The following is a 53,418-nucleotide window of genomic DNA, read 5'->3' as shown; positions in this document are numbered from 1 at the left end:
TTTTTCGCGCCCTCGGCGGCGTCGGGTCGGCGATGTTCACGGTGTCGTCGCTGGGGTTGATGATTCGCATTTCGCCTCCGGACGCGCGCGGACGCGTCGCCGGCTTGTTCTCGTCCGGATTCATGATCGGCTCGGTGGGTGGACCGATCCTCGGCAGTCTGACCGCGGGACTGGGGCTTTCGGCGCCGTTCCTGATCTACGGTGCCGCGTTGCTGGTCGCGGCGACAGTGGTGTTCGTCAGCCTGCGCAACTCCACGGTGATCACCCGTTCCGACGACGACGTCGAGGCGCCCGTCCCGTTCCGCGCGGTGGTCCGACATCGCGCGTATCGGGCGGCGCTGCTGTCGAACTTCGCCACCGGCTGGGCGTCGTTCGGGCTGCGGATCGCGCTGGTGCCGCTGTTCGTGGTGGAGGTGCTCGGTCGCGGGCCGGGGGCGGCCGGGGTGGCGCTGACGGCGTTCGCGGTCGGCAACATCTCGGTGGTCATCCCGAGCGGATATCTGTCCGATCGGTTGGGGCGGCGCAAGCTGCTGATCTTCGGGCTGAGCCTGGCGGCGGTGTCGACGGCGTTGGTGGGTTTCACCACGTCGTTGCCGGTGTTCCTGGTGGCGGCCTACGTCGCCGGTGCGGCCACCGGGATCTTCGTCTCGCCGCAGCAGGCGGCGGTCGCCGACGTCGTCGGGAGCAAGTCGCGCGGCGGGACGGCGATCGCGACGTTCCAGATGATGGCGGACTTCGGATCGATCGGCGGCTCCCTGCTGGTCGGACTGATCGCGCAGTACACGTCGTACGGGCTGGCGTTCCTGGTCAGTGGCGTCATCCTGGGCGTCGCCTGCATCGGTTGGGTGTTCGCGCCGGAAACGCGGCCGCGAGCCTCACGGGAACGGACCGAGGTGCGCCCACTGGGACCCGAAGCCGGCGGGGAATGCCCGTGACCTGCGATTTTGAGCGACACCGGGTCGTGGTGTAGCTTCGATGAGCACAACAATCAGGGGCTATGGCGCAGTTGGTAGCGCACCACACTGGCAGTGTGGGGGTCAGGGGTTCGAATCCCCTTAGCTCCACTCAAATCCAGCGGGAAACCGCTGGTAGATCAACCGGACACGATCAGCGTACCGCGTGACAGCACGAACGGACAGCACGAAACCGTTTATGCTGATCAAGTGGACTCAAACCACGGGGTAGCGGACAGCACCGCCCGGCGGATGGTCTGATGGCCTACGTCCGTACTCGGTATCGGCGCGACGGGTCGCCCTACTACTCGGTGTATTGCCGGGAGGGCGGCCGCACCGGCAAGCAGGAGTGCATCGCGAGCTGGAACGACCGCGCCGACGCCGAGCACTGCAAGCAACTCGCCAACCAGGTCGGCGCCGACAAAGCCCGCCAGATCCTGAACATCGTCGCCTCACCGCGCCAGTCCCAGACCCTCGCCCAGTACCTCACCAAGTACATCGACCACCTCACTGGCATCCAGGCCGGCACCATCAACCGGTACCGCGCCTACGTCCGCAACGACCTCGCGCCGATCGGCGACATCCCCCTTACCGCGCTAACGAAAGAGGACGTCGCGAAGTGGGTCAACGCCATGGCCGAGAAGGCGTCGGCCAAGACGGTGAAGAACAAACGCGACTTCGTCTCCGGTGCCCTCAAGGCTGCGGTGAAGGCCGGGACCATCCACACCAACCCGGCTGAAGACGTCCGCAACCCCACGTGGCTGCGCCGCGAAATGGTGTTCCTCACCCCCGCCGAGTTCCAGACCCTGCTCGCCGCCGTGCCCGCCTACTGGCAGCCACTTGTCGAATTCCTCGTCTCCACCGGCGCGCGCTGGTCCGAAGCAACCGCGCTCCAACCCGGCGACATCGACCTGACAGCCGGCACCGTCCGGATCAGTAAGGCGTGGAAGACCGGCGCCGGCGGCTACACCCTCGGCACCACCAAGACCCGCAAGAGCGTACGCACCATCAACGTGCCCGCCCGCGTGCTCGAGCAGCTCGACCTGACCGGCGAGTGGGTGTTCACCAACTCCGGCCGCGGCAAGGGCAACTTCTCCGACGGCGTCACCCGCGCCGACACCGGCCCGGTCCGCATCCACTCGTTCCAGCCGAACGTCTGGCAGCCCGCGATCGCGCGCGCCCAAGAACGAGGGCTGACCAAGACACCGCGGCTCCACGACCTCCGGCACACCTGCGCGTCATGGCTTCTGCAGGCCGGCCGGCCCATCCCCGCGGTACAGCAGCAGTTAGGCCACGAATCCATCCAGACGACTGTCGACGTCTACGGTCACCTGGACCGCTCAAGCGGGGTCGGCAACGCCGCCGCGATGGACGCGGTGCTGAAGGGTTAGTCTTCTTCGGGTTCAGCCCACTCTTACCCATGGCTGGCAGCTCTGGGTTTCAAAGGCAAGGTCGGTGGGCGCGATGGTTACGAACGTCTGTCCTGGCTGATTGTCGATGGCGATAACAGATTCGTCACTGCCGCTGAAATCGCTAAGCCGCTTCCACGTGCAAAACGGGTAACCGTTTTCCATGGTCGGCGCGGATTTGTACGTGCCTGGCGCAACGTCCGATCCGACCACATACATGCCGTCAGTGCTCATTACCGAGCCTGCCGGCGCGATCGGGGCGGGAACGTCTGAGCTTGCCGCCGTTGGCGCAGCGCCCTCTGCATCGGGAGTCGGGACGAAACGCGTGACCGTCGTCGTGCTGACCTTTGTCTCGGTAGACCCGTTCGCGCACGCCGCGACACCAAGCGCGGCTAGCACCGACACCAAAAGTGTGAGTTGCCCCCTCATCCGCGAAATCCTACGGCGAGGTCGGCCTGATTGGAGTCGGTTCGCCACCAGCCTGTGGGCCAAGCTTCGGAGGCTAGTGGTGGTCCCGGCTTGCTTCGGAGCTTCGAACCGTTATCGCGCCGACCAGGATGACGAGTCCGCCGACTAGCAGGGGTATTGACCACATACGGCGCGTAGCGAGCGCGCCATCGCAGTCGGGTGCGGCACGCTGGACGTAACCGCCGATCGGCGTCCCATAACCGGGTCCAGTGACCGATCCCGTTGTGCGGTCAAGGGTTGCAGCCAAACTGTCGAGCTGCTGCTTCTGCGCATACGCCGCGGCGGCGCTCTCATCTCGTCCAGCCCCAGTCCCGCACCGCAAGGAATCGCCCTGACTGTCGACGAGACTAATAGGCACAGCGATCAAGAACACCGCGCCAGCGACTGCCGTCAAGATTCCTACCAGCGCAATAAACGCTCGCAAGCTCATGGCGGGGACTCCCTCTCAGCTGACCTTGGTCCAGGGCGTGCAGTTGTCGCTGCCACGGAAGGTGGCTATGGCGGGCGAATACAGCTCGGCGACTAGTGGCCCCCCGTCAAACCCGCCGACGTACGCATCGATGAGTATGCCGTCGTGCGTGTAGGTCGAGTACATGCACGACGGATAAGCGCCTTCACGGGTGCGCGCCGTCCAAGTACCCCATGTCATCTCACCCGGCACCGAGTACCTCCCTGGTAAGAATCCTGTCGGCGCTTCGACGATGAGAGGCACTTTGGCGGGCGGCACGTCCCCGATCGCCTCCCATACCCCGCCTAGGCAGCCATAGGTAATTTCCGAAACGTCGTCGACATACTGCGTGCCTGAAACACACGCCGCCTGCGCCGCAACGGGAGACAGCACAGTTCCTGACAGCAAAGTCGCGAACACGGTCGCTACTACCGAGATCCCCCTCATGTAGTCAAGTATCGACGCGCACCCGCGGCCTGTTACCGCAAATCGCATTTTGCGATCCGACGTAACCTGCTGACGGTCACCGCCGCATATGCGACCGCCCGCTCGGTCGCGAGCAACCGGTTCAGCAATTGGTAGTAGCGGGTGGGTGTCAGACCCATTTCGCAAATCGCGTCTTCCTTGCCCGCCGCCGTGGCCCACCACTGCCGCTCAAGGTCGAGGATCTCGCGCTCGCGGTCGGTCAAGGTATCCACAGCCACTGGTCCTCCAAGTGATGTTCAAGTTCGGCGACCTCAATCGGGTCGAGATCGGCCATGCGGGCCGCGAGCATGGGTGGGTCTACCCATAGGTGGTCGGCGAGTTCTTCCGCGTAGCGAGACGAGCACGCGCGCAGAGCGTCGACGAGGTCGGGAAGTTCGATCAGCCGGCGGGCCGCAGTGCGCTCGACGAGAGCTTCTTCCTTGGCTCGCATCACCGCGTCTGCCGGAAACACCTGGCGCTCGTCATGCACCAGCTCATGCGCAATCGTGCACCGCCGCTCAACCTGCAACTGATGCCGGTCGATCCGGATCACATCGCCACAGATGATGCCCCGACGTTGATTCGGCAGGTCGACGAACTCCACGCTGAGATATGTCCGTTGGCTGAGATCCCCCCACGGGTCGTATTTCCCCATGGGAGCGAACGTAGGGGAGAGGTCCGACAACGAGGTTGTGAGAAGCAGCTACCTATGCCAACTCACCGGATGTCCTGACCCGCCTCAGCCGCGCGGTCTTGGTCGTCGCGTCGGCGACGGCCCTGTGAGGCTTCGTGGCCTGTCCGGGCGGCAGCCGCAAGGTGCTGAAGGGCATAGTCCTCGCGGCGTGGGGCGCCAACGGTGCGAAGCTCTCGGTAAAGTGCAAGCTCGGCGAATTCGCGCCTATACCGTCGTTGCGCCAATTCGAGGTCGCCTTCTGATAAGTCGACGTTCGCGTGCAGCTCGAAGTCGCCGCCCTGGTTGGGCGTAGAAAGACGCGCGGCGAGGTATTGCGTGTACTTGGCGTCCGAGATCTCGGGCGCGACTTGCACGCTGGGCCCTGCTTCTGCATCGAGTACTTCGACAGCTTGGCGCTGCAAGACTGCATTGTGCGCATATGGCAGAGCCCGGCGGTACATCTCGGCATAATGCTCGAGAAGGCTGGTCTGGCGAATCGAATCGATTGACTGGACCGCCGATTGGACCGCGCGAATGAAGCCACCGGTCCCAACGGCTGGATCTACGACCTCAGTGCTGGCTGGTGGCCGCATGGCCCGAATCACTGCAATGACTGCGTCGCGTTGCTCTTCAGTCAATTCGTCTGCATTCGGCGGGAGCATGGTGGCAAATGTCGACCGTTGGTTTGGTATATCTACGCCGAGCGTGACAGCAGTCGCCAGAATCACCCGGTCGACGCCTACGCCGATGGTCTCTGCAATGAGTTCTAGCGTTCGAGGTTCCGGAAACTCATTCACTCTTGTATCGGTTCCGAGTTGCTGCCATCGCTGCTTACTCAACGCGTTGCCCGATCGCTCCGACAAGGCGTCGTAAGTCAGGCTCAAGGCTTTTCGGCGAGCTGTTATCAGTGCACCAAGCGATGGCATAGCTGCACCCTGCGTTTGGCCTCGGTTATCTCGCAACGCGTGCACCTCGCTAGTCGCCTATCGCTTTTAAGCAACGGGACGACCTATAGCCGCCTACCAAGCTCTTGCCTTGATTCTCTACCAAAACTGCAGCCAGGGAAACTACACAGCTGTCATTTTCTTGACGACCGCCTACCGGTAGTAGTTAAATATCGCTTGCTAGTTGACAGATAGACGCCTACCGAGCAGACTTGGAGCAACAGACATGGCGCGAAGCCGATACAGACGCTGGCCGAAGGGCACCTACATGAGACTCAAAAGCGCGGAGCTTCTCCGAGCCCTCGTCGGTCCCGAAGAAACCAAGAAGCGATCGGGTCGACAGTTAGCCCGATACGCCGACGTCCATCCAAGCTTCATCAATCACCTCCTGGCCGGTCGCCGCCGGAGCTGCACGCCGCAGACCGCCGATCGAATCGCGGAGGCCCTCGAAGTCCCCACCGAGATCCTTTTTGAGGTCCTCCAGTCGCCTAGTGAGCAGCTTTCCGGCAAACAACAAGCGGAGGTGACGAATGGCAGCGCCCAACACGCTGAACCTCAAGGAGTACGCGGCGGCGGTACTCGGTCCGGGCCCCGACAGGGCCGACCCAATCGGGTCAGTCGAGCCCTTCAAGATTCAGTGGCTGACGAAACGCCTACGCGGAGAGGCAAAGCCGCGGCTACCCGGGTACAAGGCCGGCCGTCAGTGGCGAGCAACCGAGGCTGACGTGGAAAAAGCTATCGAATTGCTCCGTCCGTCGAGTGTCGAAGTACCCGCGGTTCCGCAGGTGTCTTCGATGACCCGCACGAGCCGTAGGCGGTTGGCCGGATGAGCAGCCGACCTGTCACTGCCGTCTACGACACCCGCCCTCTGGTGACTCCGTGCGCGCTCGAGCACCACCGGCAGGGTGAGCCGGTCGTGTTCTCGACGTGGTGCCCCGAGCGCCAGTCGACCGTGAAGTACACCGGCCGCGTCGTCACCCATGTCCCGAACGGACGTCGCATCACCGTCGCGCTCAGCCCGTCCGGGCGGCGCGTGAACGTCGAGTGCGGAGCAGTAGCCGCCGCCAGCCCATAGAGAACGGCCCGCGCAGGGGCGGAATCCCTGGCGGGCCATCAACACCGGAAAACACAACTCAGGGAGGAATTCCGATGTCAGCACCAAGCATAGGTGAAGAACTCTTCACCACCGGGACTCAAGGCGAGTGCACTTCGTACGTCGTCAACGGCGACACCGTCGCCGTTGCGATGCCGGCGCCGCAACCCCACAACGAAGACGCCTGGTACGTCTGCCTGTTCGATCCATTCGGCGGACCCACCACCGGCGGCCACACCCGCGACAGTGACGGCGCCCACGAGCTCGCCGCCATGTTCGCCCGCACCGCAGCCCGGGCGGTCGCACGATGACCCCCGACTGGCAGCACTGGTGGACCGCGCCCCTGCTGATCTTCTCCGGCATCACCGGCCCTGGCGGCTGGAACATCCTCGGGGACAACCCCGAACTCGTCACCACCATGCCGATACCGCTGTACCTCGCTCTGCTCGGCATCGTGTTCACCGCGCTCGGTGTCCTCGCTGTCGCCTCAGTCCTGACCTTCCTCTACGCGATCGACCACGTCCTCGAAACCTGGCGCGACGCCAACGCCCGCATAGACGCCGAGCTCGCCGCCGTCTCGCTCGCGTTCCCCCTCAAGGACGAGGTCGAAGGATGATGACCGTCCCCTGCGCGGCAGACCCCACCAAGTTCTTCGCGGAAAGGGGCGGGTCCGCGATGGCCGCCAAGCGGATCTGCGGCACTTGCCCCGTCCAACAGCAGTGCCTCGACCACGCGCTGCTGCACAACGAGAAGTTCGGCATCTGGGGCGGGACCAGCCCAAAGGAACGCCGCCGCATGCAGCTCGGCCAGACCGCACCCCCGGCCGAGTACAACCCCGCTGACTACACCCGCGCTGACGGACACGGGTTCCGCGGCTACAAACGCGGATGCACCTGTCAGGTCTGCCGCACCGGCTACGCCCGCTACCAGCGGGATTACAAGCGCCGCAGTGGAATTAGTGTTCAACGGTTCTGCGTGCAGTGCGGAATGCTGCTCAAGGGCTCAGGTCGCACGAAGTACTGCGGCGGCGACTGCCGGACCATCGCCAAGATGTCCCGGCTCGGTGATGCTGCCGTGACGCAGCTTCCGCGTGGCAAGCATCAACACGAATGCGCATGGTGCGCTGCGCCATTCGAGTCGCCGACCCGCCGCGCCCAGTACTGCACACCGCGATGCCGGATCAAGGCTCACAACGCCCGCAAGAAAGTCGAGAAGGCAGCATGACCGCTCTGCTGACCGACGCGATCAAGGCCCTCGCCTACGGCAGCGGCTACCTACTTGCCGCCGCGCTGCGCCGCCTATTCCCCCTGCAGGCTGCCGCGCCGGCCCGCGTCACCCTCACCGGTAACCCCGACGTCGACGAGCTTCTCGACGACCCGCGCGGCTGGCTCGCCAAGCACCCCGAGTTCCTCCGCGACGCAGGGATCACCGAATGAGCGCCACGTCCGGATACCCGACCCTCGGCGAGTGGTTCCGTCGCCTGTTCACCGGCGAACCCCACCAGATCATCGGCGGCGCTGACGACCCGTACCTATTGCGCTGGTATGTCATTCCGCGGAACCCGCTGCTCAACGTGTACGTGCACAAGTTCTGCCGCAGCGACGATGACCGCGCCCTCCACGACCACCCCTGGTGGTTCGTGTCGCTGATGCTTCGCGGCCAGTACGACGAAGTGACCAACGCCGGCACTAATCGCCGCCGCGCCGGGTCGATCGCTTACCGGCCCGCAGAGTGGCGGCACCGGGTGCAACTGTTGGGCCACTACGTCACGCCTTACCGCCCATCCGACGACCCCACTGGCTGGTCAGATCACTGGGTCGAACAGCCGTGCTGGACGCTCATTGTGACCGGCCGCCGCGTCCGGACATGGGGTTTCTGGTGCCGCAAGGCAGCCAAGGACGTCTGGGATATCGAGACCTACGCCCAGCTCGACGCGTACGCGCGCGGCGAAGCCGTCATGGTCGACCGATTCATCCCCTGGACCGAGTTCGGCGACGCCGGATGCGGAGAAACCTCATGACACAGCCCTGTCTCCCGTTCGACAAGACGATCGCGGACGCGTTCGAACAGTTCCACCGCGACAACCCCAAGGTCTACATCGTCCTCATCCGCCTCGCCCGCGAATGGATCACCCGCACCGGCCGCCACAAGGTCGGTATCAGCGCCCTCTTCGAGCGCACCCGCTGGGAGATCGCGATCACCACGAACGACCCAGAGTTCAAGCTGAACAACAACTATCGGGCGTACTACGCGCGCCTGATGATGGCCGAGCACCCCGACCTCGCCGACCTGTTCCAACTCCGCTCATCCGAAGCCGACGCGTGGATCGCAGAACGGATCGCATCATGACCGCGCTCGACGTCGAGTTCGTCGACGAGCTGCCCGGCCGGTCGCCGACTCCGTCCGCTGATATTGCGGCGTTCGCCGACGCGCTCCGCGCGCAGCCGGGCCGCTGGGCCCGCTACCCGTGGTCCGACGACATCGCTGAGCGGACGCGGAAGTCCCGCGCCTACGACATCAACCGCGGCCAGGCCACCGCGCCAGCGGCGCTGCGCCGCGGCTTCCAAGCCGCATACCGCAACGGCACCCTCTGGGTCCGCTGCATCGCCACAACGTCGCCCGCCCACGGGACTGCGGGCGCCGGTCCGGCCGGGGAGAGCGTCGGTGCTGACCTGGATCCAGCATCGCCGCCCCCGGCCGGACACCCCGACGACGTTCTACTCGGAGACGACCAGTGACCGCGACGCTGCCGCAGTGCGATATCTGCACGCCCGCCTGCGACCGCCAGCAGGTCGGCGAGGCCGCGCTGTGGATGCCGACCGCTGCCGCCACGCTGTGCGCGGCTTGTCGTGCCGACGTCGGGCTCGGTGACACCCCGTACATCCCCGGTGTGTGGCGGCGCGGCCAGAAAGGCTGGATTGCACCCGGCACACCCGAACACCGTGCGGTCATCTCCCCGTCGAAAGTCGCTGCCATCCTGCGGCTGTCGCGGTGGGAGTCGCAGTACCGGCTGTTCCACCGCATGACCGGTCAGGTCGCCGAGGAACCGCCGCAGGACGCGTTCGACGTCGGCCACGACCTCGAGTCCTACGCGGCGGCCAGGTGGCGGCGGAAAAACGCGGGCTGGCGCCTGTCGGCCGGCGAGATCCAGTTCATCATCGACCCCAACCGGTACGGATTCCCCGTCGTCGTCACCTTGGACCGGCGCGCGAACCGCGGACGGGCGCAACGCGTCGTTGAGCTGAAACGCGCACTCACCCTGTCCGACATCGAGCAGTGGGGCGATGACCTCACCGGTGACCTTCCCGAGGACTACACCGCGCAGGTCACCGCGCAGATGGTGTTCACCGGCCTCACGAAGTACGACGGCCACCTGTGCGCGATCGGCCCGTACTACCAGGACCGCGTCTATACGGTGCCGTTCGATCCGATCGTCGGCGAATGGATCACCACCGAATGCGCTGCGTTCTGGGACGGCGTCCGGCACGGTGCAACACCCGAGCTTGATGACAGCGTGGCCACCTACGAGTGTGTCCGCGAACTGCATCCCGACATCGACGGCAGCACCGCCGAAGTCGACCCCGATCTGGCGATCGCGGTGCACAACGCCAGCGCCGACCACAAGGACGCAGAGAAGCGCCTCCGCGGCCTGAAAGCACAGCTACTCGACGCCATGGGCGACGCCCAATACGCCGAGTTCAACGGCATCAAGGTCGCGACCCGATCACCGCACGCCCGCGGCGGTGTCGCACTCAACCTGGCCCGCACCCATCCCGCCGTCGCAGTCCAGAAGGCAACAGCATGAACCCGAAAGGCAACACCATGACCGAGACCACGACCGCCGAGCAGCAGTCCACCCTCCTGGACGCAGTGAACGACGGCGGACAAAGCCTCGCGACGATCCGGCCCGGGCAGCAACGCTGGGACGACAACCAGCTCGCCATCCTCCGCGCGATCGGAGTCGAAGACGCCACCCAGGCCGACGTCGACCTGTTCTTCCACTACTGCCGCACAACAGGTCTCGACCCATTCCGGAAACAGATCTACATGATCGGCCGGAACACCAAGCTCACCGAATGGGTGGAGCAGCCGTCCGGCGGCCGAACCAAGGTCGAGAAGTGGGTCACGAAGTACACCATCCAAATCGGCATCGACGGCTACCGGAAGCATGCCCGCAACATCGCTGACGCGCTCGGCGACCAGCTCTCTTTCGACGGCCCGTACTGGTGCGGGGAAGACGGCCAGTGGCGCGAGGTGTGGACCTCCGACGAGCCGCCGGCCGCCGCGAAGTACATCGTGTTCCGCAACGGCGAACCTCACACGGGCATCGCGAAATTCAGCGAGTACGTGCAGACCAACGCCATCTATGAGGGCTCCGGCCAGCAGCGCCGAAAGGTCGGCGAGGAACCGAACTCGATGTGGTCGAAGATGCCGTCCGGCCAGATCGGCAAGTGCGCCGAAGCGTTGGCCTACCGGCGCGCGTTCCCCGACGACTTCTCGGGACTCATCCTCGAGGGAACAGATCAGCCGACCGTGATCGATCCCGACGGCGCCACCCAAGAGCCGCAGACACGGCGTGGCGGATCCGGAATCGACGGTCTCCGCGGCCGGGCGCAGGCAGCGCAGCAGAAGCATGAAGTGATCAACGCCGAGGTCGACCCGGAACCGGTCGGCGATGGCCTGGCCGCAGATCAGGGCGGACAAGGTACTGCGGCAAACGGCACCCCGCCGCCATCGCCGACCCCCGATCCGGAGAAGACGGAACGGAAGCTGTCACCCAAGCGAAAAGCATTGGAAGAACGCCTATCCAAGCTGATCGCCGAGGTGCAGCCCCCACTCAGCGAAGAGGACCAAGCACTGGTCTTCCGCAGTATCTGCAAAGACACCGGCATCAACGCGGTCGCCGATCTCGCTGACGGGGAAGTCGGGAAGGTCTCAGACCAACTGTTCAAGTGGTCCGAACTCACCGTCCTCAACGACCGCGTCCGCGACATCGTCAACGCCGCAGTCATCGCCGCCGAGAACGCCAAGGCGGGCGACCAGTGAGCGCGCCGCAACGCTTCCGGAAGAAGCCCGTCGAGGTCGAGGCCATGCAGTGGCCCCGCGACGACGAAACCGACTACCAGTCCGTCGTCCGCCGCGCCGCGCTCCACCAATGGGTGTGGGACAACGGCGGCAAGACCTACGTCCGCGGCGGCACCGGTGGACTCCACGACGTCCACGTCGTCATCGAAACCCTCGAAGGCGACATGCGAGTTGCCCCCGGCGACTGGGTGATCCGCGGCATAGCCGGCGAGTTTTACCCCTGCAAGGCCGACATCTTCGCCGCCACCTACACCGCCGTCGACCCGAAACCCGAGACGCCGCGCTCGGCCCAGCTCCGCGTCGAAGCAGCACGGCTCGCGCTGAAAGCAGCCGAGGACCGCTTGAACGCCGAACTCACCCGCGCCGCCAGGGGAGACGATCAGTGACCGTCCGCAACCCGCTCACCGACGACGACGCGGAGCCGATGGGGGAGTACCCCTGCCTGCCCGCCAAGTCGGGCGTCGCCGCGATCCTCGCCGCCGCCGACAAGGCCACCCAGCGCATCACCGACCACGAAGCGTTCGTGCGCGACCTGTGGCAGTTCTGCGAAGGCAAACACGTCATCGGCGTCGTCGAAATTCGCAACCTGATGGCGAGCCACCACGTATGAACCACAACCTGAAAGCCCTCATCAAGGCCCAGATCCTCGCGCACCCCGACGCCGGCCCCGAGGAACTCGCCCTCTACGTCGCGCAAGCCACGCCGGCCGCCGACGTCCGCACCTTCTACGCGCACCTGCTGATCGGCGCGTGCCGCACGAGCATCAATCAGCACCGCCACCAGCTCGGCGAGCGCGCGAAGCCGAAGCCCACCCCGAAACCGGATCCGGCCACGCGACCGCGGCCCCGACCGGTGCCGTCACCCAAGCTCGAGCAGCGCCGCACCTGGTGGGCCGAGATGCTCGCCGCCAGCATGCACGTCGGCGGCGGCCACCAGAAGCCCCTCGGTGACTGCACCGCCGACGACCTCCGCTACTGCGTCAAGGAACGCGACACCCAGATCGGCCGCATCGAAGAACAGATGTCCAACCTGCGCCAACTCCTGAAACTCATGACGCAACACCAAGTCACGACCGTCCGTGAACTCCCCAAGCAGAAGCAGTGGAGAACCGCGTCATGACGATCACCACAGACCTGCCCGGCCAGGAGGTTCACGACACCCAGGAGGATTCCGCCGGGCACCCGCCGACCAGAGAAGAAGCGACACCCACAGCTGTCCCGTCGGCGGGGTACCAGTCGGCCAAAGCTGAATCGCCACCCACAGCTGTCCCGTCGGCGGGGTACCAGTCGGCCAAAGCTGAATCGCCACCCAACCCGTCTACGCCGACTGGCCCAAGCTCCCCGCCGCCCATCGTTGACCCGATACCCAAAGAGTGCCCGGCGGCGGGCCCACTTCTCGCGGACCCCGTGCTCGGGTTGTTCGCCGACGTCCTGGACGACCTCGAGACCGTGCGAATCGCGAACCAGAACCGGCTCCGGCAGCTCACCGACGCCGGGCCACACGGACACGGATTATCGCTTCATTCAGGCGAAGTGAAGCGACTCGCTTCACTCGTCGAACACCTCGAGGCGTCGGAGCACCAGGCCGTTCTCTGCCTGCAGCGCGCCATCCGGGTGCACCCGCTCGGCGCCTGGGTGAAGAACACCCACGGCGTAGGGGAGAAGCAGGCAGCGCGTCTACTCGCCTCGATCCGTGACCCGTACTGGAACGACCTCCACGAACGACCCCGCACCGTGTCCGAGCTCTGGGCCTACTGCGGGTTCCACACGATCGAGACCGCACCTGGTGCCCGGATGGCGCCGAAACATCGCCGCGGCCAACGCTCCAACTGGAACACGCTCGCCCGCACCCGAGTCTGGCTGATCGCCGAATCCTGCGTCCGATCAGCCGCATCCCCGTACCGGAGCGTCTACGACACCGCCCGCGCGAAATACGCCGACGCCACCCACGCCGCGCCGTGTCAACGGTGCGGACCGTCCGGCACACCAGCCGCGGCCGGCACACCACTCTCCCTCGGCCACCAACACGCCCGCGCCATGCGCCTCATGTGCAAAGAGATCCTCCGCGACCTCTGGCACGAAGCCCAGCGACTCCACGAGTTGCCCGCATAACCCACCGATGGAAGGAATCCCTTTGTCCGACAGCATGAAGAAAGAAGAGGCGCGTGAGTTCGCGTCGGTGCTGATCCAGCACAAGAACGGTCTCGCGCACGACGAAGCTACCGAGGCATTGAAGCAGGCGGTGATCGCCGCCGAGCAGACCGGCAAGGCCGCCTCCGTCACCGTGACCCTCACCGTCGAGCCGATCGCGAAGATCCCCGGCGCCTACAAGATCAAGGACAAGGTCGACGCCAAGATCCCGACCGAGCCGCGCTCGTCGATGTGGTTCTCCGACACCCACGGCGGCCTCTACAAGAACGACCCGAACCAGCGGTCGCTGTACGACGACACCCCCGCCGAAGCCTCCGACGGCAAGTCGGCCGCCGCCGGCCGCGACTGATGGCACCGACGACAGCGGTCACCCAGTACGCGGTCAAGGTCGGTGACCGCGGCTGGGCCACCGGGTGGGGTAACAACGTCAGCGCCGAGGAACCCGTCGAGAACCAGGTCGGCGCCTCACGGAAGTCCGCTGTTGAACTGGCCGACCAGCTCCGCGGGCGATACGAGGCACTGGGCGCCCCCGAGATCGCCGCCGAAGTCGAGGTGATGCAACGAACCCTGACCCGCAGCTACAGCGAATGGGCCAGCGTCACCGCATCCGAAGCCCAACCCGCCGCCACCGAACTCCCACCCTTCTGACCCACATCACCCGAAAGGCATCCCACGTCATGGCCAGCACCGACACCAGCATCACCCTCCCCGCCGAACAAGGCTTCGTCTCCGTAGACAACACCCCACACCCCGCCGACGTCGTCGACACCGGGCTCGCGCACCGCCGCTACGCGATCGCCGTCACCGACGAACACGGCCTGCAGGTCAAGGAACTCAATGACCCCGACCAGCGCACCAATCCACACCGCGTCGAAGGCACACGCACAGTCACCGAACTCGCATCGTTCCTCCACGAACTGAACCGGCGACCACTCTCGGAAGAGACAGGAACGCTGTGGGGCAACGCATCCCGCGGCAGCATCGTCGCCATCTACAACGACCACGAAGGCGGACCCAACTCCGCGGAACTCGCCAAGGACGACCGCCTCGCGGGCTGGCGCGACGACCGCCTCGAACTGAAACTGCCCGCCCACCCCGACTGGGTGCGCTGGCACGAAATCTCCGGCAAGTACTTCGGCCAGGAACAGTTCGGCGACATCGTCGAAGACCTCCGACACACCATCGTCGCCCCCGACCAGGCCGACCTACTCGAGATCATCGACTCCGTCCGCGGCTCCACCGGCGGCGACTTCGAATCCAGCATCGACCGCGCCCGCGGCGGACTCAAGGTCGCCTACAAGAAAGAGGTCAACGCCCGCGCAGGCGCCGTCGGCCGCGAACTCGAAGTGCCACAACACATCAAGCTCTCAATCACCCCATGGGACGGCCACACCAAGCTCTACGACGTCAACGCCTACTTCCGGCTGAACATCACCGAAGGCCACCTCAAGCTCGCCGTGAAACTGTTCCCCACCCGAGAGACAGTCCGCGTCGCCTGGGCAGAACTCACCGCCGACATCACCGCGGCCATCGGGAAACCCGTCTACGCCCAGCCCTGACCGTCGAGACCTGGCTGCGGCGCGTGCCCCTCGTGCGCGCCGCAGCCGCCCCACCAGGAGAACCACGATGCGTAGGTACACCGGCCGCGAGCCTGTCGTCACGATCTGGCGCAACCAAATCCCACACCGCGCCATCCTCATGTACTGGGGCATCCGCCTCCGTCGAGGCACCCACGGCTCGCCGTGGCACCGCCTGCTGAAAACGCGCCCCCGCCACATCTGGACCATCCACTCACCCGTCCTCGGCGGCGAAACCCTCACCATCGACACCCGCGGCGTCGAAGCCCGCTGGCACAACTTCCAGATCTTCGACGAAGACGGCTCCCGCATGGTCATCTGCGGTCCAGCGATATGACCGGCAGCACCGCAGAACGCCACGCCGCCTACCGCGCCGGCCTCTGCATCGACTGCAGAACCGCGCCCCACTCCGCAGGCCGACCCCGGTGCAACGAATGCCACACCACACACCAGAAAGCAGCGCAGCCATGAGCGCCACCACTGATTGCGGAATCTCAGCCAGCCCCACCGAACTGGCCTACCTCGCCGGTGTCATCGACGCTGACGGCTACGTCACCGCGACCCAATCGACTCATGCTGGGCGACTGTACTTCGGCGCTCAGCTCGGCATCACCGGCAGCGACAGAGCACCCCACGATCTCGCTGCCCGCGTGTTCGGCGGGAACGTCAGCTGCCACCGTCCGAGCCGGTCACTCGCGCACCATCGAATGCAATTCCATTGGCAGCGTGCAGGTACCCGGGCTACCCCCATCATCTCCGCAGTGCTGCCGTACCTCCGCATCAAGGCGGAGCGAGCGCGCCTTGTGCTAGATCTGCAGGAACAGGTCGACTGGATACGGCTGACCCGCGGTGACGACGACCCTTTCCCTTGGATGTCACCGGGTTACGACCCGACACCCTTGCTGATCTCTCTCGTCGAAAACATCCGCTCGCATAACAGCCGCGCGGGGAGCCGCAAGGCGGTGACCGCGTGAGCCTGTACGTGAAGCTGGCGTTGAACGGCGACGGTATCGGCGACATTGCCATCACCCGTGTCACAGACGTTGGTAGCGAACCGGACTCAGTCAACACCTACCGGTGGTTGTACGACCGAGGCGACGATTCCGCCCGCGGCCTAGTCACGCACCGCTTCGGCGACGGCGCCGTGGTGCTCGCGTCGAAGGTGCTCGCCGAGATCGCGCTGAGGCATCAGATCGCGAACCAAGCACATCACGCGCCGAAGGTCACCACCGACGACCAGAAGATCGCCACCCGCGCGAAACGAGGGCACTTCGCATGAGCCTCGTCGACGAGCTAGTCAGCTTCGACTACGCCGCCCCCGGTGTCGCGCCCGGCTGGGTGTACGCGCAATGCGAGGTGTGCGACGCCTACACCGCCGGCACCGAAGAGTCGGCGCAACAGTGGGCCGAGCGGCACGTCCTGTCTCGCCACACCGGCGGCCGCCACACACACTGGGTGCGGCCGTACGAGCCCCTCGTGCTCGACCAGACCGGCCCTGGCCGCCACAGCGAGGCCGCCGCCGAATTCCCCAAGGCGGTGACTGCCCATGCGTGAATTCCGGTGCGCAGAGATCATCGCCGCGGTCGCCGACTACTACGGCCGCCCCGTCGACCAACTACTCGCCCACGACCGCCATCAACCCCTCGCCGAGCAGCGCCAGGTCGCCATGTTCCTGTGCCGCAGGCTCACCCGGCTCACCCGGCCCGCAGTCGCGCGCGCGTTCCACCGCACCCACGTCACGATCCTGCACGCCGAACAGCGGATGACCGCGCCGCCCGAGCGTCTACGCCACGACATCCAGTGCATCCACGCCCGACTCATCGCTGACGCGGCGGTGACAGCATGAGCGACACCATTCGGCCGCCGATCCCGGCCACCTGTGAAAGCCGCCCCACCGCCGGTGGACTCGTCATCCCATGGGCCAACGTTCAACTCGCCGACGGCGGCGTCGACTTCCGAGCCCAGCACGAGTCCCGCGTCCAACGCTGCATGACCGAATCCCGCTGCCAGGTCTGCTCCAAGACCATCCCCGCGCCGATCGTTTTCCTCGGAGGCCCCCGCCAAGTCGGCTCCCTGACCTTCGACGAACCACCGCTGCACCCGGAATGCGCCGTCTACGTCTCCCACGCCTGCCCCATGGTCGCCGGACGCCTCGACCACTACGCAGACCGCGACACCGTCACCGAAGGCCGCCGCGGCGAGCTCTGCAGCGTCCCGGGATGCGAGTGCGGCGGATGGGTGCCGACACCTGGCCTGCAATTCGCCCCCGGCGGCGACCCCGCTCACGACTGGTACGCCGTCTACGTCTCCGGCTACAGCTGCGGAATCACCCCGGACCGCCCCGACCGCGTTCATGCCGCCGTCGTCCACCAGGACGAAGTGCTGGCCATCCGCCACGTCTCCGCACCCGGAACCGGCCGCACCTGGCGCCGCACCACGATTGAACAGGCGGTGCGCTGATGGGTCGCCGACCGACCGCGGTGACAACCGCGCTGCGCGACCAGATCGTCGCCACGCTGCGCGACCGCCCTACACCGATCACCACCGACCAAGTCGTCGCGCTGGCGCACCCAAGCTTCTGCGTGCACGACGGCGGGCAGTGCACCTACCTCAATTCGCCAATGAACCGAGGCCGAGCAACATGCCCCGGTCACTGCTGGAAACAGCGGATATACAACTCACTGCGCGCGCTCCAACGCGCCGGTGTCGTGACCTGCCATCGGCCACGCGACACCTACTCCGTTTACTGGTCAGCCGCCTCCGAGCCCACCGACGCCGAGATGAACGCCATCCTCGCCGCACTGGAAGGCGACACCGAATGATCACCCTCGACCGCTGCGACTTCTACGCCACCACCAACAAGACAGGCCAATTCATCGGCCGGTGCAAGCAATTCCCCGACATCAAGACCGCACCCCGCGCCCGCAAGATCGACGCCATCGACCTCGCGATCACCGCCGTCCGTGACCGACTCGCCGAGGTCGACGACAAACGCACCGGCACGAAGGCGGCACCCCATGCCTGAACGAGTGCAACGCACACGTCGAGCAGTCCCCGGAATCCCATTCGGTGCCATCTACGTCGGACGACCAAGCAAGTGGGGCAACCCATTCCGGGTCGTGCCCGAACCTAACCACCCACGCTGGGCCGGTCCACGCCACTACCAAGTCCGCACCGCAGACGGACGAATCTGGGAGCCCATCAACACCATCCCCGTGCGGCCCATCCTGGGCCGGGCCGAAGCACAAGCCGACAACTACCGCCGCGCCGCCCAGCACGCCGTTGATCTCTTCGAACTGCATATCGGACCCATGGGCGCTTACGAGTACGACGACCAGCGATGGGCCGAGCTCGACGCCCTGTCCGGCCGCGACTTCGCCTGCTGGTGCCCGCTCGACCAGCCCTGCCACGCCGACGTCCTACTCGAACTCGCCAACGGAAAGGCCCCCGCATGACCGTGTACTGCTACGACACCGAATTCCTCGAAGACGGCCACACCATCGAACTGATCTCGATCGGCATCGTCTGCGAAGACGGCCGCGAGTACTACGCCGTCAACAGCGACATGCCCGTCGACCGCATCCACAAGAACGACTGGCTCATCAACAACGTCTGGCGGCACCTGCCCGTCCGCGGACTCAAGACCGGACTCGCCGGCTCTGCCGGAAACATCCGCGACGTCGTCACGCACGACGGCTCACTCGACATGCGGTCAACTCTGGTGAAGCCGAAGTGGGTAATTCGCAACGAAGTTCTCGAGTTCATTCTGGGTGGAATCACCCCGGCCGGCGAGAAAGACGGCCAACCTTGGTACTGGTCGGAAGATCTGCCCGAACTGTGGGCCTACTACGGCGCATACGACCACGTCGTGCTCGCCCAGTTGTTCGGCCGCATGATCGACCTCCCCGACCTGATGCCGAAGTTCACCCACGACCTCATGCAGCTGATCGAACCTCTCAACCCGAAGACGTTCATCATGCCGAAGCAGTCCGGAGACGAACACCACGCGCTCGCCGACGCCCGCTGGGACATGGAAGTACTCCGCGCGGCCCGTGAGGCACTTAAGCCGGAAGTGGGTGCACGTGATGAGTGACATCGTCTTCCTCGATACCGAGGCCCTCGGCCTGGACCCGAACGCACCCGTCTGGGAGTTCGCCGCAGTGCGCCGCTTCGCGAACGGGAACACCGATCGCACCGAATTCTTCATCCGCCACGAACCGGAACCGTGGGCCAGCGAGTTCCACGCGATCGCGCCCGCGTTCTACGAGGACTACGCGGCCCGCTACCGGTCGTCCGACGCCCTTGACGACCAGGCCGCAGCCGTCATGATCCACATGGTCACCCGCGGCGCGCACATGGTGGCCTGCAACCCCGTCTTCGACGACCCCCGCCTCGCGCAGATCCTGCGCCGCAACAACATCGAACCGGCCTGGCACTACCACCCCGACGACATCGCCAGCCTCGCCAAGGGATACCTCGCCGCCCGCGGCGAACTTCCCGCACCGCCGTACAACTCGAACGCGCTCTCACTCGCGCTCGGCGTCGACCCCGACGACTACGCCCGCCACACCGCGATGGGCGACGTCGCCTGGTGCATGGCCCAGTGGGACACCGTCATGGCCCACACCAACCACATCCACGTCTCGCAGCACATCCACGTCGCAGCGCAAGGAACGGAGGCGACCACCGGTGCGGATTCGGTCAACGAAGCCTGAGTTCTGGCGTTCCAAGCGGATCGCATCGGTGTCGTGGGACGCCCGGCTGGTGCTGAAAGGCCTCGAGTCGTACGTCGATGACAACGGCGTCGGCAAGGACGACGTCGAGCTGATCATCGGAGATCTGTTCCAGCGCGACGCCATTCGAGAGCCCTCGCGAACCCTCGCGAGGGTGTCCGAAGCCCTCTGCGAGCTCGCCGACGCCGGATTGATCTGGCGGTACGAAGCCGCGGGCACGTCGCTGCTCTACGTCTCGTTCTGGGAAGACATCCAACGGGTCGATAAACCGCAGTCCGGACGTTTGCCCAGGCCAGACGGCACGATGGACTACAAATCGTCGTCGATTCGCGAGTCTGTCGCGAATCCTCGCGAGCCCTCGCGAAATGTCGCGCCTGGAACAGGGGAACAGGGGAACAGGGGAACAGGGGCAACACGTACCCCAGTACGTACGGAACCACACAGCGCCGAACCCGAACCGACCGCCGCCGCATCAGCGACACCCGGAGCAGACCTCGTCCGCGCCAACATCACCCAGACCCACCCCGCCGCGACACTCACCAGCCTCCGGCACCAAGCCAGCGAGCTTGTCAACACCGAAACCGACCCCGAGATCGTCGCCGCAGCCCTCCGACTCTGGGAACACAAACCCAACATCGGCATCGGCCGAACGATCCTCGCCTCCCTGTGCTCCGAGGTCATCAAGACCCGCGCAGCGCCCGCCGCCAACGGGCACCCGGCACCCAGCGCGTTCGACCGCAAGAAAGCCGCCAACGGCGCCGTGTTCGCAGCACTCGCAGACCAACCCCACGTCGTGGAGATCGAACGATGACCACAGCCGGCCTGAACTACCCCCAGATCGCCGCCGCCGTCTACCAGGCGTGCACCACCTACGACCAATACCTGCCGCAGCTCTCCGAGGACGTCGCCCGCGCGTGGGCCAAGACCTTCGCCCGCTTCGGACTCACCGCCGAACAGCTCATCCGAGGCGTCGACGCCGTGTACGCCGAACGCGGCAACGGATACCGGCCGCTCCCCGCCGACATCGCCCAAGCCGCCCGCGCCATCCGCCAAGACGAACGCATGAGGGAACCCGCCGCCGTCCGCGATCGCCGCATGGAAGGCCTCGCCGCCAAGGCCGCCGAAGACGTCGTCGCCCTCGCTGAACGCAAAGGCGTCCCCGCGACGACAACGACGTTCGAACGGCGCGGCATCAACCCCGCATCCCGCGTCAAATGCCCCTGGTGCCACGCCGGCCCCGGCCAGCCCTGCGTCATCCCCATCACCCACAAACCGCTCCGGCGACGCCAGTTCCACGACGCCCGGATCGAAGCCGCGCAATGACGACCACCGAGCCCGCCATTCCAGTCCCGGCTGAAATCCTCGCGACCGCCGAAGCCTGGGATCACATGTGGACGCAGCTGCTCGGCGGCATCCCCTTCGACTGCATGACAGACACCGTCCGGGCCTTCTGGCTCGCCACCGTCGGACCGCGGTGGTGCGACTGCCCCTGCGACCCACACCACCGCTGGAACTGCCCCATGACACCGCTCTGGGCGCAAACCATGTGCGACCTCGACCTGAACCCGTGGACCGTCATGCGCCCCGCCTACGCGCGCGGTGGATTGATTGGCGCTCCGCTCTGCCATCTCTGCCTCGCCCACCACACGCTCGGCTCGCCGTGCGCCGAACAACACCGAGAGGACCACCGATGACCGATCACCTCGCGGAAGCGCAACGCCTCGCTCGACGAGGCGGTGGCGGTGACTTCGGCCGCGTGAAGGATCTGAGCCAGGCTGTTCTTCACCTCGTCGACGCGATCAGCGAGCAGCCCGCCACCACCCCGGCGGGCTCCGATGATCCGGGGCCGTGGCACATCGTGTCCCGCTCCACTGGACGCCACCACGGCCCATTCAGCACCGAGCACGACGCCGCCATGGCGCGGGCGCTCGCCGCCCACATCGCGGTGGAATGGCACCGCGCGGCCGTGCTGAACCGCGAGGACTTCGACTGCCACCTCGAGCGGTCCAACGTTGGCGGTGTGCTCTCATGACCGCCGCACTGCCCGCCGGCCGCCGCGAGCAACGCATCCGGCTCTACGTCCGAGGCGAATGGGAAACCCCCGTCTACGACTCAGCCACCAGCGACATGCACCCCGACGACTACCTGCTGTACGGCCCCCACACCGAACTCAGCGTCGTCATCGACCTCCCGGGTATCCCCGGCCAGCCCGGCACCCAGTTCCGGTGGTCCGGCGTCTGGTCGCAGGTCTCCCGCCGCAAGATCGAACGCCGGCAGATGTCCGAGTACCTGCAACACCTGCTCGTCATGCCGAATCCGTTCCTTCCGCCGATCGTTGGCGGCTCGACGTCGGCCTGGTATCGCAAGGCCCGCCAGCTCTGCGGCGACCAGCACGAAGACGGCCCGGCCGGATGCCCGACCTGCCGCATGTACGAAGCCCGACTCACCCCGATCACCGAGATCGCCCGCGACGTCCTCGTCGACGCTGACCTCACCCTGCAGTACCGCCGGAGCATCGGCCGGTGACCGCCGTCGACACCCGCATCGAAGTGCGGCGAAACGGAGACAACGAACCCGAATGTGACTGGGGCGTCATCGAACACCGCCAGTTTCACCACGGCGGCGCCGGCCATGCGCACCTGATCCTCGTCCGCAGGGACGCGGTCGCGAAAATCGTCGCCGCCGATAAGCCGCTGTTCGACGGCCGCGCGTGGGCCACCGTCACGATCCGACACCCCGATCCCTGCCTCTGCGTCTGCATCGAATGCATCACCGGCGCCCACTGCGACCGCCCGACGTGCGCGCAGCCAGACAACGACACCCCGCCGCGGATCTTCTTCCACCTCGACTACCGCGAAGACGACCAGCAGCTGACCTGGGAGCTGTTCGAAGCCCGCTGGTGGGACAACACAGGACCGGAAATCTACGTGGGGAGGTGGCCCGACTGATGCTGTCCGACTACGAGCGCGACTACGACATCGCCTACCACTGGTCGCCGACGACGCGACGCGACGCGATTCAACGAGAAGGCCTCCGCATCGGAGCCGAACCGTGCGTCAACGGGATTGACGAAGACCACCGCAACCCATGGATCTCCGTCAGTCCTACACCCGCGCAGGCATGGTGGCTGTCCGGCGAAGCCCTCTACGGCGGCGGATTCACCTGCGAGGCACCCGTCTGGGATCTCTACGAGGTCGACATCCAGGGTCTCGAGACTGACCGCCGCAACGACGACTACCCCGAGCTACGGGTCATGCAAGACGTGCCAGCCAACCGAATCCGGTGGGTAGCACGGCGCACATTCGGCGACGACGACGAGGAAGGCACCACCCGTGTTTGAGCGATCCACCAGCGACGCCCGCCCCGACGAGCAGCCGGCGCACCGCTGCATCGCGGGCGCGTCCTGCCGCGCCAGCATCGTCCAGGACGGCGAACGGCACCCCGCCTACACCGAACACGCCGACACCCTCTGCGACGGCTGCACAGCGCACCACAGCGCGGCCACGAGCCGCCTCGTACGCGATTACGCCATGCTCCGCGTCACCATCGGCGAGCAGCGCGCCAAACAGGCCGGAGGCGTCCACTCGACCCCGGCACCCCGCATCCCCATCGACGCCGCCTCCGACCGGCTCATGACCGAGATCGTCGAATGGACCGGCTACGCCGCCGACCTCATCTCGTCTCGGCTCAACATCGCCACACGCGACGGCTCCCGCCACCTCGCCGCCCAGATCCACCTCGACGACGAGAACCTCATCGAACGGCTCGGCGTCAACCAGCTCGCGCTCGAGGACGGCGCGCTCGCCGCCCGCTCCTGGGAAGCCACCCACCCCACCGAAGCGGAACGGCTCAACGCGTACGCCGCGGTGGTGAACCAGCACCTCGATGTCCTCGCCGCCATCCCCGCGCATGACGTGCAGATCTGGGCGCAGCCGAAACGCTGCGACGAGCACGCCGAGACGATCAGCACGGCGAAACGCATGCTGAACATCGCCCGCGAGATCCACGACCACCGCGAAATCCGGGAAGCGATCGACACTCTGCAGGCCGCGTTCGTCGCCGCCGGGGCATGCAACGAGTGCTGCGGCTGGTCCGAAGACGGCCGCTACCAGGCCCGCCAAGACGTCACCATGTCGGGCCTCGACGTGATGTTCCGCCTCACCCGTACCCACCAATTGATCCGGCAGCACCTCGGCCACACCCGGATCCGCCACCAGTACGCGATGCCGTGCCCGAACTGCGGCAGCCCCGTCGGCCGCGACGACGGCTCCACCGTGGTCACCTGCGACAACGACCACTGCACCAAGTCCTCCGGCAAGTGGGGCCCGTCGTCGTGGACCGACGGCGAATACCGCCTGCTGTCCGGCATGCTCGCCGACGACGAACGCACCCGGACCCTGTCGAAATACCTGCTCGCAGAGGCGTACACACGGCTCGACGGCATCGCGAAGCTCGTCGCGGACCTCGAATCCGACGAACGGTTCAAGGACGCGGAAGCCGTCCAGCTCATCCTCGGCGCGGTGAAGCCGCACCTCGACGGGCACCTCAAGCCGGCCGACCGCAAGATCGCCACCGACAAAGCCACCGCCGAGAAACGCCAAGAGACAGAGGACAACTGGGCGTGGAAACGGACAGCGCCCTACGTCAAACCGAAGGTGAAGAAGCGGCCCGAGCCCGACCCAAACCGGCCGAAGGTGACGCAGAGCTCCCGATCAACGCTCACCGACGTCGACGAGACGATCGTCGACCAGTTGCGCATCGGCACACCGCCATGTCCCGACTGCAACCTCATCCACCGCGGCGAATGCGCGTGAGCACCCTCGCCGACGAGCACCAGATGAGCGGCTGGACCCGGCTGCCCACCACCACGCTCGACTTCCGGCGGTGCCTCGACTGCGGGCACATCGAAACCCAAGAGCGCCAGCCCTGCACACTGTGCGGATCTACGGAAGCCCGGGCGTACGAAGTGCCCGGCTACGGCCTCGCCTACGTCTGCACACCGTGCCTGAAAGGACACGCCGAGTGAGCGACATCATCGACCGCATCAACGAGCTCGTCGACGGCCAACTGCAGCAGGAACGATCCGGGTACGACCACAACATCAACCAGAAGCCCTGCCCGAACTGTGGCAGGGAGTGGCACGGGCTACCCCTCACGCAGCACGTGGCCCAGATGTACGCAATGGGACGCTATGAACCGGAATATATTGCGGCACAGGACGATTCGCCAATTATCTGTAAGGGATCGACAGTCGTCGACCCCGACGCGAAGCGTGTTACCCGCACCGGCGTGGTGTTCGTCAGTATCAACGTCGACGACGTCGCCCGCCACATGGAGCAGATGCGCCAGCGATGGGCGCAGTTCTTCGAGGAAATTGCCGATTCCTTCGCTCAACTCGGCCGGCAGTTCAACGAAGCCGCGAACAGCATGGCCGAACTGCTCGGACCGCGACCCAAGCACCCGCCACAGTGCCTCTGGTCAGGCGTCAATATCACCTTCGGGCAACACAACTGGCACTACGAACTGCAGGTTCTGCGGCCCGCGCTGCAGTTTCCCCGAGTGTTCCAGTATCCGCACTACCGCATCCTCAACCCGCTGGAACTCGAGGTACACCAGCTCTGGCCGCAGTTCACCGCGCCCGGCTTCCCGGTTCCGCCTCGGCCCGGCTACGACTTTACCGCGTGGGCAGTCGACGTCCAGCACGGCCCACCGCAGCGCCACCGCGCAGATGTCCGCACCGACCCGCGCAGGCCCGCCACCGCAGCCCGCCGGAACGGGAGGCGCGCCCGTGGGTGAACGCCGCCACCGCGTCAAACCATGGCCATGGCCCGGAGACAGCCGCGAAGACCGCGCGAAACGCGTCGCCCTCTCGTACCGGTCCCTCGCCTTCGAAGCCAGCCAGGGCCGCATCGACGACATCGCCGGAGAGCTCCACCGCCTCGACTGGCGCTGGTCCGAATACGGCGTCACCTGGACCACGCCCAGCCAGCGACCCCTCGACCCCGAGGAATGGATGACCGCCGCAGACCTCGCGATCGTCATCAACCGGCCCCGAAAAGACCTCTACAACTGGGCCCGCCTCGGCCACATCGAGCAACGCTGCGGACCCGACGGCGCACCCGAATACTCCGTCGCCTCCGTCATCGCCTACCAGCGGAAACTCCACCAACGACGCACCCGAAAGGAGAAATGACGACGATGTCAGTGCTAAGTAGTACGCTAGTCCCATCTACCGCTGTGCCCAGACCCGGGTGCAGCGGTTTCTGCGCCTACGACCTCGGCCCCTACATTCCCGGCGACGGCGAGCACTACGCACTCCTCAAGCACGTCCTCAGCCTCGGCCCCAACGGGACCGCGCTTGAGTTCGGCGTAGGCGCCGGCCAATCAACTAGGCTGATCGCCGCCCACATGCCCGTCATCGGGTTCGACAGCTTCCAAGGCCTCCCCGAAGACTGGCGCCACGGCTACCAGGCAGGCGCATTCGCCCAGCAGCACCCGCCAGCGATCGACAACGCCGACTACGTCATCGGCTGGTACGAAGACACCCTCCCCGCCGCCGACTTCCGCGAAGTCGACCGCATCGGCCTGGTCCACATCGACTGCGACCTGTACTCGGCCACCAAGACCGTGCTCGACCACATCGGCCGCGGCTGCTTCATCGTGTTCGACGAATGGCACGGCTTCGACGGCGCCCGCCCGGGCACACACGAACAACGCGCATGGCGCGAGTTCGCTGACCACACCGGCATCACGTGGCGCGTCGTCGGCCACGGCCACCAGCAATGGAGCATCCAAATTGCCTGACACCACAACGCTTTTCATGTTCGCCGGCCGCCGCCCCAACATGGAGATACAGCTGCCATACCTGCAGCGCATCCTCGCCGAACACCCCGACACCGAACTCCACATCTGGGACCTCTCCCGCACCATCGAGGACCACCAGTACATCCGGAGCATCAGCGGGGACCGCATCACGGTCTTCGACCACTTCTGGGACGGCCGACAGCCCTGGCGTCACTTCAACGACGTGTGGCAGCACTACACCGCCAAGCAGTACCGCAACCACCTCTTCGTGAAGCTCGACGACGACGTCGTTTTCATCGAGACCGGCGCCTTCGCGTCGTTTATCGACGCCATCGCGTCGAATCGCGACGCCGTCATCTCGGCCAAGGTCATCAACAACGGTGCCTGCACCGAAACCGAACCCGACCTGTGGTTCGCCTTCGAAACGCTCAACCTGCCGCTGCTCGACGTCCACCTGTCCGTCGACTACGCCGACATGTGCCACCGCTGGTTCTTCGACAACTGGCACGACATCACCGGCGCCCGACCCACGCTGACCCCGACCGACGAATGGCTGTCCATCAACCTCATCGGCTTCGACTGGCGCATGGGCTACGAGATCAGCCGACGCATCGGGAAGCCCTCCCCGCCCCACATCGCCGGCCGCAACTTCACCCCCCGCAACAGAGTCGGCGACGAAGGCGCGGTCAACATGCTGCCCCGACAGATCCACGAGGGATTCGTGGCAGCACACCTGACGTTCGGCCCGCAAGAGAAGGCCATGACCGACGGCCAGCTCGCCGAATACCGCAAGCTGTACGGCGACATCGCCCGCAAGTACCTCGACGCATGACCAGCGTCGCCGTCATCATCCCGTTCCGCGATCGCGGACGAGACCCGCTGCGCCAGGCCAACATCGAATGCGTGCTGGACCACTGGCGCGACTACGGCGCCGACGACGTTCTGATCTGCAGCGACCGACGCGACGGCGACGCACAATTCAACCGCCACGCCGCCTACAACCTCGGCGCCGAGCACGTACCCGCGGCGGACGTCCTCGTCTTCGCAGAGTCCGACATGCTGGTCTGCTACCCGCAGGTCCGCGAAGCCGTCCACCAGGCCGCCGCTGCTCCCGGCCTGGTGGTCCCATTCACCCAGTACCGATACCTCAGCCAGCGCGACTCCGAAGAAGTCCGCGCCCAACGGCGGCACCCCGGCGACTGCATCCCGCTCCACACCATGGACAACGGCAAGAGCATCGGCGCGATCAACGTCCTGTCCCGCGCCACCCTCAACGCCGTCGGACAGTGGGACGAACGCTTCGAAGGCAACTGGTACGACGACAACGCCATGCACCGCGCCTTCGAGATCGCCGCCGGCCCAACCCGGTGGGTCGACGGCCCCGCTCACCACCTCTACCATCTGCCCGGCCACGGCCCCGGCGACCACATCACCGACGCCGACCGTGCCGCCACCGACGCGAACCGCGCCCGCTGGCGCCGCTACCAACGCGCCACCACACCCGCGCAGATTCGCGAACTCACAGCCGGCGCAGCATGACCGCCAGCGCCCCGGTCCCGTTCGACCCCGACTGGACGGTCCACCCTGGACGAATCCTGCAGCAGGAGATCGACGCTCGCGGCTGGACCCAGAAGCAATTCGCCGAGATCATCGACCGACCAGTCCAAGCGGTAAACGAGATCTGCACCGGCAAGAAACGCATCACCGCCCAGACGGCGCTCGTCCTCGGCGCGGCGCTCGGCGTCGATGCCATGTTCTGGCTCACTGCTCAGGCCCGATACGACCTCGACGTCGCGCTCGGGAAGCGGGCGCAGTGACCAGCGTCCGGATCGCGATCGTCGCGCACGAAGCCCGCCGCCGAGCCGCCGTCCAGCTCGCCGACGACACCCGCGCCCTCGGCGTCAGCATCGACGACGGCACCCTCGGATGCGAAGGCAACCACCGCCGCGTCTGGGACTGGCACACCGACGCCGGCCCCTGCCACGACTGGGCAGTCACCCTCGAAGACGACGCCCAACCAGCCCCCGGGTTCCGCGACCAACTCGCCGCCGCCCTCGCCGTCGCACCCGCACCCATCGTCAGCCTCTACCTCGGCACCGGATACCCGCCGCTCTGGCAGCCCCGCATCCGGAAAGCCCTCGACGGCGTCGACGTCGCCACCAGCTGGCTCACCGCCGACAGCCTGCTCCACGCCGTCGCCGTCGCCATCCGCACCGACCTACTCGACACGCTCGAGCTGCAGCCCGGCTACGCACCCGACTACGCGATCACCCGCTGGGCCCGCCGCCACGGCCACCCCATCGCCTACACCGTGCCCAGCCTCGTCGACCACGCCGACACCGAACCCGTCACCACCGTTCGGTACGACCGACTCACCCGCCACAAGCCGCGGAAAGCGTGGGTCCACGGCACCCGCGCGATCTGGACCGCGCACACCGCAGCCCTCTGAACCACGGGAGGCAGACATGGCAGACACCCACCCCGGCGACGGCAAAGCCCACGACCTCAAGCAGTACTGGGCACACGGCGCCGGAGCCGCCCGCATCCGCTGGGGCCAACCCGGCGACTTCGAACGCTGCCGAACCGAGATCAACGGCGCCATCGAACGCAGCGGACGCAAGCCCCTGCCCGACCGCGAGATCAGCGGCCTGTGCTCCAACCTCCACAAAGAGGCCACCGGAGCACGACCAGGCCACGCACCCAGCGAGAAACGGAACCACGGATGAACCCCACCATCGGCCGCATCGTGCACTACCACTCGAAGAACGGCGACGGCATCGTCTCGCCGGCCATCGTGCTGCGTACCCGGGCAACCACGAACCTCGACGTCATCGAACGCTGGGGCCCCGGTCCTGACGGCACCCTGTCAGGCAAGGGCCGCCCCGCCGCGCTGGTACCCGAACTGCCTGACGACACCACCGTGGACCTCGTCGTGCACGGGCTGGGTGGCGACTACCGCGAGTACGCCATCCCGTACTCCGAGACGCCCGCACCCGGCACCTGGTCCTGGCCACCCCGCGCGTAGCTTCCCGTGCCCAGCACCACCACACCGCACTGCAAGGTTGAGACCTGCGACGAGGTGTGGAATAACCGCCACTTCTGCATCCACGCCGCCAACCACGACGGCGACCACGACTGCCTCTGCGGCTACTCCTGGCCACGCACGACAGGTGATTGAGCAATGAGCATTCCAACCACAGGCGACAGGCTCAGGGTCATCATTCCCGTCTCACACGACTTCCTTCGCCGTGTCGACGGCGCGCTGGCGCACGTAGACACAGCGGCTGTCGAGGCATTCGACAAGGCATGCAAGCCCCACGGCCTGACCCACACCAACCGGCGCGTGGTCTTCGAAGGAACCGTCACCGAAGCCCAGCGATGCGGCTTCGAGCACGACTTCGACGGGCTGCCCGAAGACGTACATGCATTCATCTACGAGGCAGACACCCGTGTGGGAACGCGACCCTGACGTCGGCCGCACCGTCCCATACAAGCTGCAGCAAGCCTGCTTCAAACGCGACCACTGGACCTGCCAACAGTGCGGATTCGAAGCCGAACCAAACAAAGGCCAAGTCCACGCCGACCACATCATCAACCGCGCCGAGGGTGGCGAAGACCTGCTCGAGAACCTCATCACCCGATGCGTCCCATGCCACGGCCCCAAGACCCAGGCCGAGGCAACCCGCGGACGCGAACGCCGCTCCGGCAAACGCCCACCGCGACGCCACCCGGCCGACGCCCTCACCCCCTAACCCCCCGGGGGTATGACCCCCCTCAGCCCCCTGACCAGCGCCGGATGGCATAGCGTCTGCCTGTCCGCATGAAACGGGAACCTTTCACCAGCGCGCGTTTCGTACATCTGAAACACGCCTCGGCTAATTCGATTGGAGGTCCGCTATGGCAGTAACGGGCCGCAAGCCGAAGCCGGAAGGCCAGGCCGTCAATCGGAACAAGCCGACCTACGACTGGACCGAAGTCGAGAACGTCCCGTACGCCGACGGGCCGAAGCTGCCGCGCCAGCGGAGCAATGGCCGGCCGTGGATGAAGCGGACGAAGGACAAGTGGGAAGCCTGGCGGACCATGCCGCACTGCAAGCTGTGGGGTCCGGCCGAGTGGGACTTCGCGATGGACTCGATCGAGCTCGCGGCCCAGTTCCACGAGAGCGGTGAGCCGAAGTTCGCGACGGAGTTGCGGAACCGCGAGAAGGTGCTGGGCACGACTGCGGATTATCGGCGTGACCTGCGTATCCGGTACATCGAGCCGAAGTCCGGGGGCAACGACGGCGACTCCGATGCCGGGGTGACCAACATTGCCGACTACCGCGACCTCTGAGCTTCTCCTACCTGGGTACAAGGTCGACGAAGAGACGGGCGCGTGGTGGACGCTGCCGTGGCCGGACGATCCGGATGAGCGGATGGCGTTGGCCGGCAGCAGTCTTGGTCCGGCGATCATCGACTGGTCGGAGGGCCGGACCGACGAGCCGGGCCTGATCCACTATCAGTTCGGCACGCCGTGGCGGTGGACGCGGTTCCAGCGCCGGTTCCTGATCCTCTGGTATCACGTCGATTCCGACGGCCGATTCACCTACCGGTCGGGAATCATCCGCGGCGCCAAGGGCACGGGCAAAGACCCGATGGCCGGCGCGATGTGCAACTGCGAGCTGCTCGGCCCGGTCGAACTGCACGACTGGGACGAGAGGACGAACCGCCCGATCGGCCGTGCGCGGGGTTTCCCGCTGGTCCAGGTGATGTCGAACTCGCAGGAACAGTCGAAAGACGTCCTGCGCGTGGCGAACGCGATGTGGAGTCGCGACGCCCGCGACTTCTACGGGCTGGACTGCGGGGAGACCCGCACGATCATCAAGGGCACTGGTGCGCGCTTCGAGATCCCGCCGACGTCAGAGGAATCTGGTGAGGGCGACCCGGCGACATTCGTGGCGCTGAACGAGACGCACCACATGTCGAAGTCGAACGGCGGATCCAAGGTCGCCACGATGGCCCGACGCAACGTCGGCAAGTCGCCGGAGTACATCCAGGCGCGGATGTGCGAGTACACCAACGCGCACCGGCAGGGCTCGGACACCGAGGGCGAAGCGGCCTATCGGGCGTGGCAGAAGCAGCAGGCGCCGGGATACAAGGGCGACAGGGACATCCTGTATCACTCGATCGAGGCGGCCCCGCCGTTCGACATCGAGACGGCCGAAGGCCGGACCCGGGGTCTGCAGCAGGCGTACCTCGACGCATCGTGGAACGACATCAAGCGCAAGTCCGCGGAGATGGCCGACGCCCGCACTTCGGTGGCCGATTCGATTCGGTTCTACCTCAACGGCCTGGCCACCGAAGAGGACGCGTGGGTGGAGCCGGACTACTTCGACGCCCTCATCGGTACCGCCGAGCAGCAGGTTGTCGCGGACAAGGACCAGATCGCACTGTTCCTGGACTGCTCGAAATCCGGCGACGCGACGGCGATGATGGCGACCCGACTGTCGGACATGTACAGCTTCGTCCCGTTCGGCGACGCGGTGTGGGAACGGCCGCATGGCCTGCCGCAGAAGACGCCGTGGCTGGCTCCGCGCGCCGAGGTCGACGCGAAAGCCCGCGCGATCTTGGAGCGGTACGACGTGGTGTGGTTCGGCATCGACCCCTCGCCGGCCGAGGACGACGAGAAAGAGGCGCTGTACTGGCGCGAGGTGATCGACGGGCTGCACCGCGACTACCGAGAGAAGCTCCCGGTCTGGGCGACCCCGGGCGAAACCATCGGTAACGCAGTGCTTTTCGATATGCGTCTGTCGCAGCGCGGCGGCGTGGCCCGCAATCAGATGTTCACCGAGAACGCGATGCTGGTGCAGCGGTGGATCAACGAGGAACAGAAGGACGGTCCGCTGCGCCACGACGGGCATCCGACGCTGCGCCAGCACGTCCACAACGCCCGTAACCGGCCGAACGAGTGGGGCACGTCGCTGTCGAAGGTGACCCGCGACTCGAAGAAGCACGTCGACCTCGCGGTGTGCATGGTCGGCTCGAACATGGGCGCCCGAATCGCTTTGAACAGCGGCAAGTTGAAGAAGCGCCGCTCCGGCAAGGCGACGTTCTTCTGATCAGAGGGGAGGTGCTTCCGTGCTCACAGCAGACCAGATCCCTCCGCTGATCAGCCGCATGTGGCAGATCCATCAGCACGAACTCACCGCCTTTGACCGGATCGACGAGTACGTCGACGGGAAGATCGGCCGCCCGCACATTCCGGACGACGCCGACGAAGAGGTCAAGGAAATCCACGCGATCTGCGTGCACAACGTCCTGACGCTTGTGCTCGACGCGTTCATCCAGAACCTGTCGGTGGTGGGTTACCGCCGCGGCGACGCCGAAGTGAACGATGAGGCGTGGAAGAAGTGGCAGGCCAACCGCATGGACGCGCGGCAGGCCGAAATCTACACGTCGACAGTGAAATACGGGGTCGGCTACGTCGTCGCTGAACGCGAATCCGACGGTCTCAAGTGGCGTCCCCGGTCGCCGCGGCAACTCTTGGCGCTGTATCGCGATCCACAGGTCGACTGGTGGCCGCAGTACGCGCTCGAGACGTGGGTCGACAGCACCGATGGGAAGCCGCGGCGCAAGGGACTGTTGTTCGACGCGACGCACATCTACCCGCTGGACCTGGGGGAGTTGTCAGCACCGATCCGCGACGAGGACGACAAGATCCGGAAGGTGCCAATCTCGGTCGGTGAGAGCAGTGTCGGCACCGCCCGCGCGCACGGCGGTGTGTTCCGCGGTCGGCCGGTGTGCCCGGTGGTGCGGTACGTCAACCGCCCGGACTCCGAAGACCTCATCGAGGGCGAGATCGACCGGCTGGTCATCGACCAGCGTGCGATCAACGAGGTCAACTTCGACCGGCTGATGGTGGCCCGGTACGGCGCGCACCCGCAGAACGTGATCGCCGGCTGGACGGGCACGCGAAACGATCTGTTGAAGACCGCGGTCAACAAGACGTGGACCTTCGAGGATGCAGACGTCAAAGCGTCACGGCTGCAGGGCGCTTCGTTGGAGCCGTACAACGCGCTGATCGAGAAGCTTGAGGAACACGTGGCGCGGCGCGCGCAGATCTCCCCGACCTACGTGATGTCGGGCATGGTGAACCTGTCGGCGGATGCGCTGGCCGCCGCCGAGCGCAACCAACAGCGCAAGCTCGGCGCGATGCGGGAGTCGCACGGCGAATCGCACGAGCAGCTGCTGCAACTGTCGGCCGCGATGGACGGCGACGCCGCCACCGCAGAGGACGAGAGCGCCGAGGTGATCTGGAAAGACACCGAGGCGCGCGCATTCGGTGCAATGACCGACGGCATCTACAAGATCGCGTCTGCGCTGCACGAGGGACTCCCGATCGAGCCGCTGCTGCCACTGGTCCCCGGAATCTCGCAGCAGATGATCACCGCGCTCAAGGCCGCCGCCGAGAAGTCCCGCCAGGCGAGCACCGTGACGCAGTTGGTGTCGGCGCTGCGCCCGGCCGCCGCCGCGGCGACACAGGATCCGCAAGTCGCTGCCCTGGCTGAACGGACAGCGTAGTGACGGCGCCGCAGGCGGCGTCCGCAGCGGGCGTCGCCGGTGGCCTGATCGTCGCGGCCAACACCACCGATCTGGTGGTTCAGGCCGAGGCGCTGCAGCAGATTCTCGGCGACCTGGCCGCCGTCACGGTGCAGCAGGTGGTGCAGTTCTTCGCGCAGTACAACAGCGCACACCCAGAGTTCCCGACGCTGCTGCGGCAGGTGTTCCCACGGATCTTGGAGCAGAACGGGCAGGCCGCCGCGGCGATCGCGGCCCGCTGGTACGACGAACTCAAGCCAGACTCCGACTTCACCGCCACACCGGTGGTGGACATCCCCCCGGCGCAGCTCGACAAGACGATCAACTGGGCGCTGTACGCACCCGGCAAGGCGACCCCGGTCGACAGGCTGTCGGGGTCGGCGAAACGCCTCGTGACGAACGCGGCCCGGGACACGCTCACCGACAACGCGAACACCGAGGGTGTGCGGTGGGCCCGGTACGCGTCGGCCACCGCGTGCGCGTTCTGCAGGCTGCTGGCCACCCGCGGTCCGGTGTACCACTCCGAGCAGTCCGCGAAATTCGTGGTGGGACGCGAGAAGCAGATGACTAGAGCGGAACGCCGACAACGCGCAGCAGCACGGATGGCCGGCCTGCCGGACCCTGCGCGGCGGGTGGAGTACACCGGCCAAACGCGTGGCACACGCGCGCTGGGGGAGAAGTACCACGACCACTGCCGCTGCATCCCAGTGCCGGTCCGCAGCGGTGACTATGAGCCACCGGATTACGTGCAGCGGTGGGAGGACGACTACATCGCCGCGGTGAAGGCGACGCAGTCCGCCGGGAAGACGAAAGGCGAGTACGGCGCCATCGACATCAACGCCGTACTCGCGCACATGCGCTCCAACAGCGACGCGCACTGAAATAGCCACCGCCACAACACCTTCGGGTGACTGTCGAACCACGACGGCAGTACTTGATGGCGGGTTTTTCGTGGGTTGACTCCACACGGAGGTACTACCGATGACCCAGCCAACGGGTGATCAGCAGCAGAACAACGGACCTGACCAGGGTGGTAGCCGCAGCGCGGCGCCTGGCGGTGCGGGAAGCAACGCGGACGCCACGTTCACCCAGGACCGCGTGAATGCGCTTCTGGCAGAGGAACGTCGCAACACTGAGAAGCGATTTGAGGGGCACGACGACTTCAAGGCCAAGGCCGAACAGTTCGACGCCCTGACCGCCTCGCAGAAGACGGAACTGCAAACCGCGAACGACGCGGCGTCCGACTTCAAGTCGAAGTGGGAGACCTCGGAGAAGGACAACGGCAAGCTGCGGACGCAGTTGGACCGTCAGAAGATCGCTGCAACAAAGGGTCTCGACCCTGATCTGTGGGACCGCGTCCGCGGCACCACAAGCGAAGAGATCGAAGCCGACGTGCAGAAGCTCGTCGACAAGTTCGGCACCCAGGGGCCCCGCGACAACGGGCCGCTCCGCTCCGGTGCATCCACACCTGACGGCCAGTCGAAGAAGGAACGCGCCGCTTCGGCGCTGCGCTCCCTCGGGGCCAACAGGTAGCCAACTTCCCCGACGTCACGTCGCGGGATGCCATGAAACAAAAGGAGAACCAACATGGCTGACATCAGTCGCTCCGACGTGGCGACCCTCATCCAGGACGCATACGCGACCGACTTCCTGTCCTGGGCCGCCAAGACGTCTGCAGTGCTGCAGGCGTTCCCGACCCGCAACATGGGCACGAAGACCACCAAGATGCCGGTGATGGCGACCAAGCCCCACGCCAAGTGGGTCTCGGAGTCGGCCACCGACGCCGCCGGTGTGAAGCCGACCGGCAAGGTGACGTGGGGCAACAAGAACCTCGTGGCCGAGGAACTCGCGGTCATCGTGCCTGTGCACGAGAACGTGATCGACGATGCCACCGAGGACGTGCTGCTCGACATCGCGAAGGCCGGCGGCGAAGCGATCGCGTTCGCCCTCGATGCCGCGGTGTGCTTCGGCATCAACAAGCCGTCCACGTGGAACTCGAACGACCTCTTCGCGTCGGCCACCGCCGGCGGGAACGTCTTCGAGATCGGTTCCGCCGTCGCCGGTGAAGACCTGTCGGGGCAGATCCTCAACAGCGCCGAGAAGCTCGCCGACCGCTACGAGCCGTCGACGCTGCTGGCCAAGATGGGTCTGCAGTTCAAGCTGTCGAACCAGCGCAACGCCGACGGGACGCCGATCTACGCCGGCCCGCTGGCCGCCGCGCCGTGGTCCGACGGCACCGTGCACGGCCTGAACACCAAGTTCGTCACCGGCACCGTCGACGACGGCTCCGGCGGCGACCAGCTGGTGTGGGACCCGGACATGGCGACCGCGATGGTCGTCGACCGCTCCCGCGTCATCATCGGCGTCCGTCAGGACATCCAGGTGAAGTACCTCACCGAGGCGACCGTCAACGGGATCAACCTGGCCGAGCGCGACATGGTCGCGCTGCGGTTCAAGGCCCGCTACGCCTACGTCCTCGGCGACAACATCGCCTTCGGTTCGCAGCTGCACACCAGCTCGCCCGTCGCGCTGGTCACCCCCGCCGGCGGCAGCTGATCCTTCAACCCCCAACCCCCGGGCCGATCTTCCCCCGGCCCGGGGGACGGGAAGGGCGGTGAAAACGTGATTCCCGTATCGAAGACCGCCGTCGAGCAGTCGCCCGCGTTGGAACGAGACCTCACCAGCGACGAGGTGAACAAGCTGCCCGGCCGCGCCCAGAACGCGTCCGAGCTCGTCGAGGGCTACATCGGCGTCGAGTACGACCCCACCGACACGGAGCACCCGATCCCCGCCGTCGTCACCTCCGTCACTGCTGACGTCGTCGCGCGGCTGTACGCGGCGGAAGAGAGCAACGTGCCGCAGTTCGTCGACTCGAAGACCCAGACCATGGGTCCGCTCGGCGCCACGGTGCGGTTCAACGCCGACGCCACGTCGAGGCAGCCGTGGCTGACCAAGGCGGACAAGACCCGGCTGCGCACGGTGTTCTCCGGCTTCCGGGCCACCACGATGGGCACCGTCCGGAGCGATCGGTGCTGCTGAACCCGACCGGCGCCACTATCGCGCCGAAACGGGCCGACACCGACTTCGGCGAAAACCAGTGGAGCGACCTCAACGCGATCGCGAACGCGGTCGTCGTCCCCCCGCAACTGTTCGTCCCCCGCGGCTCCGACCTGAAAGACGGCGACCAGTTCTCCTACCAGGGCACGACGTATTGGGTTCGCGGGCAACGGAAGTGGGACATGGACCACCCGCTGACCGGTGACGACCTCGGCTACGTCGAGTTCGAGATCTCCACGGAGAGGTGACCCCCGTGCAACACGACATCCCGTCCCCGAACCCGTTCCTCACCTCGTGGCTGCTGTCCGGCGACTGCGCCCGCGTCATGCGTGAAGCCGGCGGGCATGCGCGCGACCTGTACCGCAGCATCGTCGCCAAGGACAGCGGCGCACTGGCAGCGTCTGCTCGCATCGACCTCGCGATCGGCGGGCTCAAGCACGACCGCATCGTCGCTGATATGTCCGTCGGCCGCGGACTCCCGCGCGGCGGCTACGGCGCCGCCCACGAGTTCGGCACCAAGCGCACTGTCGAAGGCCCCGCCCAACCTGGCGCTGACGGCCCGGTCCGTACCGGCGGACACCACGCCGCGGACGACCTGGTGAAGGTGCTCGCCATCATGTCATCGATGTCATGACGATCGCCTACCCGCAGTGGTGGAAGGGCGGCCGGTGGGACGTCGAACGGCTCATCCGCGACCTGTTCATGTTTCAAGACAACGGTGCAGCACAGGGCCTGACCGGGGTGAAGGTCGAGCCGTGGCTGACCCGGCTCGACGACCGCGAGGACTGGCTGGAATCCGGCAAAGGCCTGCTGCTGGTGCACCGCATGGGCGGCCACGTCAACAAGCGGAAACAGCAGTGGTCCGACGTCTCGATGACCCAGATCGGCGCGGTCACCCAGTCCCGGGACCAGTCCAACCTGCTCATGTCCTACGTCACCGACGTGCTGTGCGAATTCGAAGAAGGCGGCGACGTCGCCCGCGAACAACCGCACCTCTCAGGAGTCTCAACAACCTTCATGACTGTTCCGGGTGAAGTTGTTGGGCCGCAATTAATCCCGGAACAAGTGGGTGACGACCGCCTGGTCACGACCACGTGGGAGATCCACGCGGACCGTCCGCGCGGCCTGCCCGACTATCGCGATGCGCTCGGCATCGACTGGTAACCAAAGGAGAAAACGCCATGGTCACAACCAATCCCGATGTGACGCGCCGCGACCTCATGTTCGCGCCGCGTCAGCTGCGGGTCATCCAGTACCCGTACCTGACCACCGACCTGATCGAGATGGTCCACAACCCGACGACCGGTGCGCTGGCGCTGCCGGACGACGGTCAGGTCGTCGGCCTGCACGACAAGCAGCAGGGCGGCCGGCTCGCCAACGCGGTCACCATCAACGACATCCGGTCGCACGGTGAGGGCGGCCCGACCCGGCAGCTGCCGACGCAGCGCGACCTGACCATCGGGCTGACGCCGCAGGAAACCACCAAGCAGAACCTCGAGAACTGGCTGGGCACCGACCTGTCCGGCGTCGACTACGACCAGTCCGGTGGCGTGACGTTCGGTGTCGAGCAGTTGCCCGACATCATCCTGTCCCGCACCGTCCTGCTCGGCAAGGACAAGTGGAACGGGCTGCCGTGGTACATCGCGTGGATCGGCAACCGCACCAACATCTCCGAGCGGTCGGAGACGCAGCTGACCGACGCCGAGGTCGCGACCTACCCGTACACGATCAACTTCCAGGGCGAGGACGCACTGCTCGGCCAGCCGCTGATCGTCGACATCTTCGGTCCGGGCTGGAAGGCGATGCAGGACGCGGGTGTTGATCCCGGCTTCGGGGCGGGTTCCTGATCTATGGCGACGAAGCCGCGCAGTAAGGGCGCCCCGTCCACGGTGGCGGACGGGGCGCCCGTCGGCCGGTGGGCCGAGGTGCTCACCGAGACCCGCAGCAAGGGCAAGGCGATCGAGCCGTTCCAGATCACCAAGGATCTGGTGCTGCAGCCGCCGACGACGAAGCGAGTCCGGGCGATGTCGCGGGCCACGCTCGCTGCTCAGGCCGCGATCACCGCATCCGTGAACGCGGTCCGCAACGGCGCCACGCAAGCCGAAGTCACCGAGATCCGCGACGCGATCGAGGCCGCGGACGACGCCTACACCCGCGCGCTGGTCGGCCCCGACCAGATCGACGCGGTCGAGACGTACTTCGAAGACCGAGGTGACTGGGAACGGGAAGCGTTCTATGAGGCGCTCAAGGTGCAGTTCCTGCGGCTGCCCTCAGAAGAGGACGAGGACCGTATCGACCAGCTTGAGCAGCAGGTCACCGCCCTGCTCGAGGCGCTGTCGAGGGCCGAGCCGGAGCATCCGCTGATCGCCGAGATCGCCGGTGAGCAACCGGGAAAAGGCAGCGACTCCTCGACTACCTCGGGTACTACTGGGACGAACTCGAAGGTGACTTCGCCCACCACCTCGGAGTCCGAGCCCGAGACTGGTGCTTCGACCGGCCGTGGGGAGAGTTCCTCAACTACGCGGAAACCGTCGCCCGCATAGACGGTTCTCGTACGCAGGCCGCGTTGCTGCGGGACAAACGGCACTACCCGGCGTTCACGCAGGCACTGCGGGCACAGCAAGACACCCCGGCTCGGCCCGACATCGTCGGGTACAGCCGCACGGTCAGCGAGATCCACAAGCTGAACGTCACTGTGACGCAGCTGCTTCGGGCGATGACCAAGAACTACAGCATCCCGTTCCCGGCGGGACCGCTGTTCCCGGCAGAGATCTTGGCGATCGACAAGGCGAACGACGAGCTCGCCGAACTCGACGCCGACATCGCCGCATCCATGAAGACGACCGCGATGCCGCGGCCGAAAACCCGGAAGGAGGCCGCTCATGCCTGAGTATTCAGCGGGTAGCGCCTCCGTCCGGATTCGGCCGAACGCCGACGACTTTGTTCGCGATTTGCGCCGGCAGCTGCGGTCCGTGCGGGATCCGGGATTCGAAGTGGAGGTCTCGGCCGACACGAGCCGATTCCGGGAGAAGACCGAACGGGCGAAGCGCGAGATCTCCAAACCGGTGGACACGGAGCTCGACCTTGATCTGACCGAGGCCGAGAACAAGCTGCGCGCCCTGCGGATTCGGGAGCGGGCCAACCGTCTCGGCATCAAGGTCGACGTCGAGGCGGACCCGTCGCGGGCCGAGCAGCAGCTGCGGCTGCTCCGTGCCCGCGAAGAAGCGCGGAACATCGAACTCAAGGTCGACGTCGACACCAGCGCGGTCCGGCGGCAGCTCGGCGGCTTTGGCCGCACGGATCTGCTGGTCAACATCGGCGTCGTCGGTTTGGCGGCCGTGCAGCCGGCGACGGTCGCGCTCGTCCAGTTGGCGGGCGCGCTGCAGCAGGTGTCCGGCGCGGCGCTCGTCGTCCCGGGCGCGATCACCAGCGCGGGCGCCAGCATCGGCACGCTGGCGCTCGGCCTGTCTGGGGTCAAGGACGCCTACGACGCGGTGTCCAAGGCGGCGCAGTCGTCGGGGCAGGACAGCGCCGCGCAGGCCCGCGCGTCGGTCGCGGCCGAGAACCAGCTGCGGAACGCGGTCGTCGACTCCGCGCAGGCACGCAAGGACCAGGCGCAGGCCATTCGCGACGCCCGCAACGAGCAGCGTGACCTCAACATCGAGATGCGCGGCGGCCTGATCTCCGAGTCCCGCGCCGTGCTGGAAGCGCAGAAGGCCCGCGAGGACCTCGCGCGCGGCAAGTACAGCGACATCCGCGACGCCGCGCTGCGCGTTCAGGAGGCCGACCAGCGGGTGCTCGAGGTCCGGGCCCGTAACGCCGACACCGCCCAGAAGCTCAACGACGTCAACGCCAAGGGTGTCGAGAACAGCGACCGCGTCGTCGCCGCGAATGAGCGCGTCGTCCGCTCGGATCAGCAGGTTGCCGAGGCGCACGCGGCGGTCGCCGCGGCCAGTGATAAGCAGTCCGCGGCGCAGAAGGCTGCCGCGCAGGCTATGGACAATCTGTCTCCGTCGGCGCAGAAATTTGTGCAGCAGCTCGTCGACATGCAACCGCTGTGGGATCGGCTCCGGAACTCGGCGCAGGAACCGCTGTTCGAAGGCAAGGCAGAGGAATTCGAGAAGTTCGCCAACGACCTGGCTCCGCACTTCGAAACGGGCATGACGCGGATCTCGGCGGCGTGGAACGACAACATCACCGCCCTCTTCACCTCGATCGGCAGCACCCGCGGAACCGGGCTGATCGACCGGATTCTCGGCAACACCGGTGAGGCGCAGGAACGGCTGTCGAAGGCCATCGACCCGCTCGTCCGCGGTATCGGCACTCTCGCCGCGGCCGGCACCGACTCGCTGCCCCGGCTCGCCGACGCGCTCGGCAACGTCGCCACCCGGTTCGCGAACTTCATCGAAGCCGCCGACAAAGACGGTCGCCTCGACAAGTGGATCAACGAAGGCCTCGACGGGATGACGTCGCTGGGCAACTCGGTGCTGAACATCGGTCAGTCGTTCGGCGCCATCACACAGGCCGCGGGCGGCGGGGGCAGCTTCCTGCAGTGGCTCGAAGACATCACCGCCCGCATGAAGACGTTCCTCGAATCACCCGAGGGCCAGGACCAGATGCGGGAGTTCTTCCGCGAGGGGCTCGAGCAGCTACGGCACTGGGGCGAACTGCTCGCCAAGCTGCCGGGCGCGTTCAAGAGCCTCGCCGACGGCGCGCAGCCGTACGTGTCGAGCCTGATCGACCTGTTCAAGACACTGTCCGATCTCGTCGGCGATCACCCTGATCTCGTAAAAGGTGTTCTCACAGCGTATTTGACGTGGAAGACCATCAATCCCGTCATTGACGGCGTCCGCAACGGGCTCGGACTGCTGTCCTCCGGGCTGACGGGTATCGGCACCGGCTTCTACCGGACGCGGGACGACGCGAAGAAGGCGATGGCCGACGTCGACTCTACGTTCCAGAAGGTCGGCAAGGGTGGATCCGGGTTGTCGAAGTTTTCCGGCGCGCTGTCGGCGCTGGGCGGGTCGGCGGCCGGCGCCGGTGTGCTCGGCGCTCTGGCCACCGTGGCGATCCCGGGCGTCATCACGGCGCTGCAGTACCTCGACCAGAAGAACCAGGAGTCCGCGGAGCAGGTCCGGAATTTTGAGTCCGACGTCCGGAATCTCGAGAGCACCCTGGATCGGACCACGGGCAAGGTAACGGCGCTGACCCGTTCGAAGGCGATCGAGGGTGCCCGCAACTACGACGCCAGCGGTGAGCCCGGCGGGGGTATCCCGGGCATCAGCAAGGGCAACGCGCTGTCGGCCGCCGAGTCGCTGGGCATTGCTCCGGATCTGTACGCCGACGCGCTTGTCGGGAAACCCGAGGCGACACAACAGATCAGAGACATTCTGCTCAAGAACAACCTGGTCCCCGAGTTCCAGGTCAATAAGGATCTGTCGAAGCGGGCGGCGGCAATTAGCGCGCAGACCGGCGGCGAGATCAACCAGGATCTGCTGCTCTCTGCCCTCATCGGCGATCCCAAGGCACTCGAACGCTACAACGCTGTCCTCGCCGAGAAGGCGAAGGGCAATCCGTCGCTGATGAACACTGCTGACCTCGCCGAGATCGCGCAACAGCTGTCGGCTACTGGTCAAGCGTCGGTGTTGTCGGGTGGCTATTTGAACCGCACGCTGGGACGTATCCCTGCCGCTGAGCAGGGTGCCCAACAGCAGAACCAAGCTGAGCAGGGCCGGTTTGAAATCAAGCCGGGTGCTGGCTCGCCGTTCCCCGATGATGCGAAGGTCGCGTCGAGCGGCACCGACTACCGGGTTACAGTCCCTGGGAATCTTGCCGATCAGCTGACACAGCAGAAGATCCCGTTCATCACGAACCCGGACGGGACGCTGACAGCGACCGTGCCGCTGGACTCGCCGTACATCAAGAAGTACGCGACAGGCGGCCTCGTCCCCGGCCACGGCCCCCGCGTCGCGATCCTGCACGGCGGCGAGCTCGTCGTCCCGGCAGCGCAGGTGCCCCGCTTCGACCAGGGTGGCGTCGTCGACGAGCACGGAAACCCCGTTACCCCCGGTTCGGCGCCCGGCCCGGCTGCTGTGCCGAACGCGCCGATCGCGTCGAACCCGACCTCCGGCGGCGGGGGAATCATCTCGAGCCTTGTCGGCGGCATCACCTCCGGCATCCAGGGTCCGATCGGCAACGCCATCGGTTTGGTGTCGTCCCTGCCGGGTGTCGCGCAGGGCTTGCAGAATGCGGACGCGGCGATCCAGCTGCCTGACATGCCGGCGATGACGCAGGCCGGAACACCGGGCGGCGACTTCGCGTCGCGGGCGGCCGGGCTGCCCGGGTTCGCAGGCCTGTTCGGCGGGCTGGCGTCTCCGGATCCGAAGTCGGCGGTGACGCAATGGGTAGGGAAGTCGTTGAACTACTTGGGTAATTGGGGAGTCAACACAGCGACGCAGGCGGCCGGCATCCTGTGGCAGGGCGGCCTGAATGCTGTGGGGCTGGGCGGCAGCATTCTGTCGCCGTCGAACCCGTACACCCAGGCAGCAACGCAGGTCGCCGGTTTCGCGCTCGGCTCCGATGGCCCGCTGGCGGCGCTCGCCGGGCTCAACTCTCAAGGCGGCGGCGGCGGTTTCGCCGTCGACCCGACCGGCTTGGCGTCCCAGTACGGCGTCACGCTCGATAGCGACACTCTGCGCGCGCTGTATAGCGGGGCGACGCCGGGCGCTACCGGTAGCGGCGCCGACTGGGAGGCGATCGCCCAGCGCGAATCGAGCGGCAACTGGCAGGCCCCCTCGGACAACTCGGGTGGCCCTTACCGCGGCGGCCTGCAGATCTTGGATTCGACATGGCAGCAGTTCGGCGGCACCGCGTACGCACCGACCGCTGACAAGGCGTCGAAGGCTCAGCAGATCGAGATCGCGGAGAAGATCTTGGCGGCGCAGGGCCCGGGTGCGTGGCCCAACACGTTCGCGTGGAAGACCGCCGCCAGCAGCGGCAGTGGCAGCGGCGGTTCAGGAAACGGTTTGCAGATCAACACGCTCAAGGGCAAGCACGCCATCCAGGCGAACTTCCCGTGGGCCACCGACATCGGCGGTGTCCGCGCTGACGCGTTGAAGTGGCACCCATCGGGCCTTGCGCTCGACGTGATGATCCCCGGCGCTGGCGGACTCAACGACCCGACGCCGGCCGCCGGCAAGGCGCAGGGCGACCAGCTCTACGCGTGGCTGAAACAGCACCAGTCGGAGCTCGGCATCGACTACATCCTGTGGCAGCAGAAGGACCACTTCAATCACCTGCACGTGAACTTCGCGCCCAGCGGGTTCCCGGGCATGGAGTCCGGTGGGCCGACGCCGTCACGAAAGGGCCCCGGGCCGACAGGCGGGTTCCTGGCCGAGGTCCATCCGGACGAGTTCATGATCTCCGCGCGCGGCCGTGCCACCGTGCCGGATGCGTTCCTGCACAGGCTGAACGCCGGCCTCGTCGACCCGAAGGAACTTCCCGGTCTCGCTGCGGGTGGCCCGCCGCCGACGGGTGTCGTGGTGCCGCCGCCGCGGCCGAACTTCCAGGTGCCGAACGCCAAGACGATCACCCCGGCGCCCGCGCCCCGGCCGACGACGGTCGTGCCGCAGACGCCGCCGTCAGCACCGACACCTGCGCCGGCGCCGCAGACGGTCGCCCCGGTGGCTCCGACCCCGGCACCGGCGGCGCAGGCGCCCGCGAAGGGACCGGCTGCGAGCGGGAGCGCCGCGCCGACGGTCGCTCCGGCACCGAAGTCACTGAACCACAACCTCGACTGGATCAACACCGCGATCCAGTCCGGCGCTGCCACCCTCGGTAACCTCGCCGCGACTGCCGCGTCGATGGGCATCGGCGCCGCGGGTGGCGGGCCGCTGGGCGGGCTGGCCGGGTCGCTGATCGCGGGCGGCTTCCAGCAGGGCGGCAAGATCGTCCAGGGTCTCGCGAACGTCGTCTCGTCGGCGTTGGTCGGCTCCGTGCCGGGCAGCTTCGGCGGCGAACCCGGGGCCCGCGCCTACGGCCAGTCCGTGCTGCACGAGCAGAGCTTCCCGGACCTTCGCATGTCGGCGGGCGGGAACAAGACGTACAACTTCAACGGCATCAGCGACGTCGACCGCCTGATGAACCGGATGGAGCTCGCCGATAACGTTGCCTTCCAAGCAGAGATGGCGAATCACCGCAGGTGAGGCCCGGTCTGGACACCATTGACGTGATCGGTGTCAACGGGGACTTCTGCCGCATCTCCGATAAGTCGCTGACTTGGGGTCCGCTGCTGGCTCCGGGGTCAAAAGGCCTGTTCGACATGCCGATTCAGACGAACTACGCGAACTATGCGTTCGGTCAGTTCTTCCAGTCGTGGAAACCGAAGCTGCGCAACGTCGTCTGGACGATCCACATCATGAACCCGGAGACCGGGACGCGCCTCGATCAGGACAAGGATCTCTGGCACCTGATCTGCGCGCGTTGGAAGGCCATGTTCTCGCCGTCCGACGAGGCGAAGATCGTCTACACCTCGGCAGACGGTGAACGCGTCCTCAAGGTGCGCACGTTCGACACGTCGACGTCGTTCTCCACCCAGAACTTCGAGAACATCGACCCGCACATCTTCGCCTACGGGTCGCTGGTGCAGGTGATGGCCGCCGAGCTACCGTTCTACGTCGGCAAGCCCGACCGCTACTCGCTCGAATTCGATGGATCGGGCAGCTTCTGGGGGACGCTGCCGTACTTCAATCCGGGCACAGTCGACATCTGGCCCGAATGGGATCTGACGTACGGCGCGAAGTTCTGGCTGCCTGACTACAGCTTCGGCAACGAAATCCACGGCCGCGGCATCGAGGACGCCGGCAAGACCGTTCCGACACCGCTCATCGTCGAAGGTGATGGTCGCACCACGGTCTACACCCGACCGGACCTCGAGACCTACATCTCGGAGTGGGAGACCCCGGTCGGGCTGCGCTCGGAAGGCAAAGACTTCGAATATCCCATCCCACCGGGCAAGGGCGACTCCGATCCGGAGCAGGGCTGCGTAGTCCGCGCCACGAACGTCTCCGACGGCGCCGCGCTCACGTTGACACTGCCGCGCTGGTACGACTCGCCGTTTTCCACGCCGCTGGTGGTCTGAGTGCCGAATCTCGCGTCTCTCGATGGGGTTCGCGAGATCACCGACGAGATCCGTCGGCAACGAAAGGCTCTGCAGCGGGCGCAGACCGAGATCCGGCTGTACCGGAACGTGCCCGGCGAGATCGGATTGCAACCCCGCGGACGCATCAACGTCCTGGATTGCTCGAAAGGCCAGTTTCAGCAGCGCGACAACGTCTCGTCGCCCGGTGTGATCACGCTGCCGGCGCGACACCCAATGGCGAAGTGGATTCTCACGATCCCCAACGACCCAGATCAGTGCAAGAACGTCGTGATTCGGGTTGACCGGTACGGCGGGGCGTGGCGCTGGTCCGGTCTCATGCACCACTGGGGCACCGAAACCGTCGACGGCGCTGACTATGTCACCGCCTACTTCAACGACGACCTGCAGACGCTGCAGTTCCTGCTCTGCCCCCCGAACCCCGCACTACCGATCCCAATCTTCCAATTCCCGAGGGATCTCTTCATTTTCGCACCTAGCGCCTGGGGTGCTTCCGCCGTATGCGAAATGAACTTCGTTCGGCAGCAGGCGAACGTCTGGACGCTCCCAGATGACCCGTTCGACCCTCAGCAGTACGCCGATTCGCTCGACCGGTCGACCTGGCAGGCGCACATCAAGGCGCCAAAGTTCAGCCAGGACTCGTCGCTGTGGGGGGTGTTCGCGGCCCGCATGAATGGCGTCGACACGGTGATCGCCGACCCAATGGACGACGCACAGCTGTCCATGACCTACCGGCGGATCTTCACCGCCGAAGGGGAGACCGTCACCGGCCTGCTGGACAACAACGTCGCCAACGGAGCACTGGTGTTCGAGGTGCAGGACCGCTCCGGCTTCGCTACCGGTGACGGCACCTACATGACCGGCAACGCCGCACTCGGATTTGCCCGCACAGTGCTCACATGGAGCGAAGACCTACTCGAAGGTGTCCTCGAGTTCGTCACCGACGACCAGTCACTCACCCCGGACGAGTACTGGCAGTCCGGACACATGGGCACCCGGGCGAAGAAGCCCGGCATCACGGTGCGCGACTCCCGGTACAACCCGCTGCAGTCACAAGTCACCTACTCGAACGCCACCGCCTCGCAGGTGATCGTCGGCGGAGACAACCCCACCGTCGACGCCATCGCGGATCTGATGATTTCGTCGATCGGCAACCTGCTCGGCTACTTCCTGCTCGCCGGGTTCGACTCACTCGGGGACATCGCCAGCGACATCGTCATGCCGTTCCTCGTCGGCACGATCTTGGCGTGGGGCCAGTTCGAAAACGGCGCGCGGGCAGGGAAACTCGGATGGGCGCACCTGTGGGAGATTTACCAGTCGGGCGCCGAACAGAACATCTGGTCGCTGTCGGCGCTGGCGACCGCCCGCGGCGGTATGAAGGACACCGCCGACGAGACCGGCCACCAGATGGTCATCGACGACTCCACCTGGCTGATCCCGGGTCTGCACTGCCAGATCGGTGACCGGATCGGTTCCATTGACGGCCTGCTGCAGCGCGCCGGCATCGACATCATGTTCACCAACCAGGTCAAGGACATGACCCACGTCTTCGACGAGTCCGGCAAATCGGAATTCCAGATGAAGGTCGGCCTGAACCAGGCGGCGATGAGTCGCGGTGAACGCAACGCCCGCATGTTCAAACTGGCGATGGACCGTATCGCCGACATCGGACTGCACATCGTCCAATGACGAAAACTATTGGCAAAGAACGTAACTCGAATACGGAGGGAGCGATGCCGTGCAATCGTTGAATTCGGCGGTCGTCCTCTCCCGAGGCAGCACCTGGAACCCGCGCCGCAGCGAACACCCCTACCTCCTACCCCACACAAGCGGGCTGAGGGAATGGCCAGAGGCTGCCGCCGCGACGATCATCTTCACCGGCACGAACGGCGACGTGCTTCTCACCCTCGATGGCGACGTCTACCCCGACCGCATCGAGTTCTACGGCGACCCCGACGTCATGGACCCGATCCCGGCCGGCGCGAACTTCGAGATCTATCTGGACACCAACGACGGCACCTTCCAGATCCGCCACGGCAAGGTCATCCGCCGCGAGGCGATGTACTCCAACGCCCTGCCGGTGTCGGTGACTCCGGCGCTGTCGTTCACCGACAGCTTCCAGCGCGACGTCCTCGGCCGGAAATGGAAAACCGTGTGGGGACAGACGGTAATCAACGACAACTCGGATCTTTCACTGCCGAACGGTGTTTCGGTCAAGAACGCGTTCTTCAAAGAGTCCGCGATCCGGTTCTGGCAGGAGTTCAGTTCAGATTCCGTCGAGGTCGGCTTCACTGTCGTGAACCGGCTCAACAGCCAGGCCGGCAAGACCGGTGTGGCGATCTGCTGCGACATCGGACTGAACACCGGATTCGTGTGCGAGCTCGAGACCGGCACCGGCCACCAGTACCTGCATCTCGGCGTGCTCAACGGCCCGATCAGCAACATCTATCAGGGTGCTGCCGTTCCGAACACGGCCGCCAACGGTGACTACTACCGGCTGCGCTACACCTACGGCGACCGCACCCTGTCTGCGTACAAGAACGCCAGCTTGGAACCGCTCACTCAGTGGGTCGACGAGACCGAGATGGTTCCAAACGGCAAGGGATACCGGCACCTCGGCATGAACTTCGAGGCGTCGCTGGCGACGCGCGGCATCCAGGTCACGTCGATGGCCGCGCGGGACGCCGCATGACCACGGTCGAGCAGGAGATCGCCGCCCTGGCCGGCACGCTGTGGATTCTGCCGCCCCCGGCCCGCACAATGCTGGCCGAAAAGCTCCACCCCTTCGGCACGCGCCTGCATCCCGAGCTGGCGGTCAAGACGCTGGTCCGGGAGGGCGACCCGCGGCAGGGCAACTGGGCGCCGATGGTCCCTCGGATTACCGAGCTCGGTCGGCGCAAGTCCACGCCGCGCGAAGACGTCGAGCGCATTGAGCGGTGCGCGCGGCTGTCACTGGTGCTGCAGACTATGCTTCCGCCGCGGATATGCCCACAGGTCGCGCCCGAACTCGACGGGCTCGGCTGGCGGATTCACCCGGATCTGGCGACCGAGACAGTCCCGATGCCGGCCCCGGTGAACTTCGAACGGGTGCTGCAGATGGCGGCCGAGAAGGTGCCCGCGCTGGCCGGCATGGTGGAACGCGTCGAGCAGGCTCAGGCCGCCGCGGCGCTCGGTGACGACGGCCCCCGCAAGGCGCTCGCCCGCGAGCTGCTGGCAACGTTCGCGCAGCAGCAACAGGACGCCCGCCAGATCGAGATACCGGACAGCATCAAATGACGATGCCCAACGGCCCCGCCGGGGTCAATCCGGACGTCCTGTACAAGGTCACCGGCAACGACGGCTCAGTTTCCGGTCTGCCGGAGCGCACCCGCGAGAACGTCGAAGCCGACCTGCTCGCCCGGCACGCGCCCGCCGGCATCCTGCCCCACTGGGGCGGAAAGCGGATCAAGCCGACCGTGCAGTCCGGGATCGACGCCACCCAGGTCACCTCCGGCACCTTCGCCGACTCGTTCGTCCCATCGGTCGGCCAACTGCGTGACGCCATCTACCAGGCGTTCACCGGCACCTCGCTCACCAACAGGTCTGCCGCGCAGGTGCAGACAGCGATCAGCGACTGGTTGGACGACTACGCCACTTGGAAGGCCGACATCACCAGCCGAGTCGAAGCATTGGAGGCAGCACTGTGACCGCAACCGACGTCCCGCCCGGTGTCGTCAAGCAGAACCCCGAGACGCTGCAGACCGCCGTCCGCACCGCATGGATAGAACCCATGCGGGCGTGGCTCATCGTCGACCTCGTCCACGGCGGCGCGTACAGCGACGGCACCGAGTGCGCGACCTGGCCGGTCGTGTCCACCCCGCCCAACCCGGAGCCCTGATGGCACGCCAAACGTTCGTCGGCACCGGCACCAAGGATCCGCGGGAGCGTATCGACTGGACGCAGAACTGGGCTGATCTGCTGGTCCCGCTCGATGACCACATCGTCGCGCTGACACCGATCATTTGTTTCCCCGGGACGCTCGACGACGCGTCCGCCGAGATCACCATCGCGAATTCGCAGTTCACCGAACTGGACACCACCCTCACGATCGAGGACGGCATCAACGGCAGAACCTACGCCGCGTCCTGCATCGTCGACACGTTCCGCCGCCGCCGGTTCGTCCGGTCCTATCGCGTGCGGTGCTTCCTGAAATGACGAGAGAGGCAACGTAAATGGCCGGTTCCTACTTCACCACTTACTTCCTCGACACGGTCATTGACCACAACCTGCGCGGAGAGGATTGGACGCCACCCACGGCGCTCTACGCGCAGAAGCATCTCGGCGACCCCACCGACGCCGGGACCGCGTTCCCGTCCACCACGACGACACGCGAGGCGGTCACGTTGGCGGCGGCCGCAGGCGGTGCCACCGTCCTCGCGTCGACCGATGTGAACTGGCTGTCCACTGTCCGAGAGCAGGTGACCCACCTGAGCATCTGGGACGCGGAGACTGGCGGCCATTGCATCGCGATCATTGAGCTCGAGGAATCCATTAACGCGGGCATCGGCGACACCATCGACCTGTCGTCGCTGCCGATCTCGTTCCGTGCAGCGGAGGACGCGGCCTGATGGCTGTCTTCCACGAAGCGACCGGGCCCGGTGCCGCCGAGTTCTGGCCGCTGATCAGCGTGCCGCAGATCGACCTCACCTGGCGGCACCCGAAAGTCGTTGGTGCTCATCGTGCCCTGGTCGTCCCGATGGCCTACCGAGTCCGTAACGGCGACATCGGCGACCTCGACCGCACCGTCACCTACGACGACATCGAGATGACCTCGCTGGGCGTGCAGCCGTTCAACAACACCGGCGACTCATGGCTCGAACTGTTCGGCGTGCTCGAGGCCCCATCCGGCGGTCGAATCCGCGCCGTGCTGGCCGGTGAGTTCCTGGCGCCGCGCTGGCTGCGCGCCACATCGCTGTCCTACACCGGTGTCGACGACTTCGGCGCAGTCACTACGACGTACGGCACCGGCACCGCGCTCACCGCCGCCGCCACCCCGCCTGCTGCGGGAATGGCGGTCCAGGCATTCGGCACCAAGACCGGTCTCAAGGCGTACACCCAGCGGCAGCGGTACCTGAACAACACCGGAATCGGGCTGCTCGCGGGCGACGTCGACGGCGACGGCACCGCGAAATCATTCGCCGCGACCCGCGCCGACACCGGCCCGTGGGCCAACATCACCGTCGCCCTGACGCCGGCTGACCTGGTGGCCAGCGCGAAACCGCTTGTCGTCGAACCACGTTTGAGTGCGAAGGCGCGGAGGCTGCCGCGGCCCGGCATTCCGCGCCGCGTCGTGTTCGACATCAAGCCCGAGGCGTAGAAGGGAGACCCCGCTGATGCCACCCATCATGTTCACCGCGCACGCTGACCTCAAGACAGTCGTCGGGTCCGGCGCGGTCGCCGGGCTGGCCGGTACCCAGTTCCGATTCGACCTCGTCATCGACCCGAAAGGCATGCTGCGCTACGAGCTGGCGCCGCGCCCGCTGCTGCTGCCATGGACGCGTCGCGTCACCGGCTATATCCGTTCCGACGGGCAGATGTACGACATCGAAGCGGTCAGCGCCGCACCCTACGACCTCGAAGACCCCGGCACGCTCGGCGTCAAACTGCCGGCCAACGACCCGACGCTCGAGCTGGACAGGCTGCAGTACCGGCTCACCGTCGTCGCCAGCCACGCCGGCCGCACCCTGCCCCTGCAGGACATCTACTTCGACGCACCCCACGACGACCGGCCCGTCTACATCCCCCTCGAATCACCTCGGCCCGGCCAGCCTTTCGGTAGAGGCCGACCGGGCTGGGGCCTCGCGTCGGCCGAAGTGAACAGCGACGGACTTCTCGTGCTCACCCGCGAGGACAACTTCGACCTCAACCCCACACCCATCTCTGTGTCTCCGGCCGTGAGCGCCGCCTACACCATGACCTTCGGCCGATGACTCAACCGCCGCTGTCCGAGCAGGAACCCGGCACCGAAGTAACCGCAGTGGTGATCGACCCCGAGGGGTCCATCACCACATTCCGCGCCGACGGCTCCGCTGAGAGCACGACGGAATCCGACACGCTCCGCGACCGTATCCGCGCCCAAAGCGTTGCCACGCAGGGATTTCTGAAGAGGAAGAGAAGACGATGGCCAACACTCCGAATCTGATTCGAGCCACCGAGAACCACCCCGGCATCTTGGTGGCGGCGACGCTGTCGGCGGCATCAACCGCTGTCTACACGGGCCCGGTGGGAGATGTGGACGACGACGAGGACGACGGCAAAGCCACGGCTATCGCGACCGCGACGGTCTGCAACACCTCCGGGTCGGCGCGCGTCGCCTACATCGCGGTGACGAAAGCCGGCGGCGGCACTGCGCGGCTGGCGCGGATACCGCTGGACGTCGACGAATCCTGCGTAGTCGACGAGCTCGTCGGTTTCCTGCTCGGCCCTGGCGACGTCATTCTGGCGTGGGCATCGGCAGTCGCATCGGTCGACATCGCGATCAGTGGGGCGGTGTCGTCGTGAAGCGCCGCAGCCGGAAGAACCCCCTCGCCACCGCAAGGGATCTCGTTGACGTCACCTCTGTCGACGCGGGCGGCGGCAACGCCCAACTAGTGATCAACGGCATCCCCGGCCCGGTCTTCACCGGCTATCCCTGGACATGGAGCGGTGGCGTCGGAATTCCCGACCTCGAGCGACCCATCCCCGGCGCCCTGCGGTTGTACGTCGACCCCGTCAACGGCAACGACAGCTACAACGGATTCACCTGGTATCGAGCCTTCAAGACGATCCAGGCCGCGTGCAACGCCG

At 66.3% G+C, this 53,418-nt stretch carries 82 protein-coding genes and 1 tRNA gene (1 of these 83 only partly in view); 77 read left to right on the top strand and 6 right to left on the bottom strand.

Features of this window, described 5'->3' with window-relative positions:
* The 3 genes from MHN84_RS00415 to MHN84_RS00405 all read left to right on the top strand — a co-directional run.
* Positions 1–935, top strand: partial view of an MFS transporter gene (locus MHN84_RS00415; protein WP_241202666.1) — the 3' portion only. Its footprint begins 328 nt before the window's first position; 935 of the gene's 1,263 nt are visible here — the last part of the coding sequence; the start codon falls outside the window, past its left edge; it ends in the stop codon at positions 933–935.
* A gap of 56 nt (positions 936–991) precedes the next feature.
* A tRNA-Ala gene (locus tag MHN84_RS00410) sits at positions 992–1,064 on the top strand.
* A 149-nt stretch (positions 1,065–1,213) separates the two neighbouring features.
* On the top strand, positions 1,214–2,344 hold the full coding sequence (locus tag MHN84_RS00405; protein ID WP_241202665.1) for a site-specific integrase: 1,131 nt from the start codon (positions 1,214–1,216) through the stop codon (positions 2,342–2,344).
* A gap of 12 nt (positions 2,345–2,356) precedes the next feature.
* On the opposite strand, the gene MHN84_RS00400 is transcribed toward MHN84_RS00405, so the two are convergent.
* The 5 genes from MHN84_RS00400 to MHN84_RS00380 all read right to left on the bottom strand — a co-directional run bounded on the left by MHN84_RS00400 (position 2,357) and on the right by MHN84_RS00380 (position 5,342).
* Positions 2,357–2,791, bottom strand: a complete 435-nt coding sequence (locus tag MHN84_RS00400) for a hypothetical protein (protein WP_241202664.1) — start codon at positions 2,789–2,791, stop codon at positions 2,357–2,359.
* Positions 2,792–3,275: 484 nt separating this feature from the next.
* Positions 3,276–3,725, bottom strand: coding sequence for a hypothetical protein (locus MHN84_RS00395; protein ID WP_241202663.1), 450 nt, complete (start codon positions 3,723–3,725; stop codon positions 3,276–3,278).
* Positions 3,726–3,757: 32 nt separating this feature from the next.
* Positions 3,758–3,976, bottom strand: a complete 219-nt coding sequence (locus MHN84_RS00390; RefSeq protein ID WP_241202662.1) for a DUF3263 domain-containing protein — start codon at positions 3,974–3,976, stop codon at positions 3,758–3,760.
* Positions 3,964–4,398: a hypothetical protein gene (locus MHN84_RS00385; RefSeq protein ID WP_241202661.1), complete on the bottom strand. Its 435-nt coding sequence runs from the start codon at positions 4,396–4,398 to the stop codon at positions 3,964–3,966. Before MHN84_RS00385 ends, MHN84_RS00390 begins: the two co-directional genes overlap by 13 nt.
* Before the next feature lie 62 nt (positions 4,399–4,460).
* Positions 4,461–5,342: a hypothetical protein gene (locus MHN84_RS00380; protein WP_241202660.1), complete on the bottom strand. Its 882-nt coding sequence runs from the start codon at positions 5,340–5,342 to the stop codon at positions 4,461–4,463.
* Positions 5,343–5,586: 244 nt separating this feature from the next.
* On the opposite strand from MHN84_RS00380, the gene MHN84_RS00375 reads away from it, so the two are divergent.
* The 47 genes from MHN84_RS00375 to MHN84_RS00145 all read left to right on the top strand — a co-directional run bounded on the left by MHN84_RS00375 (position 5,587) and on the right by MHN84_RS00145 (position 29,827).
* Positions 5,587–6,084 (top strand): helix-turn-helix transcriptional regulator, encoded by a 498-nt coding sequence (locus tag MHN84_RS00375; RefSeq protein ID WP_308192896.1) that lies wholly within the window; start codon positions 5,587–5,589, stop codon positions 6,082–6,084.
* Between the two features lie 102 nt (positions 6,085–6,186).
* Complete coding sequence (locus MHN84_RS00370) at positions 6,187–6,435, top strand: hypothetical protein (protein ID WP_241202658.1); 249 nt, start codon at positions 6,187–6,189, stop codon at positions 6,433–6,435.
* 74 nt (positions 6,436–6,509) lie between these two features.
* The gene (locus tag MHN84_RS00365; protein ID WP_241202657.1) at positions 6,510–6,764 is read left to right on the top strand and encodes a hypothetical protein; all 255 of its coding nucleotides are present in this window, start codon (positions 6,510–6,512) and stop codon (positions 6,762–6,764) included.
* Positions 6,761–7,069 (top strand): hypothetical protein, encoded by a 309-nt coding sequence (locus tag MHN84_RS00360; protein ID WP_241202656.1) that lies wholly within the window; start codon positions 6,761–6,763, stop codon positions 7,067–7,069. Before MHN84_RS00365 ends, MHN84_RS00360 begins: the two co-directional genes overlap by 4 nt.
* Positions 7,066–7,677 carry a WhiB family transcriptional regulator gene (locus MHN84_RS00355; RefSeq protein ID WP_241202655.1) on the top strand — a complete coding sequence of 204 codons (612 nt, stop codon included), beginning with the start codon at positions 7,066–7,068 and terminating at the stop codon, positions 7,675–7,677. The genes MHN84_RS00360 and MHN84_RS00355 overlap by 4 nt, the downstream gene beginning before the upstream one ends.
* Positions 7,674–7,889: a hypothetical protein gene (locus tag MHN84_RS00350; RefSeq protein ID WP_241202654.1), complete on the top strand. Its 216-nt coding sequence runs from the start codon at positions 7,674–7,676 to the stop codon at positions 7,887–7,889. Before MHN84_RS00355 ends, MHN84_RS00350 begins: the two co-directional genes overlap by 4 nt.
* On the top strand, positions 7,886–8,473 hold the full coding sequence (locus MHN84_RS00345; protein ID WP_241202653.1) for a hypothetical protein: 588 nt from the start codon (positions 7,886–7,888) through the stop codon (positions 8,471–8,473). Before MHN84_RS00350 ends, MHN84_RS00345 begins: the two co-directional genes overlap by 4 nt.
* The gene (locus MHN84_RS00340) at positions 8,470–8,802 is read left to right on the top strand and encodes a hypothetical protein (protein ID WP_241202652.1); all 333 of its coding nucleotides are present in this window, start codon (positions 8,470–8,472) and stop codon (positions 8,800–8,802) included. Before MHN84_RS00345 ends, MHN84_RS00340 begins: the two co-directional genes overlap by 4 nt.
* Positions 8,799–9,191, top strand: a complete 393-nt coding sequence (locus tag MHN84_RS00335) for a hypothetical protein (RefSeq protein WP_241202651.1) — start codon at positions 8,799–8,801, stop codon at positions 9,189–9,191. Before MHN84_RS00340 ends, MHN84_RS00335 begins: the two co-directional genes overlap by 4 nt.
* The gene (locus MHN84_RS00330) at positions 9,188–10,258 is read left to right on the top strand and encodes a YqaJ viral recombinase family protein (protein WP_241202650.1); all 1,071 of its coding nucleotides are present in this window, start codon (positions 9,188–9,190) and stop codon (positions 10,256–10,258) included. The genes MHN84_RS00335 and MHN84_RS00330 overlap by 4 nt, the downstream gene beginning before the upstream one ends.
* A gap of 17 nt (positions 10,259–10,275) precedes the next feature.
* Entirely contained in the window at positions 10,276–11,499 is a 1,224-nt protein-coding gene (locus MHN84_RS00325) for a recombinase RecT (RefSeq protein ID WP_241202649.1), read from the top strand.
* Positions 11,496–11,924 (top strand): hypothetical protein, encoded by a 429-nt coding sequence (locus MHN84_RS00320; RefSeq protein ID WP_241202648.1) that lies wholly within the window; start codon positions 11,496–11,498, stop codon positions 11,922–11,924. The genes MHN84_RS00325 and MHN84_RS00320 overlap by 4 nt, the downstream gene beginning before the upstream one ends.
* Positions 11,921–12,148 carry a hypothetical protein gene (locus MHN84_RS00315; RefSeq protein ID WP_241202647.1) on the top strand — a complete coding sequence of 76 codons (228 nt, stop codon included), beginning with the start codon at positions 11,921–11,923 and terminating at the stop codon, positions 12,146–12,148. The genes MHN84_RS00320 and MHN84_RS00315 overlap by 4 nt, the downstream gene beginning before the upstream one ends.
* Positions 12,145–12,657 carry a hypothetical protein gene (locus tag MHN84_RS00310; RefSeq protein ID WP_241202646.1) on the top strand — a complete coding sequence of 171 codons (513 nt, stop codon included), beginning with the start codon at positions 12,145–12,147 and terminating at the stop codon, positions 12,655–12,657. The genes MHN84_RS00315 and MHN84_RS00310 overlap by 4 nt, the downstream gene beginning before the upstream one ends.
* Positions 12,654–13,649, top strand: coding sequence for a hypothetical protein (locus MHN84_RS00305; protein ID WP_241202645.1), 996 nt, complete (start codon positions 12,654–12,656; stop codon positions 13,647–13,649). The genes MHN84_RS00310 and MHN84_RS00305 overlap by 4 nt, the downstream gene beginning before the upstream one ends.
* A 22-nt stretch (positions 13,650–13,671) precedes the next feature.
* Entirely contained in the window at positions 13,672–14,037 is a 366-nt protein-coding gene (locus MHN84_RS00300) for a hypothetical protein (protein ID WP_241202644.1), read from the top strand.
* The gene (locus MHN84_RS00295) at positions 14,037–14,336 is read left to right on the top strand and encodes a hypothetical protein (protein ID WP_241202643.1); all 300 of its coding nucleotides are present in this window, start codon (positions 14,037–14,039) and stop codon (positions 14,334–14,336) included. The genes MHN84_RS00300 and MHN84_RS00295 overlap by 1 nt, the downstream gene beginning before the upstream one ends.
* Positions 14,337–14,365: 29 nt before the next feature.
* On the top strand, positions 14,366–15,247 hold the full coding sequence (locus MHN84_RS00290) for a DUF2303 family protein (protein ID WP_241202642.1): 882 nt from the start codon (positions 14,366–14,368) through the stop codon (positions 15,245–15,247).
* Between the two features lie 67 nt (positions 15,248–15,314).
* Positions 15,315–15,602, top strand: coding sequence for a hypothetical protein (locus tag MHN84_RS00285; protein ID WP_241202641.1), 288 nt, complete (start codon positions 15,315–15,317; stop codon positions 15,600–15,602).
* 130 nt (positions 15,603–15,732) lie between these two features.
* Positions 15,733–16,239, top strand: a complete 507-nt coding sequence (locus tag MHN84_RS00280) for a hypothetical protein (RefSeq protein WP_241202640.1) — start codon at positions 15,733–15,735, stop codon at positions 16,237–16,239.
* Positions 16,236–16,544, top strand: a complete 309-nt coding sequence (locus tag MHN84_RS00275; RefSeq protein WP_241202639.1) for a hypothetical protein — start codon at positions 16,236–16,238, stop codon at positions 16,542–16,544. The genes MHN84_RS00280 and MHN84_RS00275 overlap by 4 nt, the downstream gene beginning before the upstream one ends.
* The gene (locus MHN84_RS00270; RefSeq protein ID WP_241202638.1) at positions 16,541–16,819 is read left to right on the top strand and encodes a hypothetical protein; all 279 of its coding nucleotides are present in this window, start codon (positions 16,541–16,543) and stop codon (positions 16,817–16,819) included. The genes MHN84_RS00275 and MHN84_RS00270 overlap by 4 nt, the downstream gene beginning before the upstream one ends.
* Complete coding sequence (locus tag MHN84_RS00265) at positions 16,812–17,111, top strand: helix-turn-helix domain-containing protein (protein ID WP_241202637.1); 300 nt, start codon at positions 16,812–16,814, stop codon at positions 17,109–17,111. The genes MHN84_RS00270 and MHN84_RS00265 overlap by 8 nt, the downstream gene beginning before the upstream one ends.
* Entirely contained in the window at positions 17,108–17,725 is a 618-nt protein-coding gene (locus MHN84_RS00260; RefSeq protein ID WP_241202636.1) for a hypothetical protein, read from the top strand. Before MHN84_RS00265 ends, MHN84_RS00260 begins: the two co-directional genes overlap by 4 nt.
* A complete protein-coding gene (locus tag MHN84_RS00255; protein WP_241202635.1) occupies positions 17,725–18,087 on the top strand; it encodes a hypothetical protein in 363 nt (120 codons plus the stop codon). Before MHN84_RS00260 ends, MHN84_RS00255 begins: the two co-directional genes overlap by 1 nt.
* On the top strand, positions 18,084–18,290 hold the full coding sequence (locus MHN84_RS00250; protein WP_241202634.1) for a hypothetical protein: 207 nt from the start codon (positions 18,084–18,086) through the stop codon (positions 18,288–18,290). The genes MHN84_RS00255 and MHN84_RS00250 overlap by 4 nt, the downstream gene beginning before the upstream one ends.
* A 94-nt stretch (positions 18,291–18,384) precedes the next feature.
* Entirely contained in the window at positions 18,385–18,720 is a 336-nt protein-coding gene (locus MHN84_RS00245; protein WP_241202633.1) for a DUF4326 domain-containing protein, read from the top strand.
* Positions 18,717–19,358, top strand: coding sequence for a 3'-5' exoribonuclease domain-containing protein (locus MHN84_RS00240; RefSeq protein WP_241202632.1), 642 nt, complete (start codon positions 18,717–18,719; stop codon positions 19,356–19,358). The genes MHN84_RS00245 and MHN84_RS00240 overlap by 4 nt, the downstream gene beginning before the upstream one ends.
* Positions 19,351–19,980: an exonuclease domain-containing protein gene (locus MHN84_RS00235; RefSeq protein WP_241202631.1), complete on the top strand. Its 630-nt coding sequence runs from the start codon at positions 19,351–19,353 to the stop codon at positions 19,978–19,980. The genes MHN84_RS00240 and MHN84_RS00235 overlap by 8 nt, the downstream gene beginning before the upstream one ends.
* A gap of 28 nt (positions 19,981–20,008) precedes the next feature.
* Entirely contained in the window at positions 20,009–20,809 is an 801-nt protein-coding gene (locus MHN84_RS00230) for a hypothetical protein (RefSeq protein WP_241202630.1), read from the top strand.
* The gene (locus tag MHN84_RS00225) at positions 20,806–21,321 is read left to right on the top strand and encodes a hypothetical protein (RefSeq protein WP_241202629.1); all 516 of its coding nucleotides are present in this window, start codon (positions 20,806–20,808) and stop codon (positions 21,319–21,321) included. Before MHN84_RS00230 ends, MHN84_RS00225 begins: the two co-directional genes overlap by 4 nt.
* Positions 21,318–21,692 carry a hypothetical protein gene (locus tag MHN84_RS00220; protein ID WP_241202628.1) on the top strand — a complete coding sequence of 125 codons (375 nt, stop codon included), beginning with the start codon at positions 21,318–21,320 and terminating at the stop codon, positions 21,690–21,692. The genes MHN84_RS00225 and MHN84_RS00220 overlap by 4 nt, the downstream gene beginning before the upstream one ends.
* Positions 21,689–22,030: a hypothetical protein gene (locus tag MHN84_RS00215; protein WP_241202627.1), complete on the top strand. Its 342-nt coding sequence runs from the start codon at positions 21,689–21,691 to the stop codon at positions 22,028–22,030. Before MHN84_RS00220 ends, MHN84_RS00215 begins: the two co-directional genes overlap by 4 nt.
* Positions 22,027–22,524 (top strand): hypothetical protein, encoded by a 498-nt coding sequence (locus MHN84_RS00210; protein ID WP_241202626.1) that lies wholly within the window; start codon positions 22,027–22,029, stop codon positions 22,522–22,524. The genes MHN84_RS00215 and MHN84_RS00210 overlap by 4 nt, the downstream gene beginning before the upstream one ends.
* Entirely contained in the window at positions 22,521–22,946 is a 426-nt protein-coding gene (locus MHN84_RS00205; protein WP_241202625.1) for a hypothetical protein, read from the top strand. The genes MHN84_RS00210 and MHN84_RS00205 overlap by 4 nt, the downstream gene beginning before the upstream one ends.
* The gene (locus MHN84_RS00200; RefSeq protein ID WP_241202624.1) at positions 22,934–23,338 is read left to right on the top strand and encodes a hypothetical protein; all 405 of its coding nucleotides are present in this window, start codon (positions 22,934–22,936) and stop codon (positions 23,336–23,338) included. The genes MHN84_RS00205 and MHN84_RS00200 overlap by 13 nt, the downstream gene beginning before the upstream one ends.
* On the top strand, positions 23,331–24,812 hold the full coding sequence (locus tag MHN84_RS00195) for a hypothetical protein (RefSeq protein ID WP_241202623.1): 1,482 nt from the start codon (positions 23,331–23,333) through the stop codon (positions 24,810–24,812). Before MHN84_RS00200 ends, MHN84_RS00195 begins: the two co-directional genes overlap by 8 nt.
* Positions 24,809–25,024 (top strand): hypothetical protein, encoded by a 216-nt coding sequence (locus tag MHN84_RS00190; protein ID WP_241202622.1) that lies wholly within the window; start codon positions 24,809–24,811, stop codon positions 25,022–25,024. The genes MHN84_RS00195 and MHN84_RS00190 overlap by 4 nt, the downstream gene beginning before the upstream one ends.
* A complete protein-coding gene (locus MHN84_RS00185; protein WP_241202621.1) occupies positions 25,021–25,794 on the top strand; it encodes a hypothetical protein in 774 nt (257 codons plus the stop codon). The genes MHN84_RS00190 and MHN84_RS00185 overlap by 4 nt, the downstream gene beginning before the upstream one ends.
* A complete protein-coding gene (locus MHN84_RS00180) occupies positions 25,787–26,191 on the top strand; it encodes a hypothetical protein (RefSeq protein ID WP_241202620.1) in 405 nt (134 codons plus the stop codon). Before MHN84_RS00185 ends, MHN84_RS00180 begins: the two co-directional genes overlap by 8 nt.
* A gap of 44 nt (positions 26,192–26,235) precedes the next feature.
* Entirely contained in the window at positions 26,236–26,802 is a 567-nt protein-coding gene (locus tag MHN84_RS00175) for a TylF/MycF family methyltransferase (RefSeq protein ID WP_241202619.1), read from the top strand.
* Entirely contained in the window at positions 26,795–27,634 is an 840-nt protein-coding gene (locus tag MHN84_RS00170; RefSeq protein ID WP_241202618.1) for a hypothetical protein, read from the top strand. Before MHN84_RS00175 ends, MHN84_RS00170 begins: the two co-directional genes overlap by 8 nt.
* Entirely contained in the window at positions 27,631–28,341 is a 711-nt protein-coding gene (locus MHN84_RS00165; RefSeq protein ID WP_241202617.1) for a glycosyltransferase family 2 protein, read from the top strand. The genes MHN84_RS00170 and MHN84_RS00165 overlap by 4 nt, the downstream gene beginning before the upstream one ends.
* Complete coding sequence (locus MHN84_RS00160; RefSeq protein ID WP_241202616.1) at positions 28,338–28,619, top strand: HigA family addiction module antitoxin; 282 nt, start codon at positions 28,338–28,340, stop codon at positions 28,617–28,619. The genes MHN84_RS00165 and MHN84_RS00160 overlap by 4 nt, the downstream gene beginning before the upstream one ends.
* Positions 28,616–29,251 carry a glycosyltransferase family 2 protein gene (locus MHN84_RS00155; protein WP_241202615.1) on the top strand — a complete coding sequence of 212 codons (636 nt, stop codon included), beginning with the start codon at positions 28,616–28,618 and terminating at the stop codon, positions 29,249–29,251. The genes MHN84_RS00160 and MHN84_RS00155 overlap by 4 nt, the downstream gene beginning before the upstream one ends.
* 16 nt (positions 29,252–29,267) lie before the next feature.
* A complete protein-coding gene (locus tag MHN84_RS00150) occupies positions 29,268–29,528 on the top strand; it encodes a hypothetical protein (RefSeq protein WP_241202614.1) in 261 nt (86 codons plus the stop codon).
* Positions 29,525–29,827 (top strand): hypothetical protein, encoded by a 303-nt coding sequence (locus MHN84_RS00145; protein WP_241202613.1) that lies wholly within the window; start codon positions 29,525–29,527, stop codon positions 29,825–29,827. The genes MHN84_RS00150 and MHN84_RS00145 overlap by 4 nt, the downstream gene beginning before the upstream one ends.
* Positions 29,828–30,031: 204 nt before the next feature.
* Here MHN84_RS00145 and MHN84_RS00140 read toward each other — a convergent pair whose 3' ends face one another.
* The gene (locus tag MHN84_RS00140) at positions 30,032–30,226 is read right to left on the bottom strand and encodes a hypothetical protein (protein WP_241202612.1); all 195 of its coding nucleotides are present in this window, start codon (positions 30,224–30,226) and stop codon (positions 30,032–30,034) included.
* A gap of 25 nt (positions 30,227–30,251) precedes the next feature.
* On the opposite strand from MHN84_RS00140, the gene MHN84_RS00135 reads away from it, so the two are divergent.
* The 27 genes from MHN84_RS00135 to MHN84_RS00005 all read left to right on the top strand — a co-directional run.
* Positions 30,252–30,554 (top strand): HNH endonuclease, encoded by a 303-nt coding sequence (locus MHN84_RS00135; protein WP_241202611.1) that lies wholly within the window; start codon positions 30,252–30,254, stop codon positions 30,552–30,554.
* Between the two features lie 145 nt (positions 30,555–30,699).
* Positions 30,700–31,134 (top strand): hypothetical protein, encoded by a 435-nt coding sequence (locus MHN84_RS00130; protein WP_241202610.1) that lies wholly within the window; start codon positions 30,700–30,702, stop codon positions 31,132–31,134.
* On the top strand, positions 31,112–32,899 hold the full coding sequence (locus tag MHN84_RS00125) for a terminase (RefSeq protein ID WP_241202609.1): 1,788 nt from the start codon (positions 31,112–31,114) through the stop codon (positions 32,897–32,899). The genes MHN84_RS00130 and MHN84_RS00125 overlap by 23 nt, the downstream gene beginning before the upstream one ends.
* Before the next feature lie 19 nt (positions 32,900–32,918).
* A complete protein-coding gene (locus MHN84_RS00120) occupies positions 32,919–34,361 on the top strand; it encodes a phage portal protein (protein WP_241202608.1) in 1,443 nt (480 codons plus the stop codon).
* Positions 34,361–35,260 carry a hypothetical protein gene (locus tag MHN84_RS00115; protein WP_241202607.1) on the top strand — a complete coding sequence of 300 codons (900 nt, stop codon included), beginning with the start codon at positions 34,361–34,363 and terminating at the stop codon, positions 35,258–35,260. The genes MHN84_RS00120 and MHN84_RS00115 overlap by 1 nt, the downstream gene beginning before the upstream one ends.
* A 100-nt stretch (positions 35,261–35,360) precedes the next feature.
* Positions 35,361–35,912: a hypothetical protein gene (locus tag MHN84_RS00110; protein WP_241202606.1), complete on the top strand. Its 552-nt coding sequence runs from the start codon at positions 35,361–35,363 to the stop codon at positions 35,910–35,912.
* Positions 35,913–35,966: 54 nt separating this feature from the next.
* Positions 35,967–36,935 carry a phage major capsid protein gene (locus MHN84_RS00105; protein ID WP_241202605.1) on the top strand — a complete coding sequence of 323 codons (969 nt, stop codon included), beginning with the start codon at positions 35,967–35,969 and terminating at the stop codon, positions 36,933–36,935.
* A 66-nt stretch (positions 36,936–37,001) separates the two neighbouring features.
* Positions 37,002–37,418, top strand: a complete 417-nt coding sequence (locus tag MHN84_RS00100; protein WP_241202604.1) for a hypothetical protein — start codon at positions 37,002–37,004, stop codon at positions 37,416–37,418.
* Positions 37,409–37,684, top strand: a complete 276-nt coding sequence (locus tag MHN84_RS00095) for a hypothetical protein (RefSeq protein ID WP_241202603.1) — start codon at positions 37,409–37,411, stop codon at positions 37,682–37,684. The genes MHN84_RS00100 and MHN84_RS00095 overlap by 10 nt, the downstream gene beginning before the upstream one ends.
* 5 nt (positions 37,685–37,689) lie before the next feature.
* Positions 37,690–38,070, top strand: a complete 381-nt coding sequence (locus tag MHN84_RS00090) for a hypothetical protein (RefSeq protein WP_241202602.1) — start codon at positions 37,690–37,692, stop codon at positions 38,068–38,070.
* Positions 38,067–38,600, top strand: coding sequence for a hypothetical protein (locus tag MHN84_RS00085; RefSeq protein ID WP_241202601.1), 534 nt, complete (start codon positions 38,067–38,069; stop codon positions 38,598–38,600). The genes MHN84_RS00090 and MHN84_RS00085 overlap by 4 nt, the downstream gene beginning before the upstream one ends.
* 17 nt (positions 38,601–38,617) lie before the next feature.
* Positions 38,618–39,283: a hypothetical protein gene (locus tag MHN84_RS00080; protein WP_241202600.1), complete on the top strand. Its 666-nt coding sequence runs from the start codon at positions 38,618–38,620 to the stop codon at positions 39,281–39,283.
* Between the two features lie 3 nt (positions 39,284–39,286).
* Positions 39,287–39,979: a hypothetical protein gene (locus MHN84_RS00075; RefSeq protein ID WP_241202599.1), complete on the top strand. Its 693-nt coding sequence runs from the start codon at positions 39,287–39,289 to the stop codon at positions 39,977–39,979.
* A 23-nt stretch (positions 39,980–40,002) separates the two neighbouring features.
* The gene (locus MHN84_RS00070; protein ID WP_241202598.1) at positions 40,003–40,326 is read left to right on the top strand and encodes a hypothetical protein; all 324 of its coding nucleotides are present in this window, start codon (positions 40,003–40,005) and stop codon (positions 40,324–40,326) included.
* Entirely contained in the window at positions 40,319–45,640 is a 5,322-nt protein-coding gene (locus MHN84_RS29810; protein ID WP_304654299.1) for a transglycosylase family protein, read from the top strand. The genes MHN84_RS00070 and MHN84_RS29810 overlap by 8 nt, the downstream gene beginning before the upstream one ends.
* A complete protein-coding gene (locus tag MHN84_RS00060; RefSeq protein ID WP_241202597.1) occupies positions 45,637–46,575 on the top strand; it encodes a hypothetical protein in 939 nt (312 codons plus the stop codon). Before MHN84_RS29810 ends, MHN84_RS00060 begins: the two co-directional genes overlap by 4 nt.
* A complete protein-coding gene (locus tag MHN84_RS00055) occupies positions 46,576–48,282 on the top strand; it encodes a hypothetical protein (protein WP_241202596.1) in 1,707 nt (568 codons plus the stop codon).
* A gap of 49 nt (positions 48,283–48,331) precedes the next feature.
* A complete protein-coding gene (locus MHN84_RS00050) occupies positions 48,332–49,285 on the top strand; it encodes a hypothetical protein (protein ID WP_241202595.1) in 954 nt (317 codons plus the stop codon).
* Positions 49,282–49,869, top strand: coding sequence for a hypothetical protein (locus tag MHN84_RS00045; RefSeq protein ID WP_241202594.1), 588 nt, complete (start codon positions 49,282–49,284; stop codon positions 49,867–49,869). Before MHN84_RS00050 ends, MHN84_RS00045 begins: the two co-directional genes overlap by 4 nt.
* A 2-nt stretch (positions 49,870–49,871) precedes the next feature.
* A complete protein-coding gene (locus MHN84_RS00040; protein ID WP_241202593.1) occupies positions 49,872–50,279 on the top strand; it encodes a hypothetical protein in 408 nt (135 codons plus the stop codon).
* Positions 50,276–50,470 (top strand): hypothetical protein, encoded by a 195-nt coding sequence (locus MHN84_RS00035; protein ID WP_241202592.1) that lies wholly within the window; start codon positions 50,276–50,278, stop codon positions 50,468–50,470. Before MHN84_RS00040 ends, MHN84_RS00035 begins: the two co-directional genes overlap by 4 nt.
* Positions 50,470–50,787, top strand: coding sequence for a hypothetical protein (locus tag MHN84_RS00030; protein WP_241202591.1), 318 nt, complete (start codon positions 50,470–50,472; stop codon positions 50,785–50,787). The genes MHN84_RS00035 and MHN84_RS00030 overlap by 1 nt, the downstream gene beginning before the upstream one ends.
* A gap of 17 nt (positions 50,788–50,804) precedes the next feature.
* A complete protein-coding gene (locus MHN84_RS00025; protein WP_241202590.1) occupies positions 50,805–51,200 on the top strand; it encodes a hypothetical protein in 396 nt (131 codons plus the stop codon).
* Positions 51,200–51,949 (top strand): hypothetical protein, encoded by a 750-nt coding sequence (locus MHN84_RS00020; protein WP_241202589.1) that lies wholly within the window; start codon positions 51,200–51,202, stop codon positions 51,947–51,949. The genes MHN84_RS00025 and MHN84_RS00020 overlap by 1 nt, the downstream gene beginning before the upstream one ends.
* A 16-nt stretch (positions 51,950–51,965) precedes the next feature.
* The gene (locus MHN84_RS00015) at positions 51,966–52,562 is read left to right on the top strand and encodes a hypothetical protein (protein ID WP_241202588.1); all 597 of its coding nucleotides are present in this window, start codon (positions 51,966–51,968) and stop codon (positions 52,560–52,562) included.
* Between the two features lie 190 nt (positions 52,563–52,752).
* A complete protein-coding gene (locus tag MHN84_RS00010) occupies positions 52,753–53,133 on the top strand; it encodes a hypothetical protein (RefSeq protein WP_241202587.1) in 381 nt (126 codons plus the stop codon).
* The coding region (locus MHN84_RS00005; RefSeq protein WP_241202586.1) for a hypothetical protein at positions 53,130–53,418 on the top strand (289 nt) is incomplete at its 3' end. The genes MHN84_RS00010 and MHN84_RS00005, both read left to right, overlap by 4 nt.

It is taken from the genome of Mycobacterium sp. PSTR-4-N (assembly GCF_022348085.1).
Lineage (GTDB): Bacteria > Actinomycetota > Actinomycetes > Mycobacteriales > Mycobacteriaceae > Mycobacterium.
The sequence above is the reverse complement of the archived record's forward strand: the minus strand, read 5'-3'. Positions and strand labels throughout refer to the sequence as shown.

Coding starts and splice junctions, on each gene's coding strand:
- MHN84_RS00310 (WP_241202646.1), top strand. CDS start 12,145: ATGAACCACAACCTGAAAGCCCTCATCAAGGCCCAGATCCTCGCGCAC.
- MHN84_RS00335 (WP_241202651.1), top strand. CDS start 8,799: ATGACCGCGCTCGACGTCGAGTTCGTCGACGAGCTGCCCGGCCGGTCG.
- MHN84_RS00270 (WP_241202638.1), top strand. CDS start 16,541: ATGAGCCTCGTCGACGAGCTAGTCAGCTTCGACTACGCCGCCCCCGGT.
- MHN84_RS00350 (WP_241202654.1), top strand. CDS start 7,674: ATGACCGCTCTGCTGACCGACGCGATCAAGGCCCTCGCCTACGGCAGC.
- MHN84_RS00265 (WP_241202637.1), top strand. CDS start 16,812: ATGCGTGAATTCCGGTGCGCAGAGATCATCGCCGCGGTCGCCGACTAC.
- MHN84_RS00220 (WP_241202628.1), top strand. CDS start 21,318: ATGACGACCACCGAGCCCGCCATTCCAGTCCCGGCTGAAATCCTCGCG.
- MHN84_RS00075 (WP_241202599.1), top strand. CDS start 39,287: ATGGCGACGAAGCCGCGCAGTAAGGGCGCCCCGTCCACGGTGGCGGAC.
- MHN84_RS00130 (WP_241202610.1), top strand. CDS start 30,700: ATGGCAGTAACGGGCCGCAAGCCGAAGCCGGAAGGCCAGGCCGTCAAT.
- MHN84_RS00395 (WP_241202663.1), bottom strand. CDS start 3,725: ATGAGGGGGATCTCGGTAGTAGCGACCGTGTTCGCGACTTTGCTGTCA.
- MHN84_RS00290 (WP_241202642.1), top strand. CDS start 14,366: ATGGCCAGCACCGACACCAGCATCACCCTCCCCGCCGAACAAGGCTTC.
- MHN84_RS00110 (WP_241202606.1), top strand. CDS start 35,361: ATGACCCAGCCAACGGGTGATCAGCAGCAGAACAACGGACCTGACCAG.
- MHN84_RS00325 (WP_241202649.1), top strand. CDS start 10,276: ATGACCGAGACCACGACCGCCGAGCAGCAGTCCACCCTCCTGGACGCA.
- MHN84_RS00305 (WP_241202645.1), top strand. CDS start 12,654: ATGACGATCACCACAGACCTGCCCGGCCAGGAGGTTCACGACACCCAG.
- MHN84_RS00400 (WP_241202664.1), bottom strand. CDS start 2,791: ATGAGGGGGCAACTCACACTTTTGGTGTCGGTGCTAGCCGCGCTTGGT.
- MHN84_RS00030 (WP_241202591.1), top strand. CDS start 50,470: ATGGCACGCCAAACGTTCGTCGGCACCGGCACCAAGGATCCGCGGGAG.
- MHN84_RS00405 (WP_241202665.1), top strand. CDS start 1,214: ATGGCCTACGTCCGTACTCGGTATCGGCGCGACGGGTCGCCCTACTAC.
- MHN84_RS00020 (WP_241202589.1), top strand. CDS start 51,200: ATGGCTGTCTTCCACGAAGCGACCGGGCCCGGTGCCGCCGAGTTCTGG.
- MHN84_RS00295 (WP_241202643.1), top strand. CDS start 14,037: ATGGCACCGACGACAGCGGTCACCCAGTACGCGGTCAAGGTCGGTGAC.
- MHN84_RS00015 (WP_241202588.1), top strand. CDS start 51,966: ATGCCACCCATCATGTTCACCGCGCACGCTGACCTCAAGACAGTCGTC.
- MHN84_RS00025 (WP_241202590.1), top strand. CDS start 50,805: ATGGCCGGTTCCTACTTCACCACTTACTTCCTCGACACGGTCATTGAC.
- MHN84_RS00145 (WP_241202613.1), top strand. CDS start 29,525: ATGAACCCCACCATCGGCCGCATCGTGCACTACCACTCGAAGAACGGC.
- MHN84_RS00355 (WP_241202655.1), top strand. CDS start 7,066: ATGATGACCGTCCCCTGCGCGGCAGACCCCACCAAGTTCTTCGCGGAA.
- MHN84_RS00280 (WP_241202640.1), top strand. CDS start 15,733: ATGAGCGCCACCACTGATTGCGGAATCTCAGCCAGCCCCACCGAACTG.
- MHN84_RS00165 (WP_241202617.1), top strand. CDS start 27,631: ATGACCAGCGTCGCCGTCATCATCCCGTTCCGCGATCGCGGACGAGAC.
- MHN84_RS00345 (WP_241202653.1), top strand. CDS start 7,886: ATGAGCGCCACGTCCGGATACCCGACCCTCGGCGAGTGGTTCCGTCGC.
- MHN84_RS00380 (WP_241202660.1), bottom strand. CDS start 5,342: ATGCCATCGCTTGGTGCACTGATAACAGCTCGCCGAAAAGCCTTGAGC.
- MHN84_RS00235 (WP_241202631.1), top strand. CDS start 19,351: ATGAGTGACATCGTCTTCCTCGATACCGAGGCCCTCGGCCTGGACCCG.
- MHN84_RS00085 (WP_241202601.1), top strand. CDS start 38,067: ATGACGATCGCCTACCCGCAGTGGTGGAAGGGCGGCCGGTGGGACGTC.
- MHN84_RS00250 (WP_241202634.1), top strand. CDS start 18,084: ATGATCACCCTCGACCGCTGCGACTTCTACGCCACCACCAACAAGACA.
- MHN84_RS00285 (WP_241202641.1), top strand. CDS start 15,315: ATGCGTAGGTACACCGGCCGCGAGCCTGTCGTCACGATCTGGCGCAAC.
- MHN84_RS00255 (WP_241202635.1), top strand. CDS start 17,725: ATGGGTCGCCGACCGACCGCGGTGACAACCGCGCTGCGCGACCAGATC.
- MHN84_RS00340 (WP_241202652.1), top strand. CDS start 8,470: ATGACACAGCCCTGTCTCCCGTTCGACAAGACGATCGCGGACGCGTTC.
- MHN84_RS29810 (WP_304654299.1), top strand. CDS start 40,319: ATGCCTGAGTATTCAGCGGGTAGCGCCTCCGTCCGGATTCGGCCGAAC.
- MHN84_RS00140 (WP_241202612.1), bottom strand. CDS start 30,226: ATGTACGTCTTCGGGCAGCCCGTCGAAGTCGTGCTCGAAGCCGCATCG.
- MHN84_RS00080 (WP_241202600.1), top strand. CDS start 38,618: ATGGTCACAACCAATCCCGATGTGACGCGCCGCGACCTCATGTTCGCG.
- MHN84_RS00385 (WP_241202661.1), bottom strand. CDS start 4,398: ATGGGGAAATACGACCCGTGGGGGGATCTCAGCCAACGGACATATCTC.
- MHN84_RS00365 (WP_241202657.1), top strand. CDS start 6,510: ATGTCAGCACCAAGCATAGGTGAAGAACTCTTCACCACCGGGACTCAA.
- MHN84_RS00260 (WP_241202636.1), top strand. CDS start 17,108: ATGAGCGACACCATTCGGCCGCCGATCCCGGCCACCTGTGAAAGCCGC.
- MHN84_RS00210 (WP_241202626.1), top strand. CDS start 22,027: ATGACCGCCGCACTGCCCGCCGGCCGCCGCGAGCAACGCATCCGGCTC.
- MHN84_RS00240 (WP_241202632.1), top strand. CDS start 18,717: ATGACCGTGTACTGCTACGACACCGAATTCCTCGAAGACGGCCACACC.
- MHN84_RS00010 (WP_241202587.1), top strand. CDS start 52,753: ATGGCCAACACTCCGAATCTGATTCGAGCCACCGAGAACCACCCCGGC.
- MHN84_RS00375 (WP_308192896.1), top strand. CDS start 5,587: ATGGCGCGAAGCCGATACAGACGCTGGCCGAAGGGCACCTACATGAGA.
- MHN84_RS00105 (WP_241202605.1), top strand. CDS start 35,967: ATGGCTGACATCAGTCGCTCCGACGTGGCGACCCTCATCCAGGACGCA.
- MHN84_RS00150 (WP_241202614.1), top strand. CDS start 29,268: ATGGCAGACACCCACCCCGGCGACGGCAAAGCCCACGACCTCAAGCAG.
- MHN84_RS00040 (WP_241202593.1), top strand. CDS start 49,872: ATGCCCAACGGCCCCGCCGGGGTCAATCCGGACGTCCTGTACAAGGTC.
- MHN84_RS00160 (WP_241202616.1), top strand. CDS start 28,338: ATGACCGCCAGCGCCCCGGTCCCGTTCGACCCCGACTGGACGGTCCAC.
- MHN84_RS00215 (WP_241202627.1), top strand. CDS start 21,689: ATGACCGATCACCTCGCGGAAGCGCAACGCCTCGCTCGACGAGGCGGT.
- MHN84_RS00045 (WP_241202594.1), top strand. CDS start 49,282: ATGACCACGGTCGAGCAGGAGATCGCCGCCCTGGCCGGCACGCTGTGG.
- MHN84_RS00225 (WP_241202629.1), top strand. CDS start 20,806: ATGACCACAGCCGGCCTGAACTACCCCCAGATCGCCGCCGCCGTCTAC.
- MHN84_RS00370 (WP_241202658.1), top strand. CDS start 6,187: ATGAGCAGCCGACCTGTCACTGCCGTCTACGACACCCGCCCTCTGGTG.
- MHN84_RS00360 (WP_241202656.1), top strand. CDS start 6,761: ATGACCCCCGACTGGCAGCACTGGTGGACCGCGCCCCTGCTGATCTTC.